This is a genomic window from Streptomyces viridiviolaceus, from assembly GCF_014650995.1.
In the GTDB taxonomy this organism is placed as follows: Bacteria; Actinomycetota; Actinomycetes; order Streptomycetales; family Streptomycetaceae; genus Streptomyces; species Streptomyces viridiviolaceus.
On sequence record NZ_BMWA01000025.1, the window covers coordinates 1 to 56,168 of the forward strand.

At 72.5% G+C, this 56,168-nt stretch carries 52 protein-coding genes (1 of these 52 running past the window's edge); 37 read left to right on the top strand and 15 right to left on the bottom strand.

The features are described 5' to 3' along the window. The first annotated feature begins 171 nt into the window (after positions 1-171). The 9 genes from IE260_RS30495 (at position 172) to IE260_RS30535 (ending at position 9,804) form a co-directional block, all read left to right on the top strand. Positions 172-366: a hypothetical protein gene (locus IE260_RS30495; RefSeq protein ID WP_189877709.1), complete on the top strand. Its 195-nt coding sequence runs from the start codon at positions 172-174 to the stop codon at positions 364-366. Between the two features lie 283 nt (positions 367-649). Further along, the gene (gene tatA / locus IE260_RS30500) at positions 650-934 is read left to right on the top strand and encodes a Sec-independent protein translocase subunit TatA (RefSeq protein ID WP_189877711.1); all 285 of its coding nucleotides are present in this window, start codon (positions 650-652) and stop codon (positions 932-934) included. Between the two features lie 47 nt (positions 935-981). Further along, positions 982-1,929, top strand: a complete 948-nt coding sequence (gene tatC / locus IE260_RS30505) for a twin-arginine translocase subunit TatC (RefSeq protein ID WP_189877713.1) — start codon at positions 982-984, stop codon at positions 1,927-1,929. A 105-nt stretch (positions 1,930-2,034) separates the two neighbouring features. Next, positions 2,035-4,887: a DEAD/DEAH box helicase gene (locus IE260_RS30510; protein WP_189877715.1), complete on the top strand. Its 2,853-nt coding sequence runs from the start codon at positions 2,035-2,037 to the stop codon at positions 4,885-4,887. 326 nt (positions 4,888-5,213) lie between these two features. Beyond that, positions 5,214-6,833, top strand: coding sequence for a sensor histidine kinase (locus IE260_RS30515; RefSeq protein WP_189877717.1), 1,620 nt, complete (start codon positions 5,214-5,216; stop codon positions 6,831-6,833). Between the two features lie 26 nt (positions 6,834-6,859). Beyond that, positions 6,860-7,237 carry a roadblock/LC7 domain-containing protein gene (locus tag IE260_RS30520; protein ID WP_373303430.1) on the top strand — a complete coding sequence of 126 codons (378 nt, stop codon included), beginning with the start codon at positions 6,860-6,862 and terminating at the stop codon, positions 7,235-7,237. After that, on the top strand, positions 7,234-7,650 hold the full coding sequence (locus IE260_RS30525) for a DUF742 domain-containing protein (RefSeq protein ID WP_189877721.1): 417 nt from the start codon (positions 7,234-7,236) through the stop codon (positions 7,648-7,650). The genes IE260_RS30520 and IE260_RS30525 overlap by 4 nt, the downstream gene beginning before the upstream one ends. Beyond that, entirely contained in the window at positions 7,631-8,251 is a 621-nt protein-coding gene (locus tag IE260_RS30530) for a GTP-binding protein (protein WP_189877723.1), read from the top strand. Before IE260_RS30525 ends, IE260_RS30530 begins: the two co-directional genes overlap by 20 nt. A 53-nt stretch (positions 8,252-8,304) precedes the next feature. After that, entirely contained in the window at positions 8,305-9,804 is a 1,500-nt protein-coding gene (locus IE260_RS30535) for a cytochrome P450 (protein ID WP_189877726.1), read from the top strand. On the opposite strand, the gene IE260_RS30540 is transcribed toward IE260_RS30535, so the two are convergent. Further along, on the bottom strand, positions 9,798-10,769 hold the full coding sequence (locus tag IE260_RS30540) for an RluA family pseudouridine synthase (RefSeq protein WP_189877728.1): 972 nt from the start codon (positions 10,767-10,769) through the stop codon (positions 9,798-9,800). The two genes, IE260_RS30535 and IE260_RS30540, sit on opposite strands and share 7 nt — an antisense overlap. Positions 10,770-10,849: 80 nt before the next feature. Here IE260_RS30540 and IE260_RS30545 point away from each other — a divergent pair, with 80 nt between their 5' ends. Then, positions 10,850-11,431 carry a GNAT family N-acetyltransferase gene (locus IE260_RS30545; RefSeq protein WP_189877730.1) on the top strand — a complete coding sequence of 194 codons (582 nt, stop codon included), beginning with the start codon at positions 10,850-10,852 and terminating at the stop codon, positions 11,429-11,431. 18 nt (positions 11,432-11,449) lie between these two features. On the opposite strand, the gene IE260_RS30550 is transcribed toward IE260_RS30545, so the two are convergent. Both IE260_RS30550 and IE260_RS30555 read right to left on the bottom strand, forming a co-directional pair. Further along, a complete protein-coding gene (locus tag IE260_RS30550) occupies positions 11,450-12,292 on the bottom strand; it encodes a siderophore-interacting protein (protein ID WP_189877732.1) in 843 nt (280 codons plus the stop codon). A gap of 162 nt (positions 12,293-12,454) precedes the next feature. Continuing rightward, positions 12,455-13,384, bottom strand: coding sequence for a 5'-3' exonuclease (locus tag IE260_RS30555; RefSeq protein ID WP_373303431.1), 930 nt, complete (start codon positions 13,382-13,384; stop codon positions 12,455-12,457). A gap of 222 nt (positions 13,385-13,606) precedes the next feature. On the opposite strand from IE260_RS30555, the gene IE260_RS30560 reads away from it, so the two are divergent. The 4 genes from IE260_RS30560 to IE260_RS30575 all read left to right on the top strand — a co-directional run bounded on the left by IE260_RS30560 (position 13,607) and on the right by IE260_RS30575 (position 19,005). Beyond that, complete coding sequence (locus IE260_RS30560) at positions 13,607-14,695, top strand: quaternary amine ABC transporter ATP-binding protein (protein ID WP_189877736.1); 1,089 nt, start codon at positions 13,607-13,609, stop codon at positions 14,693-14,695. Beyond that, complete coding sequence (locus IE260_RS30565) at positions 14,688-17,306, top strand: ABC transporter permease/substrate binding protein (RefSeq protein WP_189877737.1); 2,619 nt, start codon at positions 14,688-14,690, stop codon at positions 17,304-17,306. Before IE260_RS30560 ends, IE260_RS30565 begins: the two co-directional genes overlap by 8 nt. A gap of 413 nt (positions 17,307-17,719) precedes the next feature. Continuing rightward, positions 17,720-18,289, top strand: a complete 570-nt coding sequence (locus IE260_RS30570; RefSeq protein WP_189877739.1) for a helix-turn-helix domain-containing protein — start codon at positions 17,720-17,722, stop codon at positions 18,287-18,289. Then, the gene (locus IE260_RS30575; protein ID WP_189877741.1) at positions 18,286-19,005 is read left to right on the top strand and encodes a helical backbone metal receptor; all 720 of its coding nucleotides are present in this window, start codon (positions 18,286-18,288) and stop codon (positions 19,003-19,005) included. Before IE260_RS30570 ends, IE260_RS30575 begins: the two co-directional genes overlap by 4 nt. Here the strand turns inward: IE260_RS30575 and IE260_RS30580 are convergent. Next, complete coding sequence (locus IE260_RS30580; RefSeq protein ID WP_189877743.1) at positions 18,932-20,089, bottom strand: TDT family transporter; 1,158 nt, start codon at positions 20,087-20,089, stop codon at positions 18,932-18,934. The genes IE260_RS30575 and IE260_RS30580 overlap by 74 nt on opposite strands. A 70-nt stretch (positions 20,090-20,159) precedes the next feature. Between IE260_RS30580 and IE260_RS30585 the strand changes: the two genes are divergently transcribed. After that, the gene (locus IE260_RS30585; protein WP_189877745.1) at positions 20,160-21,107 is read left to right on the top strand and encodes a LysR family transcriptional regulator; all 948 of its coding nucleotides are present in this window, start codon (positions 20,160-20,162) and stop codon (positions 21,105-21,107) included. A gap of 410 nt (positions 21,108-21,517) precedes the next feature. On the opposite strand, the gene IE260_RS30590 is transcribed toward IE260_RS30585, so the two are convergent. Both IE260_RS30590 and IE260_RS30595 read right to left on the bottom strand, forming a co-directional pair. Then, positions 21,518-22,267, bottom strand: coding sequence for a gamma-glutamyl-gamma-aminobutyrate hydrolase family protein (locus IE260_RS30590; RefSeq protein ID WP_189877747.1), 750 nt, complete (start codon positions 22,265-22,267; stop codon positions 21,518-21,520). 71 nt (positions 22,268-22,338) lie between these two features. Continuing rightward, on the bottom strand, positions 22,339-23,094 hold the full coding sequence (locus tag IE260_RS30595) for a FadR/GntR family transcriptional regulator (protein WP_189877749.1): 756 nt from the start codon (positions 23,092-23,094) through the stop codon (positions 22,339-22,341). Positions 23,095-23,192: 98 nt separating this feature from the next. Between IE260_RS30595 and IE260_RS30600 the strand changes: the two genes are divergently transcribed. From IE260_RS30600 to IE260_RS30615, 4 genes are read left to right on the top strand one after another with little or no spacing between them, the layout of a single operon-like run. Next, on the top strand, positions 23,193-24,563 hold the full coding sequence (locus tag IE260_RS30600; protein ID WP_189877751.1) for a glutamine synthetase family protein: 1,371 nt from the start codon (positions 23,193-23,195) through the stop codon (positions 24,561-24,563). A gap of 8 nt (positions 24,564-24,571) precedes the next feature. Continuing rightward, a complete protein-coding gene (locus IE260_RS30605) occupies positions 24,572-25,954 on the top strand; it encodes an aldehyde dehydrogenase family protein (protein WP_189877753.1) in 1,383 nt (460 codons plus the stop codon). An 8-nt stretch (positions 25,955-25,962) separates the two neighbouring features. Further along, positions 25,963-26,733, top strand: coding sequence for a 3-oxoacyl-ACP reductase (locus tag IE260_RS30610; protein ID WP_373303432.1), 771 nt, complete (start codon positions 25,963-25,965; stop codon positions 26,731-26,733). A gap of 27 nt (positions 26,734-26,760) precedes the next feature. Continuing rightward, entirely contained in the window at positions 26,761-27,732 is a 972-nt protein-coding gene (locus IE260_RS30615) for a DUF2510 domain-containing protein (RefSeq protein ID WP_189877948.1), read from the top strand. 22 nt (positions 27,733-27,754) lie between these two features. Here the strand turns inward: IE260_RS30615 and IE260_RS30620 are convergent, their stop codons facing one another. Next, a complete protein-coding gene (locus IE260_RS30620) occupies positions 27,755-28,957 on the bottom strand; it encodes an amino acid deaminase/aldolase (protein ID WP_189877757.1) in 1,203 nt (400 codons plus the stop codon). Between the two features lie 1,271 nt (positions 28,958-30,228). On the opposite strand from IE260_RS30620, the gene IE260_RS30625 reads away from it, so the two are divergent. After that, positions 30,229-31,380, top strand: a complete 1,152-nt coding sequence (locus tag IE260_RS30625; RefSeq protein ID WP_373303427.1) for a hypothetical protein — start codon at positions 30,229-30,231, stop codon at positions 31,378-31,380. Then, a complete protein-coding gene (gene mycP, locus IE260_RS30630) occupies positions 31,377-32,552 on the top strand; it encodes a type VII secretion-associated serine protease mycosin (RefSeq protein ID WP_189877759.1) in 1,176 nt (391 codons plus the stop codon). The genes IE260_RS30625 and mycP overlap by 4 nt, the downstream gene beginning before the upstream one ends. Here mycP and IE260_RS30635 read toward each other — a convergent pair. Continuing rightward, a complete protein-coding gene (locus tag IE260_RS30635; RefSeq protein ID WP_189877761.1) occupies positions 32,537-33,499 on the bottom strand; it encodes a serine hydrolase in 963 nt (320 codons plus the stop codon). The two genes, mycP and IE260_RS30635, sit on opposite strands and share 16 nt — an antisense overlap. Before the next feature lie 116 nt (positions 33,500-33,615). Between IE260_RS30635 and IE260_RS30640 the strand changes: the two genes are divergently transcribed. After that, positions 33,616-34,347, top strand: coding sequence for an SseB family protein (locus IE260_RS30640; RefSeq protein ID WP_189877762.1), 732 nt, complete (start codon positions 33,616-33,618; stop codon positions 34,345-34,347). Between the two features lie 4 nt (positions 34,348-34,351). Here the strand turns inward: IE260_RS30640 and IE260_RS30645 are convergent, their stop codons facing one another. After that, on the bottom strand, positions 34,352-34,708 hold the full coding sequence (locus IE260_RS30645; protein WP_189877764.1) for a DUF1844 domain-containing protein: 357 nt from the start codon (positions 34,706-34,708) through the stop codon (positions 34,352-34,354). 386 nt (positions 34,709-35,094) lie between these two features. Between IE260_RS30645 and infC the strand changes: the two genes are divergently transcribed. From infC to IE260_RS30695, 10 genes are all read left to right on the top strand, one after another. After that, positions 35,095-35,736: a translation initiation factor IF-3 gene (gene infC, locus IE260_RS30650; RefSeq protein ID WP_189877952.1), complete on the top strand. Its 642-nt coding sequence runs from the start codon at positions 35,095-35,097 to the stop codon at positions 35,734-35,736. 110 nt (positions 35,737-35,846) lie between these two features. Beyond that, a complete protein-coding gene (rpmI, locus tag IE260_RS30655; protein WP_004933563.1) occupies positions 35,847-36,041 on the top strand; it encodes a 50S ribosomal protein L35 in 195 nt (64 codons plus the stop codon). A gap of 100 nt (positions 36,042-36,141) precedes the next feature. Continuing rightward, a complete protein-coding gene (gene rplT / locus IE260_RS30660; protein ID WP_055492778.1) occupies positions 36,142-36,525 on the top strand; it encodes a 50S ribosomal protein L20 in 384 nt (127 codons plus the stop codon). Positions 36,526-36,687: 162 nt separating this feature from the next. Next, on the top strand, positions 36,688-37,545 hold the full coding sequence (locus IE260_RS30665; RefSeq protein WP_189877767.1) for a TrmH family RNA methyltransferase: 858 nt from the start codon (positions 36,688-36,690) through the stop codon (positions 37,543-37,545). Positions 37,546-37,598: 53 nt separating this feature from the next. Continuing rightward, positions 37,599-38,729: a sensor histidine kinase gene (locus IE260_RS30670; protein WP_189877768.1), complete on the top strand. Its 1,131-nt coding sequence runs from the start codon at positions 37,599-37,601 to the stop codon at positions 38,727-38,729. A gap of 158 nt (positions 38,730-38,887) precedes the next feature. Then, positions 38,888-40,009: a phenylalanine--tRNA ligase subunit alpha gene (pheS, locus tag IE260_RS30675; protein WP_189877770.1), complete on the top strand. Its 1,122-nt coding sequence runs from the start codon at positions 38,888-38,890 to the stop codon at positions 40,007-40,009. Beyond that, the gene (gene pheT / locus IE260_RS30680; protein WP_189877772.1) at positions 40,009-42,522 is read left to right on the top strand and encodes a phenylalanine--tRNA ligase subunit beta; all 2,514 of its coding nucleotides are present in this window, start codon (positions 40,009-40,011) and stop codon (positions 42,520-42,522) included. Before pheS ends, pheT begins: the two co-directional genes overlap by 1 nt. A 155-nt stretch (positions 42,523-42,677) precedes the next feature. Beyond that, on the top strand, positions 42,678-43,790 hold the full coding sequence (locus IE260_RS30685) for a PP2C family protein-serine/threonine phosphatase (RefSeq protein ID WP_189877774.1): 1,113 nt from the start codon (positions 42,678-42,680) through the stop codon (positions 43,788-43,790). A 272-nt stretch (positions 43,791-44,062) separates the two neighbouring features. Next, positions 44,063-45,403, top strand: coding sequence for an NsdA family TPR-like regulatory protein (locus IE260_RS30690; RefSeq protein WP_189877776.1), 1,341 nt, complete (start codon positions 44,063-44,065; stop codon positions 45,401-45,403). Between the two features lie 123 nt (positions 45,404-45,526). Continuing rightward, on the top strand, positions 45,527-46,072 hold the full coding sequence (locus IE260_RS30695; RefSeq protein ID WP_189877779.1) for an NUDIX hydrolase: 546 nt from the start codon (positions 45,527-45,529) through the stop codon (positions 46,070-46,072). Between the two features lie 40 nt (positions 46,073-46,112). On the opposite strand, the gene IE260_RS30700 is transcribed toward IE260_RS30695, so the two are convergent. Beyond that, positions 46,113-46,370, bottom strand: coding sequence for a hypothetical protein (locus IE260_RS30700; protein ID WP_189877781.1), 258 nt, complete (start codon positions 46,368-46,370; stop codon positions 46,113-46,115). 195 nt (positions 46,371-46,565) lie between these two features. Next, positions 46,566-47,438 (bottom strand): 3-hydroxybutyryl-CoA dehydrogenase, encoded by an 873-nt coding sequence (locus IE260_RS30705; RefSeq protein WP_308434709.1) that lies wholly within the window; start codon positions 47,436-47,438, stop codon positions 46,566-46,568. Between the two features lie 174 nt (positions 47,439-47,612). On the opposite strand from IE260_RS30705, the gene IE260_RS30710 reads away from it, so the two are divergent. Continuing rightward, positions 47,613-48,851, top strand: coding sequence for a glycoside hydrolase family 10-like protein (locus IE260_RS30710; RefSeq protein WP_189877783.1), 1,239 nt, complete (start codon positions 47,613-47,615; stop codon positions 48,849-48,851). A 1-nt stretch (position 48,852) separates the two neighbouring features. On the opposite strand, the gene IE260_RS30715 is transcribed toward IE260_RS30710, so the two are convergent. Continuing rightward, positions 48,853-49,047, bottom strand: a complete 195-nt coding sequence (locus tag IE260_RS30715; RefSeq protein ID WP_189877785.1) for a DUF1918 domain-containing protein — start codon at positions 49,045-49,047, stop codon at positions 48,853-48,855. Between the two features lie 28 nt (positions 49,048-49,075). Further along, positions 49,076-50,008, bottom strand: coding sequence for a DMT family transporter (locus IE260_RS30720; protein ID WP_189877787.1), 933 nt, complete (start codon positions 50,006-50,008; stop codon positions 49,076-49,078). On the opposite strand from IE260_RS30720, the gene IE260_RS30725 reads away from it, so the two are divergent. The 3 genes from IE260_RS30725 (at position 50,007) to IE260_RS30735 (ending at position 52,615) form a co-directional block, all read left to right on the top strand. Then, a complete protein-coding gene (locus IE260_RS30725; RefSeq protein WP_189877789.1) occupies positions 50,007-51,443 on the top strand; it encodes an aminotransferase-like domain-containing protein in 1,437 nt (478 codons plus the stop codon). The genes IE260_RS30720 and IE260_RS30725 overlap by 2 nt on opposite strands. A 79-nt stretch (positions 51,444-51,522) precedes the next feature. Then, positions 51,523-51,963: a GNAT family N-acetyltransferase gene (locus IE260_RS30730; protein ID WP_189877791.1), complete on the top strand. Its 441-nt coding sequence runs from the start codon at positions 51,523-51,525 to the stop codon at positions 51,961-51,963. 73 nt (positions 51,964-52,036) lie between these two features. After that, the gene (locus tag IE260_RS30735) at positions 52,037-52,615 is read left to right on the top strand and encodes a histidine phosphatase family protein (protein WP_189877794.1); all 579 of its coding nucleotides are present in this window, start codon (positions 52,037-52,039) and stop codon (positions 52,613-52,615) included. Here the strand turns inward: IE260_RS30735 and IE260_RS30740 are convergent. After that, positions 52,563-53,081, bottom strand: a complete 519-nt coding sequence (locus tag IE260_RS30740; protein ID WP_189877796.1) for a DUF6314 family protein — start codon at positions 53,079-53,081, stop codon at positions 52,563-52,565. The two genes, IE260_RS30735 and IE260_RS30740, sit on opposite strands and share 53 nt — an antisense overlap. Positions 53,082-53,244: 163 nt before the next feature. Here IE260_RS30740 and IE260_RS30745 point away from each other — a divergent pair, with 163 nt between their 5' ends. Beyond that, complete coding sequence (locus IE260_RS30745; protein ID WP_189877797.1) at positions 53,245-55,722, top strand: alpha-L-arabinofuranosidase family protein; 2,478 nt, start codon at positions 53,245-53,247, stop codon at positions 55,720-55,722. Positions 55,723-55,743: 21 nt separating this feature from the next. Here the strand turns inward: IE260_RS30745 and IE260_RS30750 are convergent, their stop codons facing one another. Then, positions 55,744-56,168 carry the 3' portion of a hypothetical protein gene (locus IE260_RS30750; protein WP_189877799.1) on the bottom strand. The gene runs 187 nt beyond the window's last position, so the window shows 425 of its 612 coding nt (coding positions 188-612); its start codon lies off the right edge, out of view; its stop codon occupies positions 55,744-55,746.

Here is a 56,168-nt window from a genome sequence, read left to right on the forward strand (position 1 = left end):
AGGCCGGAGTCCACCTCGCCGCACTCATCCTCTGGCTCCGCGAACCCAACCAAGATCCTTTGTCAGACAGGACCTAGGGCTCCACGGTTCAAGGCGCCACGGTCTTGGGCTCCACGGTTCAAGGGCTCCACGGTTTAGGGCGGTGCCGCCCGACGGTCTAGGCTCGGCGTCATGTTCTGGCCGATGTTCGCGGTTGCCGTGGGTTTCGTGGGTCTTGCCGTTCTCGCGGTGTTCGCCGTGCGGGTGTTCGTGGAGGCCCGGCGTCTGGGCAGTCAGGTGACGGAATCGGCGCGCCGGATCAACCGGGCCGCGGAGGACCTGGAGCGGGCGGCGGCGAGCGCGGCCCGCGCCGTGGACACCCTGTGAAGGTCCGGATGCCGATACGCGCCGGACGTCCGTGAGTGACGCAGCGGACGTCCGTGAGTTGCGTTTTGGGCCACTTCGCCCTGTCACCCCACAGGTCCCGGCAGGTACGCTGCTGGTCGCGGACCGGAGAACGAGGCCCGGACGCGGACGGGAGTACGCACAGGGATTGCCTCACGTTCACCCCTGAGCGTTACGATCGCTGCACAACACGATCGATCGGACGCATGTCCGACCGGTCGGACAGCACCCCCACCCAGTCGCCTCGGTGAGAAGGTAAAGACTTATGTTCGGAAGGCTCGGCGCCCCCGAGATCATTCTCATCCTCGTCGTCATCATCCTGCTGTTCGGCGCGAAGAAGCTTCCGGACATGGCGCGGTCGCTCGGCAAGTCCGCGCGCATCCTCAAGAGCGAGGCCAAGGCGATGAAGGAGGACAACAAGTCCTCCGCTCCCGCCGACCCGCCGAACACCGGCGAGCAGCCCCCGGCGCAGCGCACCATCCAGGCCGCCCCCGGCGATGTGACCAGCTCCCGCCCGGTCACCGAGCCGACGGACACGACCAAGCGCTGACGCAGGGCCGGTGACCTCCGGCCCGCCGCACGAGATGGGAACGTGGGTTGCTGAAGCCTGCCCGCAAGAAGGAGAAGGATCCCGAGGGGCGGATGCCCCTTGCGGAGCACCTCCGTGAGCTCCGCAACCGGCTCGCGAAGGCGCTGCTGGCCATCGTCGTCGTCACCGTCGTCGCCGCCTTCTTCTACAACGACATCATCAACTTCTTCACCAAGCCGGTCCTCGATTCGGTCGGCTGCTCGAAGTCCTTCGAGGAGCTGGCGAAGACGGCGGACGAGAACCGGTGTGCGCAGATCACGATCAACGGTCTGCTCACGCCCTTCACCCTGGCGCTGAAGGTCTCCCTGATGGCGGGTGTCGTGCTCGCCTCCCCGATCTGGCTCTACCAGTTGTGGGCGTTCGTCGCCCCGGGGCTGCACCGGCACGAGAAGAAGTACGCCTACGCCTTCGTCGCCACGGGCGTCCCGCTCTTCCTCGGTGGTGCCTTCTTCGCCTACAAGGTGCTGCCCACCACGGCGAAGGTCCTGATCGAGTTCACGCCCTTCGGCGTCGACAACCTGCTGCCGCTGGACGACCTGCTCGACCTCGTCACGCGCATGGTGATCGTCTTCGGTCTCTCCTTCGAGCTGCCGCTGCTGCTGATCATGCTCAACTTCACCGGGGTGCTGACCGGCAAGCGGATGCTCGGCTGGTGGCGTGCGATGATCATGGGCATCACGCTGTTCGCCGCCATCGCCACGCCCAGCACGGACCCGCTGACCATGATGGCGCTGGCCGGACCGATCTGGGTGCTGTACTTCGGCGCCGTGGCCATCGCCCTGCTCAACGACCGCCGCAGGCGCCGCCAGGAGGCCCTGGGTCCCGCCGACGACGAGGCCTCCGAGCTGGACCTCACCCCGGAGGACGTCGGCGAGGTCGAGCCCGTGACGGCCAGCCGCGCCCTGCCCGAGCAGGCGAAGACGGAGCGGGTCAACGGCTACGACGACGTGACGTGACGCCACGTGACACACCGTGACGTGACGTGATGTGACGCCACGCCCGGGCCGTGCGTCCCCGCGACGCGGCCCGGGCCCCGCCGGGGCCGGACCCTGATCCGGATAATGATCGTCCTGTTGTCAGTGTGGCCCGGTACGCTCGAAAGCACGATGACAGAGGACCTCTCACCGGCCGAGCGGTACGCGGCAGCCCGTAAGCGCGCTGCCGAGCAGGCCACCGCGCTCGCCTCCTTCCGCGAGATGTACGACTTCGGCCTCGACCCCTTCCAGATCGAGGCCTGTCAGGCCCTCGAAGCGGGCAAGGGCGTGCTGGTGGCCGCACCCACCGGCTCCGGCAAGACGATCGTCGGCGAGTTCGCCGTCCACCTCGCCCTCCAGCAGGGCAAGAAGTGCTTCTACACGACGCCCATCAAGGCGCTGTCCAACCAGAAGTACGCCGACCTGTGCCGCCGCTACGGCACCGGGAAGGTGGGCCTGCTCACCGGCGACAACAGCGTGAACTCCGAGGCCCCGGTGGTCGTGATGACCACCGAGGTGCTGCGCAACATGCTGTACGCCGGCTCCCAGACCCTCCTCGGCCTCGGCTACGTGGTCATGGACGAGGTGCACTACCTCTCCGACCGCTTCCGCGGCGCCGTCTGGGAGGAAGTGATCATCCACCTCCCCGAGTCGGTGACCCTGGTGTCACTGTCGGCCACCGTGTCGAACGCGGAGGAGTTCGGCGACTGGCTCGACACCGTGCGCGGCGACACCCAGGTGATCGTCGCCGAGCACCGGCCCGTGCCGCTGTTCCAGCACGTGCTGGCCGGGCGCCGGATGTACGACCTGTTCGAGGAGGGCGAGGGTCACAAGAAGGCCGTCAACCCCGACCTCACGCGCATGGCACGCATGGAGGCGAGCCGCCCGTCGTACCAGGACCGCAGGCGTGGCCGGGCCATGAAGGAGGCCGACCGCGAGCGGGAGCGCAGGCAGCGCTCCCGCATCTGGACGCCGAGCCGGCCGGAGGTCATCGAGCGGCTCGACTCCGAGGGGCTGCTGCCGGCGATCACCTTCATCTTCAGCCGCGCCGCCTGCGAGGCCGCCGTCCAGCAGTGCCTGTACGCGGGGCTCAGGCTCAACGACGAGGAGGCGCGGGAACAGGTGCGCGCCCTCGTCGAGGAGCGCACGGCCTCCATCCCCCCGGAGGACCTGCACGTCCTGGGCTACTACGAGTGGCTGGAGGGCCTGGAGCGGGGCATCGCCGCCCACCACGCGGGCATGCTGCCGACCTTCAAGGAGGTCGTGGAGGAGCTGTTCGTACGCGGCCTGGTCAAGGCGGTCTTCGCGACCGAGACCCTCGCCCTCGGTATCAACATGCCCGCCCGTTCCGTGGTGCTGGAGAAGCTCGTCAAGTGGAACGGCGAGCAGCACGCCGACATCACCCCCGGCGAGTACACCCAGCTCACCGGCCGGGCCGGCCGGCGCGGCATCGACGTCGAGGGCCACGCGGTCGTGCTGTGGCAGCGCGGGATGAACCCCGAGCACCTCGCCGGACTGGCCGGCACGCGCACGTACCCGCTGCGGTCCAGCTTCAAGCCGTCGTACAACATGGCGGTCAACCTGGTCGAGCAGTTCGGCCGGCACCGCTCGCGGGAGCTGCTGGAGACCTCCTTCGCGCAGTTCCAGGCGGACAAGTCGGTCGTCGGGATCTCCCGGCAGGTGCAGCGCAACGAGGAGGGCCTGGAGGGCTACAAGGCCTCCATGACCTGCCACCTCGGCGACTTCGAGGAGTACGCGCGGCTGCGCCGCGAGCTGAAGGACCGCGAGACGGAGCTGGCCCGGCAGGGCGCCGCCCAGCGGCGTGCCGAGGCGGCCGTGGCGCTGGAGAAGCTCAAGCCGGGCGACGTCATCCACGTGCCCACGGGCAAGTACGCGGGCCTCGCCCTGGTGCTGGACCCCGGCCTGCCCGCCGGGCGGTCCAACGGCCACCGCGGCTTCGAGTACCACGACGGGCCGCGCCCCCTGGTGCTGACCGCCGAGCGGCAGGTCAAGCGGCTGGCGTCGATCGACTTCCCGGTGCCGGTCGAGGCGCTGGAGCGGATGCGGATCCCGAAGTCCTTCAACCCGCGCTCGCCGCAGTCCCGCCGGGACCTCGCCTCCGCACTGCGCACCAAGGCGGGGCACATCCCGCCCGAGCGGGCCCGCAAGAAGCGGTCCCAGGCCGCCGACGACCGGGAGATCGCCCGCCTGCGCAAGGCGATTCGCGCCCATCCCTGCCACGGCTGCGACGACCGCGAGGACCACGCGCGCTGGGCCGAGCGCTACCACCGGCTGCTGCGCGACACCTCGCAGCTGGAGCGCCGGATCGAGGGCCGGACGAACACCATCGCCCGTACCTTCGACCGGATCGTCGCGCTGCTGACGGAGATGGACTACCTGCGCGGCGACGAGGTCACGGAGCACGGCAAGCGGCTCGCCCGGCTCTACGGCGAGCTCGACCTGCTCGCCAGCGAGTGCCTGCGCGAGGGGGTCTGGGAGGGACTCTCCCCGGCCGAACTCGCCGCCTGCGTCTCGGCGCTGGTGTACGAGTCCCGGGTCGCCGACGACGCCATGGCGCCGAAGCTGCCCTCGGGCAAGGCCAAGGCCGCGCTCGGCGAGACGGTCCGTATCTGGGGCCGGCTCGACGCGCTGGAGGAGGAGTTCCGGATCAGCCAGACCGAGGGCGTCGGCCAGCGCGAACCCGACCTCGGCTTCGCCTGGGCCGCGTACATGTGGGCCTCCGGCAAGGGCCTCGACGAGGTGCTGCGGGAGGCGGAGATGCCGGCCGGTGACTTCGTGCGCTGGTGCAAGCAGGTCATCGACGTCCTCGGTCAGATCGCGGCCGCCGCGCCCGTCGATGGCTCGACCGTCCCGAAGAACGCGCGCAAGGCGGTCGACGGACTGCTGCGCGGGGTGGTCGCCTACTCGTCGGTGGGCTGACCGCCGCGGCGGACGGTCCGTCGGAACGGAAACCACTCACCCCTTGCGGTGAGTGGTTTTCGTATGTCCGTACGTCGTTACGACGGGTGTTCGAGTAACTCCGCTGCGTGCAAATGGGTCCGAGGCTACTACCGCCCCGGTGCCCGTTTCAGGCGCTTGCTGAATATGACACGGCGATGATCCGCTCGGACTAAGCTCGCCCGCAGCGCACCGAGTTGAGGCGAATTCGTGCGCTTGTTCCCTATGTGCAGAAGATGCGCACAACTCCCTGACATACCCCCCTGCAAGCTCCCCCATCCCTGCCGATTCGTTTTCAGAGGGCCTACATGGTGAGTGTTGATTCCCCTCCCGGCCGACGCGAACTCCCCTACACGCGGGTGCTGTTGCTGCCGGCCATACTGATGGCCGCGGCGACGGGGGCCGCCGTCGCCCTGGTGACGGAGCCGGCCCGTCCGGCCGTCGTCTGGTGCGGGGCCGTCGCCACGCTCCTGGTGATCGTCGCGGCGGGCGAAGCGGTCCGCCGCGGCCGCACCCTGAGGGCCCTGCGCGCCGAACACACCCGTCACACCTCGTCCCTGGAACGCCGGATCGCCGGCCACCAGGAGGAGATGGCCCGTATCGGCGGCGAGATCCTGCCCGCGGCGATCCGCTACATGCGCAAGGGGAACACCCCCGACGAGGTCATGCGGCACCTGGGCGATCTCGACCCCTCCTACGTCGACCTCGGCGAGCCCCAGCGCAAGCTGATCCGCATGGTGTGCGGCATCGTCGACCACGAGATCGCGATGCGCGAGTCCGGCGAGCGTTCCTTCGTCGACATCGCCCGCCGCGTCCAGGCGATCGTCCACCAGCAGAACAAGGAACTCCGCGAGATGGAGGAGGACCACGGCCGCAACCCCGAGGTCTTCGACGACCTGCTGCGCATCGACCACGGCACCGCGCTGATCGGCCGACTCGCCGACTCCATCTCCGTCATCGGCGGCGGCCGGCCCGGACGCCAGTGGCCCGAGCCGGTCGCGCTGTACAGCGTGCTGCGCGGCGCCATGTCCCGGATCCTCGAGTACCGCCGGATCAACCTGGCCTCCATCGCCAAGGTCAACATCAAGGGAACCGCGGTCGAGCCGGTCATCCACGCCGCGGCGGAACTCCTGGACAACGCCACCCGCTACTCGCCGCCGCACGCCAAGGTGCACGTCACCGCGACCGAGGTGCAGAGCGGCGTCTGCATCGAGATCGAGGACGCCGGCGTCAGCCTCAGCGAGGAGTCCCGCGCCCGCATCGAGGGCCTGCTGGAAGAGGCCAAGCGCGGCACCGACGTGCAGGACCTCGGCGCCCACCCGCGCCTCGGCCTGTCCGTCGTCGGCCGGCTGTGCACGCAGTACGGGATGGACGTCTCGCTGCGGGCCTCCGCGTACGGCGGGGTCCGGGCCATCCTCATCGTGCCGAGCAAGATGATGACCGACGAGCCCGGTGTCGGACTCGCCCACGGCATCGGCGCGACCTCTATTCCGCGCCCGGGCCCGGACGCGCTGCCCGGACCCAACCGCCCGCCCAAGAAGCGCCGTCCCACCAGTCCGCGCATTCCGGCCACGGTCTCCCTTGAGGACGACGTGCCCGTGGTCACCGAGTGGACGGCGGGCGGCCTCCCGCAGCGCCGCCGCCGGGTCAAGATGCCGCTCAGCCAGCGGCTCGCCGAGCAGGCGGCCTGGGAACGGGAGGAGGCCGAGCGCGAGGCCCGCGAGGCCGCCGAACGGGCCCGGAACGGCTTGTCGGTGACCGAGGAGCCCGAGCCCGAGAAGGAGAAGACCGAGGAACTCCCGCCGGGGCACTGGATCGGGGCCTTCTGGGAGGGCCTCAAGGGGCATCCGGGCATCACCCAGGCCCACCAGCAGTCCAGCAACGAGCCGGCCCACGCCCCGGCCGACGACGAGGGGAATCTCAAGTGATCGAGCAGCAAGGCAAGTTCGACTGGATGCTCAGGGACCTCTACGACGGCGTCCCGGGCATCGAGATGATCGTGGTGCTCTCCGCCGACGGGCTGCGCATCGCCCGCTACTCCGGCGACCCGGACGCCGCCGACCGCGTCGCCGCCGCCTGCGCGGGACTGCAGAGCCTGGCGGGTGCCGTCGCCCAGGAGATCCCCACCAGCGACGGCGAGATGAAGATGGTCCTCATCGAGATGAACGGCGGCTACTTCTATCTGATGGCCGCCGGCCCCAACGCCTACCTCGCGGTGCTCTCCGACGTCCGTTGCGAGCCCGGCCGGATGGGCCTCAGCATGGCTGACCTGGTCGCCCGGATCGGCCCCCATCTGACCAGTCCCGCCCGGCGCAACGGGCAGACCGTATGACTCCTCCCCAGCGCCAGAGGCGATCTCCGGGGCAGCCGCCCGCCGTGCCTCCCCCGGCGGACACGCCCCCCAAGGAGGGGGAGCTCCGCAATCCCGAGCGGCTGTTCGTCATCGGCGGCGAAGCGGGCGGGGAGCGCGCCGCCGACCTCGACCTGGTCACGCTGATCGTGGCGCGCGCCGACCCGCCGGTGTCCGCCACTCCGGAGCAGGCGGCCGTGCTGCGGCTGTGCGCCGCGCCTCTGTCCGTCGCCGAGCTGTCGGCCTACCTGAGCCTGCCGTACAGCGTGGTGGCCGTGTTGCTCACCGACCTGCTGGCGGCGGAACTGGTGCAGGCCCGCGCTCCGATCGTCCGCCAGAAGGTCGCCGACCGATCCCTTCTCGAAGCGGTGATGCATGGACTTCAAAAGCTCTGACACGATTCCGGGCCCACGGACGGAGGACCGGCTGCCGCACACGGCCGAGGCCGCCGTGAAGATCGTCATCGTCGGCGGCTTCGGCGTCGGCAAGACCACCATGGTCGGCTCGGTCAGCGAGATCAGACCGCTGACCACCGAGGAGACGATGACCCAGGCCGGCATCGGCATCGACGACAACTTCGGCTCCGCCTCCAAGACCGCCACCACGGTGGCCATGGACTTCGGCCGCATCAGCATCACCGACCAGCTGGTGCTGTACCTCTTCGGCACGCCCGGCCAGGAGCGTTTCTGGTTCCTGTGGAACGGCCTCTTCGAGGGTGCGCTCGGTGCGGTGGTGCTGGTCGACACCCGCCGTCTGGAGGTCAGCTTCGACGTCATGGGACGGCTGGAGGAGCGCGGCGTGCCGTTCGTGGTCGCCGTCAACTCCTTCCCTGACGCGCCCCGTTACCCGGTCGCGGAGCTGCGGACGGCGCTCGACCTGCCCGAGGAGATCCCCATCCTCGACTGTGACGTGCGGCGCCGGGCCTCCAGCCGGGACGTCCTGATGACCCTGATGCGCTTCCTGCACTCCCTCGCCATGAAGGGCGCGCTCACCTGACCCGCGCGGCCGACCAACCCCCTCGACCCACACCTCTGTTGCGGAGCGACACTGTGACGCCTGAACGCCACGCCCCGACCGGAACGGGCGACCCCCTGCTCGAGCCACCGCCCGGCTGCCCCGCGCACGGCCTCGGACCGGGTGGACTGCACCGGCTGTACGAGGCGGACGACCTGGACGAGCTGTACGAGCAGCTGCGGGAGCGGCACGGGCCCGTGGCGCCCGCCCTCCTCCACGACGACGTACCGATCTGGGTGGTCCTCGGGCACGCCGAGAACCTGCACCTGGTGAGCACCCCCGCCCAGTTCTGCCGCGACAGCCGTATCTGGACCCCGCTCAACGAGGGCATGGTCAAGCCCGACCATCCGCTCATGCCGCACATCGCCTGGCAGCCCATCTGCTCCCACGCCGAGGGCGACGAGCACAAGCGGCTGCGCGGCGCGGTCACCGGCGCCATGTCCACCATCAACTTCCGGGAGCTGCGCCGCCACATCAAGCGGTACACCCAGCGTCTGGTCAACCGGTTCTGCGAGGAGGGCCGCGCCGACCTCGTCGGCCAGTTCGCCGAGCACCTGCCGATGGGCGTGATGTGCCATCTCCTCGGCATGCCGGAGGAGTTCAACGACCGGATGGTGGAGGCCGCCCGCGACACGCTCAAGGGAACCGAGACGGCCATCGCCAGCCACGCCTACGTGATGGACGCGCTGGCACGGCTCACCGCCCGACGGCGTGCCCAGCCCCAGGACGACATCGCCGGCCACCTCGTCAACCACCCGGCCGGACTCACCGACGACGAGGTCAGGGAGCACCTGCGCGTGGTCCTCCTGGCCGGCTACGAGGCGACCGTCAACCTCATCAGCAACGTGCTGCGCGTGGTGCTCACCGACCCGGGATTCCGCGCCCAGCTCAGCGGCGGCCAGATGACCGTGCCCGAGGCGGTCGAGCAGTCCCTGTGGGACGAGCCGCCGTTCAGCACGGTCTTCGCCTACTTCGCCAAGCAGGAGACGGAGCTGGGCGGCCAGCGCATCCGCAAGGGCGACGGGCTGCTGTTCGGCATCGCGCCGGGCAACGTCGACCCGCGCATCCGGCCCGACCTCGCCGCCGGCATGCAGGGCAACCGCTCCCACCTCGCCTTCGGCGGCGGACCGCACGAGTGCCCCGGTCAGGACATCGGGCGTGCCATCGCCGACGCCGGCATCGACGCGCTGCTGATGCGGCTGCCGGACGTACAGCTCGCCTGCGCGGAGGACGAGCTGAGCTGGCGGTCGTCGATCGCCTCGCGGCACCTGGTGGAGCTGCCGGTACGGTTCGAACCCAAGCCGCAGCAGGAGGTGACGCAGGAGCCGAGCCACGCCCCGGCCCCGCCGCAGCCCGCGGCCGCCTGGCACGTCGGCACCCGGGAACAGCCGCAGCCGCAGTCACCGCCGGCCCAGAGCCGGCCGCAGCCCGTGCCGCCCGTGGCGGCGGCCGCGACGCAGCCCCAGCCGGTGCCGGAACCACCCCGACCGCTGGGTGCCTGGCAGCGCTTCCTGCGCTGGTGGCGCGGTTACTGACGGCCGGCCGGGGCGGCGGCGCCGGCCCAGTCGTCGTACGACGTCCAGGCCCGCAGGGTACGCCCGCTGCGGAAGCGGTGCTCCCGCCCCGTGACCGGATCGGTGAACTCCAGTCCCCGCGCCAGCAGTTGCAGCGGGCGCCGGAAGTCACCGGCCGGCACGGGTGCGGTCACCACCGGGTAGAGCGGGTCGCCGAGGATCGGCACGCCGAGGGCGTTCATGTGCACGCGCAGCTGGTGGGTCTGGCCCGTGCGGGGCACCAGCCGGTACCGGGCCGGCCCGTCGCCGCGGTGGGCGATCAGCTCGATGTCACTGACCGCATTCGGCTCGCCCTCGACCTCGCGGGCGGTCAGCACCCCGCGTTCCTTCACGATCCGGCTGCGCACCGTGCGCGGCAGGCCGAGCGCGGGTGCGTAGGGGGCGACGGCCTCGTACTCCTTGCGCACCCGCCGGTCGCGGAACAGCGTCTGGTAGGCGCCGCGCTCCTGCGGGCGGACCGTGAACAGCACCAGCCCGGCGGTGAGCCGGTCGAGGCGGTGCGCGGCGGTGAGCGTCGGCAGGTCCAGCTCGCGGCGCAGTCGTGCGAGCGCGGTCTCGGCGACGTGGCCGCCGCGCGGGGTGGTGGCCAGGAAGTGCGGCTTGTCGGCGACGACGATGTGCTCGTCGCGGTGCACGACCTCCAGCGTGAAGGGCACCGGCACCTCGGCGGGCAGCTGCCGGTGGAACCACACGTACATCCCGGGCACGTACGGGGCGTCCGCGGCGACCGCCCGGCCGTCCGCCCCGACGATCAGTCCGGTGTCGAACATGCCGTCGATCACCCCGGGCCCCGCACCGGACAGCCGCTCCACCAGGTGTTCGCGCACGGTCGGCCAGGCCCCGGCGGCGGGCAGCCGCACGCGCACCGGATCCACTCCGTGGCGCTGCCGGAGGGGCGAGGGCGGGGGAGGGGTACGGCGTCTCATCGTGTGCCAGCGTACGAGGCGGAAGCGCGGCACCGGAAAACCGCTGGGCTCGTCACCGGCCTGTTGGCAGGATGCGGATCATGCCCTATCTCACCAGCGCGGTTCTTCCCGCGGGAGCCCTCTCCGGGTCCCGGCAGCCCACCCTTCCCACCGGTGACGGCCTGGTCCTGCGCCCGTGGCGGGCCGAGGACGCGCCTGCCGTCCACGCGGCCTTCCAGGACCCGTTGATGCACCGGTGGCACATCCGCGCCGCCGAATCCGTCGACGAGGTCCGCGGCTGGATCGCGGCATGGCAGCGGGCCTGGGCCGAGGAGAAGGACGTCCAGTGGGCGGTGGCCGACGCGGCCGACGACCGGTTGCTCGGCCGGGTCGCCCTGCGCAACGTCCTGCTCGGCGACGGCGTGGCCGAGGTCGCGTACTGGACCGTGGCGGCGGCCCGTGGGCAGGGCGTCGCAGCACGTGCCACGGCTGCGCTGGCCCGCTGGGCCCTCGACGAGACCGGCTTCCACCGTCTGGAACTCAGCCACTCGGTGGCCAACGAGGCGTCGTGCCGGGTCGCGGAGAAGACCGGCTTCGCCCTGGAGGGCACCAAGCGCAGTGCCCTGTTGCACTCCGACGGCTGGCACGACATGCACCTGCACGCGCGCGTGCGCGGCGACTGAGGTGAGGCGTCCGTCGTCCTACGCGGCGGACGCGCCCTCCTGCTCCGCCTCGATGCGCGCGTTCCACTCCCGCTTCGACGCCTGCCAGCCGTCCTCGTTGTGGCCGAGCCGCCAGTAACCGGAGATGGACAGGTCCTCGCGGGGGATCTGGCGCTCCACTCGCAGCAGCTTGCGCAGCTCCTTGACGCAGCCCGCCTCGCCGTGGACGAACGCGTGCACCCGTCCCTCGGGGAAGTCCAGGGCGCGCACGGCCTCGACCAGGGCCTGACCGGTGGGCCGGCCGGCCCGGTGCAGCCAGACGACCTCCACGTCGGAGTCGATCTTCTGCTCCTCCTGGGGCCCGTCGATCTCCACGAAGGCGAAGGCGCGGGCGCCGTCGGGCAGCGCCTCCAGGGAACGGGCGATCGCGGGCAGGGCGCTCTCGTCACCGGCGAGCAGGTGCCAGTCGGCGGCGGGATCGGGGGCGTAGGCGCCGCCGGGGCCCATGAACCGCACCGTCTCGCCCGGCCGCACGCGCTTCGCCCAGGGCCCGGCGAGTCCCTCGTCCCCGTGGATCACGAAGTCCAGGGTCAGCTCCAGGTGTTCGGCGTCCCACTGGCGCACGGTGTACGTCCGGGTCACCGGCCACTGCTCGCGCGGGAACTCCTCGCGGATGCGCTCCATGTCGAAGGGCTCCGGGTAGGTCACGCCCGCGGCCGGGAACAGCAGCTTCACATAGTGGTCGGTGCAGGTGTCCGCCGGGAATCCGGCGAGCTCCTCGCCGCCGAGCACCACGCGCTGCATGTGGGGGGTCAGCCGCTCGGTGCGGACGACCCGTGCGGTGTGGGGCTTGCGCGGCCTGCGGCCCGGACGGTCTGCCATGACGGCCTCCCTGTTCCCTGAGTTAGGTTTACCTAAGTTAGCACCTTCCCCCCACCTGACACCTCATGGACGAGAGCTGGTGAACGCCCCGCGCAGAGTACGGCTTCCCCTCGGCGGGGTGGTGATTCACCGCGCAAGCATTGCTTGCCCGGGCCGCACCGCTCAGGAGGTGAGTGTCGTCAGCAGCCGTTCCAGGGAACCGCCGAGGCCCCAGCGGGCCGTCAGCTCCGCCAGCGCCGCGGGATCGCGCGGCGTGCGCGGCAGCGCGGTGCCGACCTCGGGCAGCGGTACGTCGTCGGCGACCCGGACGACCTTCGGTGCGACCGCGAGGTACGGCCGCGCCTCGGTCAGCCGCTTGCGCTGCGAGGGCGTCAGCTTCGCCCCGGGGTCGTCCACCGCGGCCATGATCCCGGCCAGGTCACCGAACTCCGCGAGCAGCTTGGCGGCCGTCTTCTCGCCGATGCCGGCCACGCCCGGCAGGCCGTCGCTCGGATCGCCGCGCAGGACTGCCAGGTCGGCGTATCCGCGGCCGTCGACGCCGTACTTCTCGCGCAGTACGGCCTCGTCGGTGAGCTGGAGGCTGCCGACACCCTTGATCGGGTAGAGCACGCGTACGCCGCGGGCGTCGTCGACGAGCTGGTACAGGTCCCGGTCGCCGGTGACGATGTCGACCGGGCCGGCGGCCCGCGCGGTGTAGGTGCCGATGACGTCGTCCGCCTCGTACGCCGCCACGCCCACGCGGGCGATGCCGAGCGCGTCGAGGACGGCCTCGATGACGGGCACCTGCGGCGAGAGCGTGTCGGGCACCTCCTCCACGTCCGGCGCCGTCTTCTGTTCCTCGGCGACGCGGTGCGCCTTGTACGAGGGGATCAGCTCCACCCGCCAGTGCGGCCGCCAGTCGGCGTCCATGCAGGCCACCAGGTGGTCGGGCCGGTGGTCCTTCACCAGGCGGTCGATGAAGTCGAGGAGTCCGCGCACGGCGTTCACCGGCGTGCCGTCGGGTGCCTTCACGGAGTCCGGGACGCCGAAGTAGGCGCGGAAGTAGAGGGAGGCGGTGTCGAGAAGCATCAGTCGTCCGGTCACGCCACGCATCATGCCGCAGCAACGGCGGGGCCTCGGTGCGGCACGGGGTGCGGGCGACGACCCGTGCGGAGGACACGTGTACGGGGCGTGAAGGAGATGTGAACCGGGTCACTCGTACGTTTGACCTCGAGGCAAGGGGGCAGGCGCGCACCCGGGTCGAAGCTGGTTGATGCATTCAACTGTTAGCGAGGCTTCGCATCCCGGCCCCTGTCCCCGACGCAAGAGGTAAGCGTGTCAGCAAGGCTTGAAGCCGAGCACCTGTACAAGGTGTTCGGCAGACGACCCGACCAGGCAGTCGAACGACTGCGCCAGGGCGCCGACCGGGAGGAACTGCGTGCCGACGGCACCACGGCCGCCGTCATCGACGCCTCCTTCACCGTGGAGCCCGGCGAGATCTTCGTGGTCATGGGCCTGTCCGGGTCCGGCAAGTCCACGCTGCTGCGCATGCTCAACGGCCTGCTGGAGCCGACCGCCGGGCACGTCCGGTTCGGTGGCCAGGACCTGACCGAACTCAGCGACCGCGGGCTGCGCGAGGTCCGCTCCAAGAAGATCAGCATGGTCTTCCAGCACTTCGCGCTCTTCCCGCACCGCAGTGTCCGCGACAACGCCGCCTACGGCCTGGAAGTGCAGGGCGTGCCCCGCGCCGAGCGCGAACGCCGCGCCGACGAGGCGCTCGCCCTGTGCGGCCTGGCCGGCTGGGAGAAGTCGTGGCCGGACGAGCTGTCCGGCGGCATGCAGCAGCGCGTCGGCCTGGCCCGCGCGCTCGCCACCGACGCCGACCTGCTGCTGATGGACGAGTCCTTCAGCGCGCTCGACCCGCTGATCCGCCGCGACATGCAGGACCAGCTGCTCGAACTGCAGAAGACCCTGAAGAAGACGATCGTCTTCATCACCCACGACCTCAACGAGGCCATGCGACTGGGCGACCGCATCGCCGTCATGCGCGACGGCCGGATCGTGCAGATCGGCACGGCGCAGGACATCCTCATCCGCCCCGCCAACGAGTACGTCGCCTCCTTCACCCAGGACGTCGACCGATCCCGCGTGCTCACCGCCGGCGCCGTCATGGACACGGAGCTGCGCGGCGACGAGGCCGACTGTGCCTGCGAGACCGCCACGCCCGACACGCCCTTCAGCGAGCTGTGCGCGATCAGCGCGCGCGTATCCCACCCCGTGGCGGTGCTCGACGCCGAGCGCGCCCTCGTCGGAGTCGTCCCCAGGCAGCGCCTCGTCGGCTTCCTGGGCGACGAGCAGGGCGAAGCCGGCTCCTGCGACAGCCCGCGGGGCAAGGGCGGCGAGAAGGTGATGGCCCGTGCCTAGGATTCCGCTCGGCGACTGGGTCAACGACGGGGTCGACTGGCTGCTCGACCACGTGGCGTGGCTCTTCGACTTCTTCAAGGCCGTCTTCACCGGCACCTACGACGGCATCAACGCCGTCCTCCAGGCCCCCGAGCCGCTGCTGCTCGTCGGCATCTTCGCGGTGATCGCCTTCTGGCTGCGCGGCACGCTCGCGGGTGTCCTCACCTTCGTGGGATTCGCCTTCATCGACTCCCTCGAACTGTGGGAGAACGCGATGATCACGCTCTCCCTCGTGCTCGTCGCCACGATCATCGCGCTGGTCGTCTCGGTGCCGGTCGGCATCTGGGCGGCCCGCTCCGACCGGGTCAGCGGCATCGTCCGGCCGGTGCTGGACTTCATGCAGACGCTGCCCGCGATGATCTACCTCATCCCGGCGATCCTCTTCTTCGGCACCGGCGCCTCCGCGGGCATCGTCGCCACCCTGATCTTCGCGCTCGCCCCGGGCGTGCGCATGACCGAGCTGGGCATCCGGCAGGTCGACAAGGAGCTGGTCGAGGCTGCCGAGGCGTTCGGCACCACGCCCCGCAACACCCTGCTGCGCGTCCAGCTCCCGCTGGCGCTGCCCACGGTGATGGCCGGCGTCAACCAGGTCATCATGCTCGGCCTGTCCATGGCCGCGATCGCCGGCATGGTCGGCACCGGCGGCCTCGGCGGCGACGTCAACGAGGCCATCGGCCAGCTCAACGTGGGCCTGGGCTCCGAGGCCGGCGTGGCCATCGTGATCCTGGCGATCTACCTGGACCGGATGACCAGCGCGCTCGGCACCCAGGTCTCCCCGCTCGGCCGCCGTGCCGCCGCCAAGGCGCGCGCCGCCGCCGGGGGCCTGAAGATCTGGTCCTACCGGCCGCGTCCGCAGGTCGCCGTGGTCGGCGTGGTGATCCTCGCCCTCGTGGCCGGCGGCATGGGCATGTTCGGCGGCTCCGGCGACTCCGAGGCCGTCGCCGACGGCAAGAACGTCGGCCAGGGCAAGAAGGTCACCCTCGGCTACGTCCCCTGGGACGAGGGCGTCGCCTCCACCTTCCTGTGGAAGGAGATCCTCGAGCAGCGCGGCTACGAGGTCGAGGCCAAGCAGTTCGACGCGGGGCCGCTCTACACCTCGCTCGCGCAGGGCGACATCGACATCGTCACCAACTCCTGGCTGCCGACCACCCACGAGCAGTACTGGAAGAAGTACGGCAACCGGCTCGACGACCTCGGCTCCTGGTACGACAAGACCTCCCTGGAGCTGACCGTCCCCGCGTACATGAAGGACGTCAACTCCCTGGAGGACCTCAAGGGCAAGGCCGCGGCCTTCGGCGGGAAGATCACCGGCATCGAGTCCAGCGCCGGCGAGATGGCCCTGCTGAAGAGCAAGGTCCTCAAGGAGTACGGCCTCGACAAGGAGTACAAGGTCGTCGACAGCTCCACGCCGGCGATGCTGGCCGAGCTCAAGCGGGCCTACAGCAAGCAGGAGCCGATCGTCGTCACGCTCTGGTCCCCGCACTGGGCGTACAACGACTACGACCTGAAGAAGCTGAAGGACCCCAAGGGTGCCTGGGGCGAGGGCGACGGCGTGCACACGCTGTCCCGCAAGGGCTTCGCCGGCGACGACCCCACGGTCGCCCGGTGGCTGAAGGACTTCGAGCTGGACGAGAAGCAGCTCACCAGCCTGGAGGCCGAGATCAACAAGGCCGGCAAGGGCAAGCAGCAGGACGCCGTCCGTGCCTGGCTGGGGGACAACCCCGGCATCGTCGACAAGTTCGCCCCGGTCGAGGACGGCTCCGGCTCCGCCCCGGCCGAGGCGAAGCGCCCCCTGGACGTGGCCTGGTTCCCCTGGGACGAGGACGTGGCCGTCACGTACCTGTGGAAGAACGTCCTGGAGCGCCGCGGCTACAAGCTGAACCTCAAGCAGATGGACGTCGGCCCCGTCTACACCGGCCTGGCCTCCGGCGATCTCGACCTCAACTTCGACGCCTGGCTGCCCCACGCCCAGAAGAACTACTGGGAGAAGAGCAAGGACGACCTCGTCGACCTGGGCACCTGGTACCAGCCGACCTCGCTGGAGATCGCCGTGCCCAGTTACGTCAAGCACGTCAAGTCCATGGAGGACCTCAAGGGCAAGGCCGACCTCTTCGACGGCAAGATCATCGGCATCGAGCCGGGCACCGGCCAGATGAACCTGCTCAAGACGAAGGTCCTGCCGGGCTACGGCCTGGACAAGGAGTACGAGGTCGTCGACGGCTCCACGCCGGCGATGCTGGCCGAGCTCAAGCGCTCCCTCGCCAAGAAGGAGCCCGTCGCGGTCACCCTGTGGTCACCGCACTGGGCGTACAGCGAGTACGAGCTGACCAAGCTGAAGGACGGCAAGAAGCTCTGGGGCGAGAACAACACCATCCACACCATCGCCCACAAGAAGTTCCCCGAGCAGTACCCGCAGCTCACTGAGTGGATCAAGAACTTCCGCATGAGCGAGGACGAGCTCGGCACCCTGGAGAGCGAGATCAAGGACCGCGGCCAGGGCCACGAGGAGGAAGCGGTGGCCGCCTGGCTGAAGGAGCACCCGGACATGGTCGAGCGGATGACACCGAGGTAATCCGCCACCGTCGTACGGACCGTCCCCGAGGGGCGGGCCCGGCCGCGCCACCTGACGGCGCGCGGCCGGGCCCGCCCCTCGGGCCGTCTCCGGAGGGAGCACGGTAAGGATCCGGACAACCACGGAGCGCCATGCCGCGGCCCGAGCAGCGCCCGGACCGGCGCCCGGGGGCGGGCGGGAACACGCGGAGCCGCCCGTGCCTTGAAAAGAAGGAGGGCCCGGCACGGTGGACAGGCAGACGATCTCGTGGCGTGAACTGTGAGGTCGTGTCCACCGCAGCGTGACGTCGATGTGACGGGCGCATGAAACGGTTTGCCGAACATGCGTAGGGTGCAGAGAACTCATCAAGAGGACGGCGCCCGGGTAAGGGCACAGGGGCGGCACGGCGACGGGCGAAGGAGGGAGCCGGAGCGATGGGCGACCACAAAGACCAGTCCCTTCGGGTGGGCGCGGCCGTACGGCGGCGGCGCCGCGCGCTCGAGCTCACCCTTGCCGTCGTGTCCGCTCGCAGCGGCCTGTCCGTTCCCTTCCTGAGCCAGATCGAGAACGACCGGGCCCGGCCGAGCCAGAGCTCCCTGGAGAAGGTGGCCGACGCCCTGCGCACCACCGCGGTGGAACTGCTCGCCGCCGCCGACCCCGCGTGCAGCGTGGACGTGGTCCGTGCCGAGGAACCCGACCCGGAGCTGGCACCCCGGGTGCGCTCCCTGGTGCGCGGTCACCACCAGATGCACGCCTCGGAGTTCACCGGCGACCATGACGCCGGGCGTGAACTGCAGTACCGCAACGACCAGTTGATGTTCGTCGCCGAGGGTGCGGTGGAGATCGAGGCCGAGGGCCGCGCCTACCGGCTGGGGCGCGGCGACACCCTGTACCTCACCGGCGGGGTGCGGCACCGCTGGCGGGCGACGGTGCCCGACACCCGGCTGATCGTCGTGGCGGTCGCCGAGCACATCGAGGCGGTCCGGGACCGGTCGCGCCGGTGAGAGTCGTCTCCCTGGTGCCCTCGCTGACGGAGTCCGTGGCCCGCACGGTGCCCGGCGCCCTGGCCGGCGCCACCGACTGGTGCACCCACCCGGCCGGACTGGACGTCGTACGCGTCGGCGGCACCAAGAACCCGAAGATCGAGCGGATCCTCTCCCTCGCCCCCGACCTCGTGATCGCCAACGAGGAGGAGAACCGCGCCCCCGACATCGAGGCCCTGCGCTCGGCAGGCGTCGACGTCCTCGTGACGGAGGTGCGGACGGTACCGCAGGCCTTCGGCGAGCTGGCCCGAGTGCTGGCGGCCTGCGGCGCGGGCGCCCGGCCCCGGTGGCTGGATAAGGCGGAACAGGCGTGGTCGGCCCTGCCGCTGCCGGAGCGCCGTACGAGGGCCGTCGTGCCGATCTGGCGCCGGCCGTGGATGGTGCTGGGCCGGGACACCTTCGCGGGCGACGTACTGGCGCGCCTCGGCGTCGACAACCTCTACGCGGGCCACCACGACCGCTATCCGAAGGTGCCCGTCGAGGAACTGCGGGCCGCCGGGCCGGACGTCGTGGTGCTGCCGGACGAGCCGTACCGCTTCACCGCCGACGATGGCCCGGAGGCCTTCCCCGGGCTGCCCCGCGCCCTCGTCGACGGCCGGCACCTCACCTGGTACGGGCCGTCCCTGGCCGAGGCGCCCCGGTCGCTGGGCGAGGCCCTGCGAGCAGCGCGCCGCTGACCAGCCCGCGCGCGGTGTGCACGGCGGCCGTGGCCCAGGCCGCGACCAGGACGACGTACAGCACGACGGTGAGACCGTCGTACACGGCGAGCCCGGTGTGCCGGGCCAGCGCCTCGGCGCCGGTGACGCAGGTGCCCACCGGGAACGTGAACGACCACCACGTCATCGAGAAGCCCATGCCCTGCCGCCGGGCCCGGACGACGTGCGCGGTGGCGAGGCACAGCCACAGCAGCGCGAAGCCCATCACGGGCACGCCGTAGAGCACGGCCAGCACGCCGAAGCCCTCGCCGTAGGAGGCCGGCACGGCCCCGGGCGCCACGTCCGCGAACTTGCCCACGGCGGTCGTGGACTGTCCGAGCGGGCCGAGCACCAGGAACAGCGTCGGGGTGAGGGCGAGCGGCAGCGGACCGCCGGTGATCAGCCGGGCGAAGACGACCGGCAGCGTCACCAGGGTGGCGAGCAGGCTCAGCCCGAACAAGGCGACACACGCGAACAGCAGTGTCTGGCGGGGCTGCCCCGGCGGCAGGTGCGGGACCAGCAGCGGCCCGACGGCCGCGGACACCATCGGGGCGACGAGCGGCAGCAGCCACACCGGGGAGGCCTGCCCCGGCTCGATGCGGTGGCGTACGGCCATCAGGTACGGGACGGCGACCGCCGCCGTGAGTCCGATGACCGTCCCGGCGGTGAACAGCACCGTGGCGAGGGCGACCGCGGCCGGTGTGCCGATCCAGTCCCGGCCGACGGTCACGGCCCCGCCGCCGACGGCCAGCAGGGCCATCGCGAGGCAGCCGTAGAACGGGGCCGCCGCAGGGTCGAGCAGATGGGCCCGGGCCTGGTCGCGGTGGTGCCGCCAGTGCAGGGACCGGGCCACGAGCAGCACCGCCAGCAGCACCAGGGACAGCACCCATACCGCGACGCAGGCGGCGCGCAGACCGGGCACGTGCCCGGGGAGCGCCGACCCGGCGGTGCCGACGATCGCGGTGCCCATGACGCAGGCGTACCAGTTGGGCCCGAGGTGACGGACGGCCGGCGCGCGGCGGGGACGGGTGGCTGCGGGGGAGAGGGGCTGGGCTGCGGTGACCATGCTTCCACGGTTCCGGTGGCCGGGGGCGCCGACCAGGGAGCATGCCTCTATGAGGACATAAGCTGGGGTTATGAGCAGGGTGGGCGGTACCGAGTACGGACAGGACGGAACGGGGCGGCAGGCGGCGGGCTCGCTGGCGCACCGGGTGCCGGATCTCGGGGCACTCGAGCTGCTGCTCGCGGTGGCGCGGCTCGGGAGTCTCGGCGGGGCGGCGCGCGAGCTGGGGATCACACAGCCGGCCGCCAGCAGCCGGATCCGTTCCATGGAACGGCAGCTGGGGGTCGCCCTGGTGGACCGGTCGCCGCGCGGTTCCCGGCTCACCGACGCGGGCGCGCTGGTCACGGACTGGGCGCGCAGGATCGTGGAGGCGGCCGAGGCGTTCGACGCGGGCGCACAGGCGCTGCGGGACCGGCGCGACTCGCGGCTGCGGGTGGCGGCGAGCATGACGATCGCCGAGTACCTGCTGCCGGGCTGGCTGCTCGCGCTGCGTGCCCAACTGCCGGACACCGCGGTGTCGCTGCTCGCCGGGAACTCGGCGGCGGTGGCGGAGCGGCTGCTGTCGGACGAGGCCGACCTGGGGTTCGTCGAGGGCGTCAGCGTCCCGCCCGGCCTGGACTCCGCGGTCATCGCGCACGACCGCCTGATCGTCGTGACGGCACCCGGCCATCCGTGGACCCGCCGCCGACGTCCCTTGGCGGCCCAGGAACTGGCGTCGACGCCGCTGATCCTGCGGGAGAAGGGCTCGGGGACCCGTCAGGTCCTCGACGCGGCCCTGGGCGGCCTGGCCCGCCCCCTGATCGAGCTGTCGTCGACCACGGCCGTGAAGGCGGCCGCCGTGAGCGGCGCGGGCCCGGCGGTCCTCAGCGAACTCGCCGTCGGCGAGGAACTGGCGATGCGACGCCTGGTCAGCGTGCCCGTGGCGGACGTCGCCCTGGCCCGCGACCTGCGTGCCGTCTGGCCGACGGGCCACCGCCCGACGGGCCCGGCGCGACAGCTGTTGTCGCTGACCCGGGGCTGAGGTCCGCGGGCGGGTCTCGCGGTTGCGCGGAGCGGCGGGTGCGGGGCTGTCCGGGGCCCGTCGTGGTCGGCGGGGTCGCATGCGCTCGCACGTGGGCTGAGGTTGCTGGGCGGGTTCGTTCGGGGGCCGTCGTGGTGGGTGCGGGCCGTGTTCGCTCGCATACGGCTCGGTGTGCGATGGCCAGGTCGGTGGGCGGCTGCTGGGGGCGCTGGACGGCGGTGGTGGGGTTCGTCCGGAGGGCGTCGTTGGCGGTGTGGGCCGTGTTCGTTCGCATGCGGCCTGTGCGCGATGGTCAGGTCGTGCCGGGGGCGTGGGCGGAAGTTCGTCCGGGGGCCGTCGTTGGCGGTGTGGGCCGCGTTCCGCTCGCGCGGCCTGCGTGCGGGCCGGGTGACGTCCCGCGTGGGGCCTGCCTACCCGGGATGTGCGTCGCCGTCCCCTGGGGGCGGTCCCGGGCGACGTACGCGCTCAGCGGCAGCCCCGGCCGCATCCACCAGTGCCCGCATCACCCTCACGTCCTCGCCCATCTCCGGATGCCACTGGACACCGAGCACCCATGCGCCGGCGGACGGCAGTTCCACCGCCTCCACGGTTCCGTCCGCCGCGTGCGCCGAGGCGACCAGGCCCGTGCCGAGCCGGTCCACGGCCTGGTGGTGGTACGTCGGCACGAACGTCTCCTCCGCGACGACACCGGCGTACAGCGTCCCCGGCACCGGCGTGACCGGGTGGCCGCCGAACACGCCCACCACCTCGGCGTGACCGTCGATGTGCTGGACGAGCGTTCCCCCCAGGGCGACGTTCAGCAACTGCATGCCCCGGCAGATGCCCAGCAGCGGGACGCGTGCCGCCAGCGCGGCCTCGATCAGCGCCAGCTCCCAGGCGTCCCGGGCCCGGGCGGGCGGGCCGGTGCGCGGGTGGGGCGCCGCGCCGTAGCGGACCGGCTCCACGTCCGGGCCGCCCGCGATGACCAGGCCGTCGAGGCGGGCCACGGTCGCGGCGGCGTGCTCCGGCACGTCCGGCGGCAGCATCGCGGCCAGCCCGCCGGCCCGCTGCACCAGCCGCGGGTACCCGGCCGGCAGCAGCGCCGCCTCCAGCTCCCACACCCCCCAGCGCGCCCCCGGCTCCAGATACGTACTCACGCCGATCAGCGGCCTGCCCGCCATCCGACCTCCCGCAATGGACTCGCCCCACACCTTTGCCGAGAGTGCCGCGGTACGGCAAGACCGGCGGCCGCTCAGGTCAGGAAGCCGCGCAGCAGCGCCGCCGTCCCCGCGCAGTGCTCCCGCATGATCTCCCGCGCCCCGTCCGCGTCCCCGTCGAGCACCGCCTCGACCAGCGCGGTGTGCTGGCGCTGCGAGTGCTCCAGGTTGCGCACCAGCAGCGGGATGCAGTCCAGGAGGTCGTTCACCGTCGCCCGGACCGCCGCGTACTGCGCGGTCAGCGTCGGGGAGCCGCACAGCTCCGCGAGCGTGAGGTGCAGCAGGGTGTCCCGGCGGCGGTAGTCGGCCAGGGGCGCGTCATGGGTGCGGGCCAGCGCCCGGCGCAGCCGCCGCGCCCGCTCGTCCGGCAGCCCGTGCGCGGCGCACAGACCGGCCGCGCCCACCTCCAGCACCTCCCGGAAGCGCAGCACGTCCTCGACGTCGATCCCGGAGACCCGGCGCCGCAGCTCGTCCTCGCCGCCCGCGCCGGCCCGCGGCAGCACGAACGTTCCGCCGTACCGCCCGCGCCGCGCCCGGACCAGGCCCTGGTCCTGGAGCACCTTCAGGACCTCCCGCAGCGTCACCCGGCTGATCCCCAGCCGCTCCGCCAGTTCCCGCTCGGCCGGCAGCCGCTCGCCCTCCGGTACCAGGCCCAGCCGCAGGACCTGCAGGATCTGCTCCAGCGCCTCCTCGAAGCCGTTGCCGGCCCGCACCGGCCGCAGCACCGTCGCGAGCCGGTCCGACACCGGGCCGCCGGGATCCTGCCGAATGCCGCCGGCTTCCTCCGTCATGTGGTCGCGCCCCCTTTCCAAGCAATGGTCTCCAGCAATACCTTATGACCGCCGGGGCCGGTCGTCGAAGCCCGCAGCAGCACTGAGGAGGCTCTCCCGTGGCAGACCGCACACCCCCGCTAGGCGTCGAGGAGCTGCACGCCCTCGTCGCCGGCGGTGACATCGACACCGTCGTCCTGGCCTTCCCCGACATGCAGGGGCGCCTCCAGGGCAAGCGGTTCGCCGCGCGCTTCTTCCTCGACGAGGTGCTCCAGCACGGCACCGAGGGCTGCAACTACCTCCTCGCGGTCGACGCCGACATGAACACCGTCGACGGGTACGCCATGTCGTCCTGGGACCGCGGCTACGGCGACTTCGCCATGCACCCCGACCCCGCCACCCTGCGCCGTGTCCCCTGGAACGAGGGCACGGCGATGGTCGTCGCCGACCTCGCCTGGAACGACGGCACCCCGGTGGTCGCCGCACCCCGCCAGATACTGCGCCGCCAGCTGGAGCGCCTCGCCGACCACGGCTGCACCGCGCAGGTCGGCACCGAGCTGGAGTTCATCGTCTTCCGGGACACCTACGAACGGGCCTGGGACGCGAACTACCGCGGGCTGACGCCGGCCAACCAGTACAACATCGACTACTCGGTGCTCGGCACGGGCCGCATCGAGCCCCTGCTGCGCCGCATCCGCAACGAGATGGCGGGCGCCGGCCTCACCGTCGAGTCCGCGAAGGGCGAGTGCAACCCCGGCCAGCACGAGATCGCCTTCCGCTACGACGAGGCCCTCGTCACCTGCGACCAGCACGCGATCTACAAGACCGGCGCCAAGGAGATCGCCGCCCAGGAGGGCATGTCGCTCACCTTCATGGCCAAGTACAACGAGCGCGAGGGCAACTCCTGCCACATCCACCTCTCGCTCGCCGACGAGAGCGGCACCAACGCCATGGCGGGCGGCCCGGACGACCCGGACGGGATGTCACCGCTCATGCGGCACTTCCTCGCCGGGCAGCTGGCCGCACTGCGGGACTTCTCCCTCCTCTACGCCCCCCACATCAACTCCTACAAACGGTTCCAGCCCGGCTCCTTCGCCCCGACCGCCGTCGCCTGGGGCCACGACAACCGCACCTGCGCCCTGCGCGTGGTCGGCCACGGCCGCTCCCTGCGCTTCGAGAACCGGCTGCCCGGCGGCGACGTCAACCCCTACCTCGCCGTGGCGGGCATGGTGGCGGCCGGCCTGCACGGCGTCGAACAGCGGCTGGAGCTGCCCGAGCCCTGCCCGGGCAACGCCTACACCGCCGGCTTCGAGCACGTACCGACCACCCTGCGCGAGGCCGCCGAGCTCTGGGAGAACAGCACGATCGCCAAGGCCGCCTTCGGCGACGAGGTCGTCGCCCACTACCGCAACATGGCCCGCGTCGAACTGGACGCCTTCGACGCCGCGGTCACCGACTGGGAGCTGCGCCGCTCCTTCGAACGCATGTGAGGCCACTTTTGTCCCACGAGTCATCCGAGCTGCGTGTACTGAACCCGGCCACCGAAGAGGTCGTCGCCACCGTCCCCGCGGCGTCCGCCGCCGACGTCGACGCCGCCGTCGCCCGGGCCGCGCGGGCGCAGACGACATGGGCCGCCCTCCCGCCCGGTGACCGCGCCCGGCACCTGCGCCGCTTCGCCGCCGTCGTCGACGGGCACGTGGAGGAACTGGCCCGGCTGGAGGTCCGCGAGGCCGGGCACACCATCGGCAACGCCCGCTGGGAGGCGGGCAACGTCCGCGACCTGCTCGACTACGCGGCCGGGGGAGTGGAGCGGCTCACCGGACGGCAGATCCCGGTCGCCGGCGGCCTCGACGTCACGATGCTCGAACCGCTCGGCGTCGTCGGCGTCATCGCGCCCTGGAACTTCCCCATGCCGATCGCGGCCTGGGGCACGGCCCCCGCACTCGCGGCCGGCAACGCGGTGCTCCTCAAGCCCGCCGAGACGACCCCGCTGACCGCCCTCCGCCTGGCCGAACTCGCCCTGGAGGCCGGGCTGCCGGAGGGCCTGTTCCAGGTGCTTCCCGGCCACGGCACCATCACCGGCGACGCACTCGTGGAACACCCCGGCGTGGCCAAGATCGTCTTCACCGGGTCGACGAGCGTGGGCAGACAGGTGCTGGCGAAGGGCTCGGCGCTGCTCAAGCGCGTCACCCTGGAACTCGGCGGCAAGAGCCCCAACATCGTCTTCGCCGACGCCGACGTGGAGGCCGCGGCGGCCGCCACCCCCATGTCCTTCCTCGACAACTCCGGCCAGGACTGCTGCGCCCGCACCCGCATCCTCGTCGAGCGCACCGCCTACGACCGCTTCCTCGGCCTCCTCGCCCCCGCGATCGAGTCCGTGCTCGTCGGTGACCCGGCCGACGAACGCACCGAGATGGGCCCGCTGATCTCCCGTACCCAGCTGGAGCGCGTCCGCTCGTACGTCCCCGCCGACGCGGACGCCGTCCGCGGCAAGGCCCCCGAGGGCCCCGGCTTCTGGTACCCGCCCACCGTCCTCACCGGCGTCGATCCGCACGCGCGCGTGGCCGTCGAGGAGGTCTTCGGGCCCGTCGCCGTCGTCCTGCCCTTCGAGGACGAGGCCGACGCCGTCCGCCTCGCCAACGCCACCGACTACGGGCTGTCCGGCTCCATCTGGACCCGGGACGTGGGCCGCGCCCTGCGCGTGTCGAGCGCCGTCCGCGCCGGGAACCTGTCCGTCAACTCCCATTCCAGCGTCCGCTACTGGACCCCGTTCGGCGGGTTCAAGCAGTCCGGCATCGGCCGTGAACTCGGCCCGGACGCGCTGACCGCCTTCACCGAGACCAAGAACGTCTTCATCAGCACGGAGGGCCCCGCACAGTGAGCGAAGACATGGTTTGCCGCAGGCTCGTCGGCCGTACCGCCGTCGTCACCGGGGCCGGCAGTGGCATCGGCCTCGCCGCCGCCCGCCGGCTCGCCTCCGAGGGCGCGCGCGTCGTCTGCGGCGACGTCGACGAGACGCGCGGCAAGGCCGCGGCCGAGGAGGTCGGCGGCACCTTCGTGAAGGCCGACGTCACCGACCCCGAGCAGGTGGAGGCGCTGTTCAGGACGGCGTACGACACCTACGGCAGCGTCGACGTCGCCTTCAACAACGCCGGCATCTCCCCGCCCGACGACGACTCCATCCTGGAGACAGGTCTGGAGGCGTGGAAGCGCGTCCAGGAGGTCAACCTCACGTCCGTGTACCTGTGCTGCAAGGCGGCCATCCCCTACATGCGGCGCCAGGGCAGGGGCTCGATCATCAACACGGCGTCGTTCGTGGCGAGGATGGGCGCCGCCACGAGCCAGATCTCGTACACGGCCTCCAAGGGCGGCGTCCTCGCGATGTCCCGTGAACTGGGCGTGCAGTTCGCCCGGGAGGGCATCCGGGTCAACGCCCTGTGCCCCGGCCCGGTCAACACCCCGCTCCTGCAGGAGCTGTTCGCCAAGGACCCCGAGCGTGCTGCGCGCCGCCTGGTGCACATTCCGGTCGGCCGCTTCGCCGAGGCCGAGGAGATCGCCGCCGCCGTCGCCTTCCTGGCCAGCGACGACTCCTCGTTCGTCAACGCGACCGACTTCCTGGTGGACGGCGGGATTTCGGGGGCGTACGTCACACCCCTGTAGGCGGCGTCCTACAGTGCCCGCATGAGCATGACGCCACCGCCCGGCTGGTACCGCGACCCGTCGGCCCCGCACCAGGAACGCTGGTGGGACGGCACGGCCTGGACCGAGCACCGGCGCCTGCCCGAGGCCCCGGTGCCGCCCGTGCCGCAGCCCGCGCAGCTCTCGCGGCCGACCGTGCCGCTGTTCACGGACGGCGGCCCGGGGCAGCGCCGGCCGGCCGGCGGCACCGGTCGGGGCAAGGCCGTCGCCCTCACCACCGCCGCGGCCGTCCTGGTCGCGGCGATCGTCACCGGCGTCCTCGTCCTCGGCGACGAGAGCGGCGGTCCGGAGGCACAGACCCCGCCCGCCCCGACGACCTCCGCCGCCCCGGCACCGACGAGCGAGGAGCCCACCCCCTCGCCGACCGCTTCCCAGCCCTCCGCCGACGACCCGGCCGTCGTCGAGGACCAGCTCAACGGCATCACCTTCCCGCTGCCGGACGGCTGGGTCAGGCCGCAGTACGTCACCGAGGACGACGTCATGATGACCACGGACGGGACCTACGACTGCCCCGGCGACGGCGGAGTCTGCCGGCACGGCCTCGTCATCTCCCGCACGGTCACGGCCAACGACGAGACCTCCCCGGAGGCGCTCGCCAAGGAGGACATCCAGGACGCGGCCGACGACGCCTACGACCGCGACCTGGTCGGCCGGAAACCGTTCGGCGGCATCGAGTCCCACGCACTCGTCAAGTCCGGGCCGGTCGGGGTCGCCGGACGCGCCGGGTACTTCGTGCGCTGGCGCGTGCGGACGGCCGAGGGCCCGGGCGGGTACGTGCAGTCGATGGTGTTCCCGTCCACCGTCGGCACCGAGTCCCCGATCCTCGTCCGCTACGTCTTCGACGCCGGCGAGGACGGACCGCCGCTCGCCGACATGGACACCATCACCAAGGGCATCCGGCCGGCCGGCGACGCGGGCACGGGCGGCGGCGTGGGCAGCAGCATCGGCCCGACGCGGTGAGCGGCCGGCGGCCGGCGGGCGGCTAGAGGAAGGTGCGGCCCTCACCGCGGTACGTCGGCACCGTCGCCGTCACCGCGTCCCCCTCCACCAGGTGCAGCGCGTCGAACCGCTCGCACACCTCGCCGGCCTTGGCGTGCCGGAACCACACCTTGTCGCCGATCAGCAGGTCGTCGGCGGGTGAGCCGAGCAGCGGCGTCTGCACCTCACCGGCGCCCTCCTGCGGGTCGTAGCGCAGCCCCTCGGGCAGATACGGCACCGGCAGCCGGTCGGCCCCGGCCGCACCCGAGGCGGGGTAGCCCCCGCCGAGGACCGTCACGGCCCCCACCCCGGGGCGCCGCACGACGGGCTGGGCGAACAGCGCCGCCGGACGGCCGCGGAACGACGTGTAGTTGTCGAACAGCCGCGGCAGGTACAGCCCGGACCCGGCGGCGATCTCCGTGACCGCGTCCTCCGCGGCGGTGTGCTGCACACTGCCCGTGCCGCCGCCGTTGACGAACTCCAGGTCCGGCACCACGGCCCGGACCGCCCGCACCACCGCCGCGCGCCGCTCGGCCAGTTCACGGCGGGCGGCGGCCTGCATCAGCCGGATCGCCCGCGACCGCACCGGCCGTCCCGCCACCGCGTCCCCGACCCCGGCGACATGCCCCTCGTACGCCATCAGACCCACGACCTCGAACCCCGGCCGCCGGGCCACCGCGCGGGCCAGATCGGCGACCTCGGCGGGGGAGTGAAGCGGCGAGCGGCGGGCCCCGACGCGCACCCGGCCGCCGAGCAGCCTGAGGGACGTGTCCAACTCCAGGCAGACCCTGACCACTTCACGACCGCCGTCCCGTGCCTCGTCGATGAGCCGGAGCTGCGCCGGGTCGTCGACCATCACGGTCACGGCGGTGGCGAGCTTCGGGTCGGCGGTCAGCTCCGCGTACCCGGCGCGGTCCGCCGACGGATAGGCGAGCAGCACGTCATCGAAACCGGAGCGCGCCAGCCACAGGGACTCGGCCAGGGTGAACGACATGACACCCGCGAAACCGTCCCGGGCGAGGGCCCGTTCCAGCAGGGCGCGGCAGCGCACGGACTTGCTGGCGACCCGGACCGGCTTCCCGCCGGCCCGGCGGACCAGGTCGTCCGCGTTGGCGTCGAATGCCTCGAGGTCCACGATCGCGACGGGGGCGTCCAGATGGGCGGTGGCCCGGTCGTAACGGGCCCGGTCGGCGGCGCGCGCAGTCATGAACGAAGCCTGCCAGACAGGATTACCGCAGGGTAGGGGGACGTTCCGGGCCAATGCCCCGGGCACGTGGACTGGTTCCCCTCCGGGCGGGGGCACGCCGTAGAGTGACGCGCACGCACGGCGGAACGGCTCGGCGTCAGGGCCCGAGGTCCGCGCTGGGATGGCGGTCCGTCCGTGCGGGTATGCGTGCCCGGGACGGCCAGTCCGCACCGGGCCCGGGCAGGAGAACACCGGCCCGCGTCCAAGGAACGGCCCGGGCACGAGGAAACGGGGGGTGCATGAGCACGGAAGCGCGCCGCACCTCCTTCCCACCGCGCCCGGAGACGCCACCCCACACCGACGTACCCCCGCAGCCCGCCACGTCGCCGACTACGGCTACCCCGCCCCACCCCGCCCCCTCGCCGGGCCCGGCCGCGCCACCGCGCCCCGCTGCGTCCCCCCGGGCGGACCTGCCGTCCCGCACCGACCCCTCGCCGGGCCCGGCCGCGCCACCGCACGCCGATTCGCCGTCGTATCCGGAGACCCCGCCGCGCCCTGTCACGTCGCCCAGGGTGGATCTTCCGTCCCGCTCCGATGTCTCATCGGGTGCGGCTGCGTCGCCGCGTGGCGGTGCGGCGTCGGGTCCGGAGTCCCTGCGGGGGATGGTCACGTCGCCCGGGGTGGATCTTCCGTCCTGCTCCGATGTCTCATCGGGTGCGGCTGCGTCGCCGCGTGGCGGTGCGGCGGCGGGTCCGGAGTCCCTGCGGCGGCCGGTCACGTCCCCCGGGGCGGATCTTCCGTCCCGCCCCGACACCTCGCCGCGCGCGGATGCGCCGATGGTGCCCGACGCCCTGCGGCGTCCCGGCACGCCTGCCCACCCCGGCGTTCCGCCGCGTCCCGCCGGGAGCCCGCGGTCGGTCGAGTCGGCGGCGGGCACCGGTGAGCCGGGCCCGCGAGGGGAGTCCGCGCCAAATTCCTCTGAGCGGTGGGGCGCCGAATCCCACGACGGCGGTGCGGGGCGGCCGAGCGGCCCGTGCCGGGACGCCTCCGGCGGACCTGCCGACCGCGAGGGGGATGCGCCCTCGGACAACGGCCACGGCCCTTCGGCTCCGGACGACGGCCCCGGCACCGGCGCGTCCGGCCCCCCGTCCGCTTCCCGGGCCGCCCGGGGCCCCTACCCGACCCTCAGGCCCGTCGCCTCCACGCCCCCGCCGCCGCGCGCCTCGGCCCGTTTCCCGGACGCGCCGCCGGCCCTCGGTGCCGAGGAACGGCGTGACGGTGGTGCGGCGTCCGTGCGGGGAGGTCGTGGCGCCGGTGCCGAGAGCCCGCCGCGCGCCTCGGCCCGTTTCCCGGACGCGCCGCCGGCCCTCGGTGCCGAGGGGCCGCGTGACAGCGGCGCCCGTTTCCCGGACGTGCCGCCGGCCCGCGGTGCCGAGGGGGCGCGCGACAGCGGTACGGCGGAGACCCCGTCGGAGACGACCACCCGCCTGCGCCCGATCCCCGCGCAGCCGGCGCCCGAGCCGACGGGCACCCCGGCGCCCGTTCCCTCCGCGCCCGACCCCGCCCTGTCCTGGAACACCCCGGCGGCGTCCACCGGACGGCCCTTCGTGTCGCTCGGTGAGCCCGAGGGGTACGACGAGCACGCCCGCCCGCGCCCGCTGGGGGGCCGCCTGCGGCCCCAGGCCCTCGCCGCGGCCGTCTGCCTCGTGCTCGGACTCGGCCTCGTCACCGGCGCCGTCACGGGGAGCTGGCTCGCCGGCGACTCCGAGGACGGCGACGCGCGCGGCGTGTACACCGCGGCCGGGGACCTGTGGCACAGCATGCCGGTCGACCGGCTCTTCCCGCCCACCGTGCGGGGCCGGGGCGCCGGACCCGGCGGCGCCGACCGCACCTGGACCCGGATCGCCGTCGCCCCGGACAGCGGCTGCGAGGGCGCCTTCGACCCGCTGCTGCGCAAGGCGCTCGACCCGGTCGGCTGCCGGCGCCTGCTGCGCGCCACCTACACCGACGCCACCCAGAGCCACGTCACCACCGTCGGCCTGCTCTTCGTCAAGGCCGACGCCGCCGCCATGACCGCGCTGGCCGACCGGTTCGAGAAGGAGGGCCTGGCCCGCCGCACCGACCTCATGCCGCTGCCGTACGCCGCGCAGGACACCGCCGCCGCCGGCTTCGGCGCACGGCAGCGTGCCTCGTGGACGGTCTCGGTCCTCACCGACGCCCCCGTCGTCGTCTACGCCGTCTCCGGCTGGGCCGACGGCCGGACCGTCGACGAGCCCCAGTCCGCCGAGGAGGCCATGGAGCCGGACGCCACGACGGCCCCCGCCCAGGCCGGCCTCGGCCACGAGGCGCAGGGCCTCGCCGACCGCGTCGAACGCGCCCTGCGCAAGAACGTCGGCCCGGCCGAGGAACAGTCCGGGGAACAGTCCACGGAGCAGCCGTCATGAACGCCGTCCGCACCCGCCGCGCCGGAGCCCTGAGCCTCCTCGTCGCCGGCGCCCTCCTGGTCCCGCCGGCCACCGCGCACGCCGACGGCATACGCGCCAAGCAGTGGGCCCTCGACGCCATGCACACCCAGGAGGCCTGGCGCACCACCAAGGGCGCGGGCGTCACCGTCGCCGTCCTGGACACCGGCGTCGAGGCCGACCACCCCGACCTCACCGGCAACGTCCTCACGGGCAAGGACCTGGTCGGCTTCGGCGCGAGCGAGGGCGACCGCGCCTGGGCCCGGCACGGCACCGCCATGGCCGGCATCATCGCCGGCCACGGACACGGCCCGGGCGACGCCGACGGCGTCATGGGCATCGCCCCCGAGGCGAAGATCCTCCCCGTCCGGGTCATCCTGGAGGACGGCGACCCGTCCCGCGCCAAGGCCCGCAAGACCCGCGGCAACGCCCTGGCCGAGGGCATCCGCTGGGCCGCCGACCACGGCGCCGACGTCATCAACCTCTCCCTCGGCGACGACTCCGCCTCCGCCCACCCCGAACCCACCGAGGACGCGGCCATCCAGTACGCCCTGAAGAAGGGCGCGGTGGTCGTCGCCTCCGCGGGCAACGGCGGCGAGAAGGGCGACCACATCTCCTACCCGGCCGCCTACCCGGGCGTCGTCGCCGCGACCGCCGTCGACCGCTACGGCACCCGCGCCTCCTTCTCCACCCGCCGTTGGTACGCCACGGTCAGCGCCCCCGGCGTCGACGTGATCATCGCCGATCCCGACCACCGGTACTACGAGGGCTGGGGCACCAGCGCCGCCGCCGCCTTCGTCTCCGGCGCCGCCGCCCTCGTCAGGGCCGCCCACCCCGGCCTCACCCCGGCCCAGGTCAAGAGGCTCCTGGAGGACACCGCCCGCAACGCCCCCGACGGCGGACGCGACGACTCCCGCGGCTTCGGGTTCGTCGACCCCGCCGCCGCCATCGAGGCGGCCGGCCGGCTGAAGCCGGAGGGCCTGAAGTCCGCGGCGTACGGCGAGAAGTACTTCGGCTCCGGTCCCGACGCCGCAGCCCCGGGCGCCGACACCTCGGCCTGGGCGGCGCCCCTGGCGGGCAGCGCGGGCGGCGTCCTGATGGTCGCGGCCGTCGTCCTGTGGCGGGGCCGCCGCGAACGCTACGACGACTTCTGAGCCCCCACCGCGCCGACCGCCCCGTCCTCCCCGGCGAACACGGACACCGCCGCCCTCGCCGCGGCCTCGGCCAGCGAGATCCCCGCCGCCTGGGTGGCACTGCCCCGCGACAGCACCGCCACCAGGTACGCGTGACCGCCCGCCGGCACCCGCCCGATGCTGTTCACCACCCACAGCCCGGTGGTGCTGCGCCGCAGCCAGCCGTTCTTCAGCGCCCAGCCCGCACCGTCGGCCGCCGCCGACACGCCCCACCGCTGACCCTCGGCGATCCGCCCCATGAGCCCCCGCAGATACGCCCGCGAGGACTCGCTCAGCTCCGATCCGTCCGCCCCGAAGACCTGCCGCAGGAGCGTCAGCTGGTCGGCGGCCGTGGTCTGCGTCAGCCCCCACAGGGCACCGTCGCCGCCCTCGGTCCGCGTGAGCCCGAAGCGCTCGTTGGCGGCATCCAGCCCGTCCGCCGTCCCGATCGTCCGCCACAGCGCCGACGCGGAGTCGTTGTCACTTTCCTCGATCATGGCGACGGCGTACGACTTCTCCACGGCGGTCAGCGTCCGCCCCGCGTCCTGCGCCTGGAGCAGCAGTGCCGCCAGGATGTCGACCTTGACGATGCTCGCCGTGTCGAAGACGCCTTCGCCGTACGAGGCGCTGTCGCCGGACACCGGGTCCAGCACCGCCACCGACACCTCGGCGCCCGCCGCCACGGTCACCGACGCCATGGCGTCGGACAGCAGCGCGTCGCGGTCCACCACCGACTCCACCGATGCCTCCCCGCCCACGGGTGCCGAGGCCGACGACGATACCGACACCGGGTCCGGACCCGGGTGCGCGTGCCCGCGTACGTACACGGCCCCGACGACCAGGGCGCCCACGACGGCGAACACGATCAGGGCGGCCCGCACCGGCGCGCGCCGCCTCCGGGACCCGGGCCGGGCTCTGGGGGACTCCATGCCCGCGATGCTTCTGGAGGTGGCTGTGCGGTCCGTGGGGCCAGGGTCAAACGCCGGTCAGAGAACCCTGAGAGGCCGGTGAGGACCGTCGCCCGCCCCCCGATAGGGTCGAGTCCGTGGCGAACAAGAACATTCCCGACTCCGGTTTCTCCGACGACGACGGCTCCGCCGACCCCCGGCTGAGCGCGGCGCTCGCGGCCTGGGCCGAGGACCGCACCGCCATCGCGCCGGTCCTGCGGGCGCTGAAGGGCGCCCGGCTGCTCGTGCCCGTCGTGGCCGTGCTCGGCGAGGTCGAGGAGGACGAGAACGGACTGCGCCGCGAGAAGACCAGCGACATGGCCGTACCCACGCTCAAGGCCGGCGAGCGCACCGCGCTGCCCGCCTTCACGTCCACCGACTCGCTCGCCCGCTGGGACCCCCGGGCCCGCCCCGTGGCCGTGCCCCTGCACCAGGCGCTGCAGGCGGCCGCGCACGAGAAGGCGGACACGGTCGTGCTGGACATGGCCGGACCGGTGCCGTTCGAACTGACCGGAGCGGCGCTGCTGGCGCTGGCCGAGGGCCGTACGACGACCGATCCGCTCGCCGACCCGGCCGTCGTCGAGGCCGTGCGCGCTGCCGTGGCCGCCGAGCCCGCCGTGCTCCGCGCCCACCTCGGGCCCGGACAGGCCGACGGCACGCTGGCCCTCGTCCTCGACCCCGCCGCGGCTCCGGCCGAGGCCGCCCGCGCCGTCGCCGGACGGCTGGCCGCCGACGAGACGCTGAGGGCCCGCCTGGTGCGCGGCCTCGACCTGGCACTGCTGCCGGCCGGGACGACGCCTCCCGGCGAGCCCTTGTACGTGAAGGAGTAGCGGTCTAGCCGTAGACGGGGCCGGTGTACTTCTCGCCCGGCCCCTGCCCCGGCTCGTCCGGGACGAGCGACGCCTCGCGGAAGGCCAGCTGGAGCGACTTCAGGCCGTCGCGCAGCGGCGCGGCGTGGAAGGAGCTGATCTCGGTCGTGCTCGCGTCCAGCAGACCGGCCAGGGCGTGCACCAGCTTGCGGGCCTCGTCGAGGTCCTTGTGCGCCTCCCCCTCCTCGGTCAGTCCGAGCTTCACGGCGGCGGCGCTCATCAGGTTGACGGCGACCGTCACGATCACCTCGACCGCCGGGACCTCGGCGATGTCGCGGGTCATGGCGTCGAAGTCGGGCGTCTCAGGAGGGGTGTCACTCATGCCGCACACGATAGGCGCAGGGCGGCCGCCGGCCGTACTCAGTCTCGGTTAGCCGTTCCCCGGCCGAGCTGCTAACCTTGTGTAACGACCGGTCGGACACGTATGCCCCACGGCATCGGGCCCGACCCACAAGTGGAGGCTTCGAACTCCCACCTGGCCGTCCTCCGGGACGGCGGGTCACCGGTCAGGCGGTCCCGCCCCAGCGGCGGCGACCGGCCCGAAAGCGCGCCCCGCGGTCATCGCGGCGGTGCTCCGGTAGTAGTTCGAGGAGCCCCGCCTGTGATCGTCCGGGGCATTTTTTCTGTCTCGGCGCGGTTAGGTCTAACGAACACAGACGTTACGCGGCTGTCCGCCAGACCGTCGCGTGGTGCTACCGAGGAGGATCCATCAGCGCCGAGCCCCGCATCAACGACCGGATTCGCGTTCCCGAGGTGCGACTTGTCGGTCCCAGCGGCGAGCAGGTCGGGATTGTCCCGCTTGCCAAGGCCCTGGAGCTTGCGCAGGAGTACGACCTCGACCTCGTCGAGGTCGCGGCGAACGCCCGTCCGCCCGTGTGCAAGCTCATGGACTACGGGAAGTTCAAGTACGAGTCGGCCATGAAGGCCCGTGAGGCGCGCAAGAACCAGGCGCACACGGTCATCAAGGAGATGAAGCTCCGGCCGAAGATCGACCCGCACGACTATGACACCAAGAAGGGTCACGTCGTCCGGTTCCTCAAGCAGGGCGACAAGGTCAAGATCACGATCATGTTCCGTGGTCGCGAGCAGTCCCGGCCCGAACTGGGCTACCGACTGCTGCAGCGTCTCGCGGAGGACGTCCAGGACCTCGGTTTCGTCGAGTCGAACCCGAAGCAGGACGGCCGCAACATGATCATGGTCCTCGGTCCGCACAAGAAGAAGACCGAGGCGATGGCCGAGGCTCGCCAGGCGCAGGAGGCCCGCAAGGCGGAGGCGAAGGCCAACCCCGGCCGCTCGCAGAACGCCGCGGACGCCGACGCCGTCAACGCGGAGGCCCCCGCGGAGGCGTGACCCCCGGGACGCCAGTCCCAGGATGTAACCGATACAAGAGCGACGCTCCACCGTGCCCGGTTTTTCGCGACCGGGCACCGGAGCGCCACCGACGAGGAGAGAACGGCGCTATGCCGAAGAACAAGTCGCACAGCGGTGCCAGCAAGCGCTTCAAGGTCACCGGCTCCGGCAAGGTGCTCCGTGAGCGCGCCGGCAAGCGCCACCTGCTCGAGCACAAGTCGTCCCGCGTGACGCGTCGCCTCACCGGCAACGCAGAGATGGCCCCGGGCGACGCCGCGAAGATCAAGAAGCTTCTCGGCAAGTGACGCCACGGCGCCACCACTGAGCGCCGTACGTCAGGACCGGGACCCAATCGTTTCCGGGCCGCGTGAGGACCACCGCGGCCCCGCTACAAGGAGTTAACAAGTGGCACGCGTCAAGCGGGCAGTCAACGCCCACAAGAAGCGCCGGGCGATCCTCGAGCAGGCCTCCGGCTACCGCGGTCAGCGTTCGCGTCTGTACCGCAAGGCCAAGGAGCAGGTCACCCACTCGCTGGTCTACAACTACAACGACCGCAAGAAGCGCAAGGGTGACTTCCGCCAGCTGTGGATCCAGCGCATCAACGCCGCTGCCCGCGCCAACGGCATCACGTACAACCGCTTCATCCAGGGTCTGAAGGCCGCCAACGTCGAGGTGGACCGCAAGATCCTGGCCGAGCTGGCCGTCAACGACGCCGGTGCGTTCGCCGCGCTCGTCGAGGTCGCCCAGAAGGCGCTGCCGGCGGACGTGAACGCGCCCAAGGCTGCGTGACGCTGCGCTCGCTCTGAGCGGACGTGACTGTGCGGACCCGCGGGGTGACCTGCGGGTCCGCTTGCGTCTGCCCTCTTCCGTCGAATCGCGTGTGCGGGCCGGCTGTGGCCGGTCGCGCAGTTCCCCGCGCCCCTGGGGCGCTTCCCCCGAAGGTACGTCGCCATGGTTGCTGCTCCTGAGCTGATCTCCCCCCGCTCGTCGCGCGTGGTCGCCGCGCGACGTCTGGCCAAGCGGAACTTCCGGAGCAAGGAGCGGCTCTTCCTGGCCGAGGGGCCGCAGGCCGTGCGGGAGGCGGCGACACACCGCACGGGTGGCGCGTCCGCGCTCACCGAGCTGTTCGCCACCGTCGAGGCCGCCGAGCGCTACGCCGACATCATCGGCGAGGCCCGTACGGCCGGGGCCCGCGTCCACCTCGCCGCCGACCAGGTCATCGAGGACATCTCCACCACCGTCACCCCCCAGGGGCTGGTCGGGATCTGCCGGTTCCTCGACACCCCCTTCGACGAGATCCTCGCCGCCCGCCCCCGGCTCGTCGCCGTCCTCGCCCACGTCCGCGACCCGGGCAACGCCGGCACCGTGCTGCGGTGCGCCGACGCCGCCGGCGCCGAGGCCGTCGTCCTCACCGACGCCTCCGTCGACCTGTACAACCCCAAGGCCGTGCGCGCCTCCGTCGGCTCCCTGTTCCACCTGCCCGTCGCCGTCGGCGTCCCCGTGGAGCGGGCCGTGGCGGGACTCAGGGACGCCGGCGTCAGGGTCCTGGCCGCCGACGGAGCGGGCGAGGACGACCTCGACGCCGAGCTGGACCAGGGCACCATGGGCGGGCCGACCGCCTGGGTGTTCGGCAACGAGGCGTGGGGACTGCCCGAGGAGACCCGCGCCCTCGCCGACGCCGTCGTCCGCGTCCCCATCCACGGCAAGGCCGAGAGCCTGAACCTCGCCACCGCCGCCGCCGTATGTCTCTACGCGTCGGCACGTGCACAGCGCGCCGCCGGAGGGTGCCGCTCCGTCACCGAGAGCTAGTAGGGTGACCAGCTCGGGGACCCACTCGGTCAGCTGAGAGGTGGGGTACGGGGATGAGCGTCGGCACGAGCAGCGCACCGGCAGCACGGGAGGCGCCGCGCCCAACCGCGCCCCGTGATCCCACCGGCCTCGGCATCGACCCCGACGACCTGCCCGACGGCCTCGTCGTCGCCGACGAGCACGGGCACGTCGTCTGCTTCAACGCCGCCGCCGAACGCATCACCGCCGTCCCCGCGGCCGACGCCCTCGGGCAGCGACTGGAGAAGGTCCTCCCCTTAGAAGACCTCGAAGGCCGCCGCTGGTGGCAGCTGACCGACCCCTACGGCGGCCTCGCCATCCGGGTGCGTCAACCCGAGCGGAACCTGCTCCTGCCCGGCGGGCGGGAAGTCCTCGTGGCCGCCCGCTACGTCCGCGACGAACCGACCGGCCCCGTCCGGCGCGTCGTCGTCACCCTGCGCGACACCGAGGCCCGCCGCCGCACCGAGCGCAGCCACGCCGAGCTGATCGCCACCGTCGCCCACGAGCTGCGCTCGCCGCTGACCTCCGTGAAGGGCTTCACGGCCACCCTGCTGGCCAAGTGGGAGCGGTTCACCGACGACCAGAAACGGCTGATGCTGGAGACCGTCGACGCGGACGCCGACCGGGTCACCCGGCTCATCGCCGAGCTGCTCGACATCTCCCGCATCGACTCCGGGCGGCTGGAGGTCCGCCGCCAGCCCGTCGACATCGGCGCCGCCGTCGGCCGCCACATCCAGGCCTACGTCGCCGCCGGCCAGCGGGCCGACCGGTTCCTGCTCCGCCTCCAGCAGCCGCTGCCCGACCTGTGGGCCGACCCCGACAAGGTCGACCAGGTGCTCAGCAACCTCATCGAAAATGCCGTGCGGCACGGCGAGGGAACCGTCACCATCGACATCACGGCCGCGGCGTCCCCGCGCGAAGGGGAGGACGCCGGCACGTCGGTCACGGTGAGCGACGAAGGCCCCGGCATCCCGGAGGAGTCCATGAACCGCGTCTTCACCCGCTTCTGGCGGGGCAGCAAGCGCGGCGGCACGGGCCTCGGGCTGTACATCGTCAAGGGCATCGTCGAGGCCCACGGCGGCACCATCACCGTCGGCCGCGCCCCCGGCGGCGGCGCCGAGTTCCGATTTACGCTGCCCGTGGCGGCACCGGCGTATCTCGTCTGAGACGGCCGCGGACCCCACGGGCGCATTCGCATTCCTTCACCCCGTTAGACTCGGCCTTTGGCACCTTTGTGTCCCGAAGACGAAAGACGAGCCGGAGACGATCATCCACGAGTCGGTCACGGGGACCATCAGCCAGCCAATCGGAAGCACGGGAAGAGATGTCGGCACCCAATAAGTCGTACGACCCAGTCGAGGTCGAGGCGTTGAAACCGGAAGAGATCGAGCGCATGCGGGACGAGGCGCTCGCCGCCTTCGCCGCCGCGGACTCCCTCGACGCGCTCCAGGAGGCCAAGGTCGCCCACACCGGCGGCACCTCCCCGCTGGCGCTGGCCAACCGCGAGATCGGCGCCCTGCCCCCGCACGCCAAGGCCGAGGCCGGCAAGCGCGTCGGCCAGGCCCGCGGCGCCGTGAACAAGGGCCTCGCGGCCCGACAGGCCGAGCTGGAGGCCGAGCGCGACGCCCGCGTGCTGGTCGAGGAGGCCGTGGACGTCACGTTGCCCTACGACCGGGTACCGGCCGGCGCCCGCCACCCGCTGACCACCCTGTCGGAGCGCATCGAGGACATCTTCGTGGCCATGGGCTACGAGGTCGCCGAGGGCCCGCAGGTCGAGGCCGAGTGGTTCAACTTCGACGCACTGAACATCGGCCCGGACCACCCGGCCCGCGGCGAGGCCGACACGTTCTTCGTGCAGGGCCCGCAGGGCGGCTCGGAGTCCGGCGTCGTGCTGCGCACCCACACCTCGCCCGTGCAGATCCGCTCCCTGCTCGACCGCGAGCTGCCGGTCTACGTGATCTGCCCCGGCCGTGTGTACCGCACCGACGAGCTGGACGCCACGCACACCCCCGTCTTCCACCAGGTCGAGCTGCTCGCGGTGGACGAGGGCCTGACCATGGCGGACCTCAAGGGCACCCTGGACCACATGGTCCAGTCGCTGTTCGGCGAGGGCATGAAGACCCGGCTGCGGCCGAACTTCTTCCCCTTCACCGAACCGAGCGCCGAGATGGACATGCTCTGCTACGTGTGCAAGGGCGCGTCCGTCGGCAACCCCGACCGGCCCTGCCGCACCTGCTCCAGCGAGGGCTGGATCGAGCTCGGCGGCTGCGGCATGGTCAACCCGCGGGTGCTCACCGCCTGCGGCGTCGACCCGGAGAAGTACAGCGGCTTCGCCTTCGGGTTCGGCATCGAGCGGATGCTGATGTTCCGCCACAACGTCGAGGACATGCGAGACATGGTCGAGGGTGACGTCCGGTTCACCCGGCCGTTCGGGATGGAGATCTGATGCGGGTCCCGCTTTCTTGGCTGCGGGAGTACGTCGACCTGCCGGCGACCGAGACCGGCCGTGACGTCCAGGCCAAGCTCATTTCGGCCGGTCTGGAGGTCGAGACGGTCGAGCACCTCGGCGCCGACCTCAAGGGCCCCCTGGTCGTCGGCCAGGTGCTGACCATCGAGGAGCTGGAGGGCTTCAAGAAGCCGATCCGCTTCTGCACGGTCGACGTCGGCCGGGCCAACGGCACCGGCGAGCCCCAGGAGATCGTCTGCGGCGCCCGCAACTTCGCGGTCGGCGACAAGGTCGTCGTGGTCCTCCCCGGCGCCACCCTGCCGGGCGGCTTCTCGATCAGCGCCCGCAAGACCTACGGCAAGACCTCCCACGGCATGATCTGCTCCAGCGACGAGCTGGGCATGGGCGACGACGGCACCCACGGCATCATCGTGCTGCCGCCGGAGACCGAGGTCGGCAGGGACGCCATCGAGCTGCTGGAGCTGGTCGACGAGGTCCTGGACATCGCCGTCACCGCCAACCGCGGCGACTGCCTGTCCATCCGCGGCGTCGCCCGCGAGACCGCCATCGCCTACGGCCTGCCGCTGCGCGACCCGGCGCTGCTCGACGTGCCGGGCCCGAACGCCTTCGGCTACCCGGTCAAGATCGCCGACCCCACCGGCTGCGACCGCTTCACCGCCCGCACGGTGACCGGCCTCAGCCCCGAGGCGCGCTCCCCGATCTGGCTCCAGCGGCGCCTGCAGAAGGTCGGCATGCGCCCGATCTCGCTGGCCGTCGACGTCACCAACTACGTGATGATGGAGCTCGGCCAGCCGCTGCACGCCTACGACCGCGGTCTCGTCCAGGGCACCATCGGCGTGCGCCGGGCCGAGGAGGGCGAGAAGATCGTCACCCTCGACGGCGTCACGCGCACCCTGCACGCCGAGGACCTGGTCATCACCGACGACCGCGGCCCGATCGGCCTCGCCGGTGTCATGGGCGGCGCCAACACCGAGATCGCCGACCACGACGACCTCCAGAACGCCACGTCCGACGTGGTTATCGAGGCCGCCCACTTCGACCAGGTGTCCATCGCGCGCACGGCCCGCCGCCACAAGCTGTCCTCCGAGGCGTCCCGGCGCTTCGAGCGCGGCGTCGACCCGCAGGCCGCCGCAGCCGCCGCCCAGCGCACCGTGGACCTGCTGGTGCTGCTCGCGGGCGGCACCGCCGAGGTCGGCGTCACCGAGATCAGCGCCCCGTCCGCGCCGCGCACCATCAGCGTCCCGGCCGACCACCCGGACAAGGTCGCGGGCGTGACGTACGGCCGCGAGACCGTCGTGCGCCGCCTCCAGGAGGTCGGCTGCGACGTGTACGGGCAGGACGAGCTGATCGTCACCGTGCCGTCCTGGCGGCCCGACCTCACCGACCCGAACGACCTGGCCGAAGAGGTCATCCGCCTGGAGGGCTACGAGAACCTGCCCTCCACGCTGCCGAAGCCGCCGGCGGGCCGCGGCCTGACCTCCCGGCAGCGGCTGCACCGCCGTATCGGCCGGGCGCTGGCCGGTGCCGGTTACGTCGAGGCGCTGAACTACCCGTTCGTCGGCGAGCAGGTCTTCGACCAGCTCGGCCTGGACGCCGACGACCCGGCCCGCCGCGTCGTCAGGCTGGTCAACCCGCTCAGCGACGAGGAGCCGGTGCTGCGCACCTCGCTGCTGCCGGGGCTGCTCGGCGCGCTGCGCCGCAACGACGGCCGAGGCAGCCACGACCTGGCGCTGTTCGAGACCGGCCTGGTCTTCCACCCCCGCGAGGAGCAGCGGGTCGCCGCCAACCTGCCCGTCGACCGGCGCCCCAGCGAGGAGGACCTGGCCGCGCTGAACGCGGCGCTGCCCGACCAGCCGCGCCACGTCGCCGTCGTCCTCGCCGGCGCCCGCGAGCAGGCCGGCTGGTGGGGCAAGGGCCGCCCGGCCGACTGGGCCGACGCGGTCGAGGCCGCCCGGGCCGTCGCCCGCGAGGCCGGTGCCGAACTGATCGTCCGCAAGGGCCAGTACGGGCCGTGGCACCCCGGCCGCTGCGCCGAGCTGGCCGTCACCGTCGACGGCGAGGACCGGATCGTCGGCCACGCCGGCGAGCTGCACCCGCGGGTCCTGAAGGCCCTGGGGCTGCCCGCGCGCACCTGCGCGATGGAGCTGGACCTGGACGCCGTGGAGCGGGTCGGCCACGACACCCCGCAGGCGCCGAGCATCTCCACGTTCCCGGTCGCCACGCAGGACGTCGCCCTGGTCGTCGACGCCTTCGTCCCGGCGGCGGACGTCGAGGCCGCGCTGCGCGAGGGCGCCGGTGAACTGCTGGAGTCGATCCGGCTGTTCGACGTCTACGACAACGCCGAGCAACTCGGTGAGGGCCGCAAGTCCCTGGCGTACGCGCTGCGCTTCCGCGCCGCCGACCGGACGCTGACCGTCGACGAGGCGTCGGCGGCCCGGGACGCCGCGGTCGCACTCGCCGGTGAGCGCACGGGGGCGGTCCTGCGGAGCTAGGCGCCCCACGCGGACCTGGGACGTCGCCGTCATTTCACTCATTCGGGTGACAATCCCGGGCGATCTGGCCCTTCCGGGTCATGCCGTCGACAGAATCGGACCGGCCTTTCGGGGCCGGTCCGATTCTGTCAGGGCCTGACTGGGGGGCCATGGGCATGATCCGCATCAAGGCTGGGGTCCCCCGCAGGACGCGGCCCCGGACGTACTCCCGCCCACCCGCCCACCCGTGTCGGCGTCCGCTGCGCCGGGTGCTCGCGCTGGGACTGCCCACGGCCTGGGGCGCCACCGCGATCACCTACAAGCTGGCCTGTCCGCTCGCCCAGCAGGACGGGCTCGGGGCCCGCATCGTCACCGGTGCCGTCTTCTTCGCCGTCGGCACCGGACTGGTGCTCCACGTCCGGCGGTCGCTGCTGCGCGAACTGCGCCAGGCCCGCCGGGTCGCGGGCGCGGCACAGAGCGCTCTGCTGCGACCGCTGCCCGCGCGCATCGACGGCCTGGACGTGGCCGCCGCGCAACTCTCGGCCGACCGCGGCGCCGCGATCGGCGGCGACCTGTATGAGGCGGTCGGCACCGAGTACGGCGTGCGGGTGGTGATGGGCGACGCGCGGGGTCACGGGCTCGCGGCCATGGGCACGGCCGCCGCCGTCCTCGGCAGCTTCCGTGAGGCGGTGTATGACGAACCCGACCTCGGCGACGTGCTGCGCCGCCTGGACCGCGCCCTCGCCCGGCACCTGCGCGAGCGGCCCCCCGACGGCGCGGCGGCCGAGGAGTTCGTCACCGTCCTGCTGCTGGAGATCCGCCCCGACGGCGAGGTGCGCGCGCTGAACTGCGGCCATCCATGGCCGTACGTACTGCGGGACAAGGACATCGAACCGCTGGCCCGCGCCGACCCCCTCCCGCCCCTCGGCCTGTTCCCGCTGCCGCCCCAACTGCCCGCCGTGCACTGCCGGCACCTGCTCCAGGGCGAGGCGCTCTTCCTCCACACGGACGGCGCGGAGGACGCCCGGGATGCCCGGGGCCGGTTCTTCCCGCTGCCGGAGGTGCTGGCCGACGCCATACGCGAGCAACCGCTGTCACCCGAGGCCGTGCTCCGCAGAATCATCACCGAACTCCTGCGTCACACGGACGGCGTCCCCTCCGACGACGTCGCCCTGTTGATGCTGCACAACGGCAGCTCCCCTCCAGGACCACGGGACGCCGACATCAGCGGCTCCGCCGCGAGGGCGCGACAAGCCACGACGGCGCCGCAGCCGACCACGTACCCGTGACCCCACGGCGCGTAGTCACCCGCGTCGCCGGCGGAGCCGTCCGCCCCGCCACGGAGTGTCGGGCAGGCAGCTGGGCGGACGGCGCAACAACGGGCCACCGCACTGTACGAGGGGGAGCCGGCGGCCCGGCCGGCCTCTTTCGAGGCAGTTCAGTCAACCGGTCCGGGACTCTCCGCAACAGCGCGCGTACAGCGCGGATTCGCGTACTCGGTTCACACCCCGTGTGAAGACCGACCCACTACTCTGACGGCACCAGCCACCCGGGGGGCACCATGCAGCCCAACACTCTGCTCGACGCGATCCTGGACGAGGCCGGGATCTCGCACGCGGGACTGGCCGCGCACGTCAACCAGGCGGGACGGGCGCGCGGACTCTCCCTCAGATACGAACACACCGCCGTCGCCCGGTGGCTGAAGGGCCAGCGCCCCCGTGGCCAGGTGCCCGACCTGATCTGCGAGGTGCTCGCGTCCCGGCTGCACCGGCCGGTCACGCTCGACGACATCGGCCTCGGCGTGCCCGGCGAGCCGGCCGCCGCGCACGTCGGCTCGCTGTCCGGCTTCGTCGAGCGGGCCACCGCACTGTGGCGGTCCGACCAGCAGCAGCGTCCGCACATCCTGGGCGCGCCCGCGCTCACCGGCACCCCCGCCGTGATGCCGGTGTGGGAGTGGGAGAACCCGCCCGAGGACGTGGACGTCTCCCGCGGCGGCCGGCACCGGGTCACCCCGGCCGACCTGGACATGCTGCGCTGCGCCCGCACCCACTACGAGCAGATGTACCGCAAGGCCGGCGGCATAGCGACCCGCGCCCGGATCGTCGGCTTCCTCAACGCCGAGGCCGCTCCGCTGCTGCGCGGCAGCTACACCGACGCCACCGGCCGCCAACTCCACCGTGCCACCGGGGGGTTGGTGGCGGTGGCCGGCATCTGTGCGTACGACTCCGACGCGCACGGACTGGCGCAGCGCTACTTCCACCAGGCACTGAGGCTCGCGAAGGCCAGCGGGGACCGGGGACTCGGGGCCTACGTCATCGCGCTGCTGGTCAACCAGGCGCTGTTCATGCGGGAGTACCGGCAGGCCGTCGCCTTCGCCGAGGCCGCGCTGCGGGCCGCCGGCCGGCACATCACCCCGGCGCTCGCCTCCGACCTGTACGCGATGCAGGCGAAGGCCTACGCCCATCTCGGCGACGGCACGAGCGCCCTGTCCTGCATCCGCCGGGCCGAGCAGGCCGCGGAACGCATCCGGCGCGGATACGAACCCGACGAGACCGGCTACGTCCAGCCCGGACTGGTCAACGTCCAGGTGGCCGAGGCGCTGCTCAGTCTCGGCGAGGTGGCGGCGGCGGCCGAGCACGCCGCGGCGGCCGTCGACAACCCGGCGCACGACCGGGGCCGGGTGCACCGGCTGGCCATGCTCAGCACGATCGAACTGCGCCAGGGCAACGCCGACAAGGCGGTGGCCACCGCCGTGCAGATGGCCGAGCAGGCCCGCGGGATGGAGTCCCAGCGTCTGCGCGACAGACTCCGCGCGGTACGCGAGCACCTGGTGCGCAGCGGCTGTGCGGGGACGGCCGAGGCGGCTGAACTCATCGACGGGGCACTGCGCGTACCGCTGTAACCCCGTGCGCCCATGAACCGGGTCACTGCGCCCACCGCTGCGCCGTGAGCGGCTGCCGTGCGCCTGCTGTCAGACCGTTCCGGCTGCGATATTGCCATCTATTCAGCGGAAGGTGGCAGACCCGTGCAATGGACGAAACAGAACGAGCAAACCGTGTACTCAAACCGCTGGTTCAGCGTCAATCTCGCCGATGTCGCGCTGCCGGACGGCCGGCATCTCGACCACTTCCTCATACGGATGCGGCCGGTCGCCGTGGCGACGGTGGTGAACGAGGCCAACGAGGTCCTCCTGCTGTGGCGGCACCGCTTCATCACCGACAGCTGGGGGTGGGAGCTCGCCGCTGGCGTCGTCGAGGACGGCGAGGACGTCGCCCGTGCCGCGGCCCGGGAGCTGGAGGAGGAGACCGGCTGGCGGCCGGGACCGCTGCACCACCTCATGAGTGTGGAGCCGTCCAACGGGCTCACCGACGCCCGGCACCACATCTACTGGGCCGACGAGGGCGAGTACGTCGGGCATCCCGTGGACGACTTCGAGTCGGACCGCCGGGAATGGGTCCCCCTCAAGCTCGTTCCCGACATGGTCGCCCGCGGGGAGGTCCCGGCCGCCAACATGGCGGCCGCGTTACTCCTGCTGCACCACCTCCGGCTCGGCCAGGACACCGGGCCCTGACCCCCGCTCCAGGGGCGGGTGCCCCAGGCCGCGTCCGCACCTAGCGGCCGAGCGCCTGCCAGACGGCCACGACGAGGGCGCCGACCGCCGTGACGGCCGTGATGGCGGGCAGTGGCCAGCGGGCGTGCTCCAGGGTGACGAGCCGCGTGCTCAGCTCGTCCAGTTCCTTGGCGGTCTCCTCGGTGCGATGGCTGAGCAGGGCCAGCCCGCCTTCGACGCGGGCGTAGGCGACGTCGAGGCGGCGCCGTAACTCTGCGAGTTCTCCAGGGACGGCGGGATGCTCGGGCTCGGCGGTCACGAATCCGCTCCTCTCGTGGTCGAACGGGTGTCGAATCACATCCCTTGCATGTGCATCGTGAGTCAACCCCCCTGGTGGGCGCATGGGGAGAGTGTGCGCGAGGCATATGCGAGCCCGGTGCGCACACGGTGTGTGAATGCCGCGGGCCCGGCACCTGGTCAGGTGCCGGGCCCGGGGAGCGGTCGCTCCTCGTAGTCAGCCGTAGGTGTAGAAGCCGGAGCCGGTCTTCCGGCCCAGCCGGCCGGCGTCGACCATGCGCTGGAGCAGCGGGGGAGCGGCGTACAGCGGCTCCTTGTACTCCTCGTACATCGAGTGCGCGACCGAGGCCACCGTGTCCAGGCCGATCAGGTCGGACAGCTTCAGCGGGCCCATCGGGTGGGCGCAGCCCAGCTCCATGCCGTTGTCGATGTCCTCGCGGCTGGCGATGCCCGACTCGAACATCCGGATCGCGGAGAGCAGGTAGGGGATCAGCAGCGCGTTGACCACGAACCCGGAGCGGTCCTGGGCGCGGATGGCGTGCTTGCCGAGGACCTTCTCCGTGAAGATCTGCGCCCGGCTGAGCGTGCCCTCGGAGGTGGTGAGCGCCGGAATCAGCTCGACGAGCTGCTGCACCGGGGCCGGGTTGAAGAAGTGGATGCCGATGACGTGGTCCGGCCGCGAGGTGGCGACCGCCAGCTTCACCAGCGGGATCGAGGAGGTGTTGGAGGCCAGGATCGCGTCCGGACGCGTCACGACCTGGTCGAGCACCTGGAAGATCTCGGTCTTGACCTGCTCGTTCTCCACCACGGCCTCGATCACCAGGTCGCGGTCGGCGAACTCGCCCAGGTCGGTGGTGAAGCTGAGGCGCGCCTGCGTCGCGTCCCGCTCCTCCTCGGTGATCTTGCCGCGCTCGGCGGCCTTGGCGAGGGAGTTGAACAGCCGGGTCCGGCCGATCTCCAGGGCCTCGCCGGTGGTCTCGGCGACCATGACCTCCAGGCCGGAGCGGGCGCACACCTCGGCGATGCCCGCCCCCATCTGACCGCAGCCGACCACGCCGACGCGTGCGATATCTCCCGAGATGCCGGTCACATCGTCCCTTTCGCTGATCTACGGCTGAGGCAGGTCCGCCGGGGTCCCCGACGCCTGCTCCGATCGTGCACGTTACCTCCGAAGTGCCGCCGATCCCTCTTCCGGGTCGGGCATGCTGAGGTTCCGTACACGGTCCGTGACGGTGCGGATCCGCAGTGTTCTGGAGGTCTCCCCATGGGTCGTGTCTCGCGTCGAGCCTTCGCGGTGGCGGCGTTGTCGGCACTCACGGCGGCGCCGCGGGCGTCGGCGGCACCGGCCCCCGCGGCACGGCCCCCGCGCCGCGCCCTCACCGAGATGCGGGGCATGTGGCTGGCGACGGTGGTCAATCGCGACTGGCCCACCCGGCAGGGGCTGAGCGCGTCGGAGCAGCGCGCCGAGCTGATCCGCCACCTCGACACGGCGGTCCGGTACCGCCTCAACACGGTGATCCTCCAGGTCCGGCCCGCGGCCGACGCGCTGTGGCCGTCGGCCCACGAACCGTGGTCGCAGTACCTCTCCGGCAGCCAGGGCCGGGCCCCGGGCTGGGACCCGCTGGGCACGGCCGTGCGGCAGGCCCACGCCCGGGGTCTTGAGCTGCACGCCTGGTTCAACCCCTACCGCGTCGCCGTGCACGACGACCCGGCCCGGCTGCTGCCCTCCCACCCCGCCCGCAGGCACCCCGAGTGGGTGGTGCGGTACGGCGGGAAGCTCTACTACAACCCGGGGCTGCCCGAGGTCCGGGCCTTCGTGCAGGACGCGATGATGGACGCGGTGGCGAAGTACCCGGTGGACGGAGTCCACTTCGACGACTACTTCTACCCGTACCCGGTGGCGGGGCAGACCTTCGACGACGACGCGGCCTACCGCGCCCACGGCGGCGGCTTCTCCACCAGGGCCGCGTGGCGGCGGGACAACATCGACCGGCTGGTGCGCGAGACGGCTTCCCGCGTGAAGAAGATCCGGCCCACGGCCCGGTTCGGCATCAGCCCCTTCGGGGTGTGGCGCAACGCGGCCACCGACGTACGGGGCTCGGACACGCGGGCGGGTGTGCAGACGTACGACGACCTGTACGCGGACACCCGGAAATGGGTGCGCGAGGGCTGGATCGACTACATCGTCCCGCAGCTGTACTGGAACATCGGTCTGGCCGCCGCCGACTACGCCAAGCTGCTGCCGTGGTGGGCGGAGGTGGCCAAGGGCAGCCGTACGAAGCTGTACGTGGGCGAGGCGCTCTACAAGGCCGGCGACCCGGCGCAGCCCGCCGCCTGGCAGGACGCGGCCGAGCTGTCCCGCCACCTGGCGCTGGCCGAGGGCCATCCGCAGGTGCGCGGGCACGTCTTCTTCGCCGCGAAGGACCTGGCGGAGGACCGGATCGGGGCGATGGCACGGGTGGCGGCCGACCATTACGGGCGGCCGGCCGGCCCCCCGCGCTGAACTACCTCTGCATGTCCTTGTGCCGGATCTCGGAGTCGGGGCCGGGTGAGCACACCGCCTCGTGCCCGTCCTCGAAGCGGACGCGGTACGGGGGATTGCCTTCCTGGCCCATCACTTCGACGATCTCGGCGACCTTGTCGTGTTGGCCGACCACCCGTCCGTGCTGGACGAGCTGGTCGCCCTTGGTTGCGTGCATCTGCGAGGCCTCCTCACCTGTGCGCCGCTCAGCCTCGGGCCCGCTGGGTGACCGCGATGCACACCAGCACCGCGGCCGCGGTCAGCGGGGCAGCCACCGTCAGGTGCTCGCCCAGGAGCAGCACCGACCACACCAGTGTGAGCAGCGGTTGGGCCAGCTGCAACTGGCTGGCCTTCGGGATGCCGATGGCCGCCATGCCCCGGTACCAGACGACCAGGCCGAGGAACTGGGAGCCCGCCGCGACCCACAGCAGTCCCGTCACGCTGTGCGCCGTCAGCTGCACGGGCTCGTGCGCCAGCGCGAGGGCGGCGGCGGGCACGGCGAGCGGCACGCACAGCACCAGCGCCCAGCCGATGACCTGCCAGCCCGGCATCACCCGGGCCAGCCGGCCGCCCTCGGTGTAGCCGGCCGCGCACACCAGCAGCGCCCCGAAGAGGTAGGCGTCGGCCGAGGTGAGGGCGCCGCCGCTCTGCTGCACCGTGAAGGCGACCACGGCTGCCGCGCCCGCCAGGGCGGCCACCCAGAAGGTGCGCGAGGGGCGGGTGCCGATGCGCAGGGCGGACAGCAGCGCGGTCGTCAGCGGCAGCAGGCCGACCACGACGGCGGCGTGCGCGGTGGTCGAGGTCTGCAGGGCGAGCGTCGTGAGCAGCGGGAAGCCGACGACCACTCCGCCGGCCACCACCGCCAGCCCCGACCAGTGCCGCCGGTCGGGCAGCGGCACCCGCAGCGCCAGCAGGCAGCCGCCGGCGATCAGCGCGGCGAGGAGGCTGCGCACGGCGACCAGGGACCAGGGACCGAAGCCCTCAAGGCCCCAGGCGGTGGCGGGGAAGGTGAGCGAGAAGGCGGTGACGCCGAGTGCCGCCTGCAGGGTGCCGACGGGTGCTCCCGTCCGGGCGGACACGCCGCTCGGTTCGCTGACCGCTATCGCCGTCGGGGTGGTAGCGCTACTCTGTGCTCTCATGCAAGAGCGTAGCAGTGTCGGTGAACTGGCGAATCAGCTGCGGCGGGAACTCAACCGCTACTCGCCCGGCGGAAAGCTCCCGTCCAGCCGGGCCCTCGTCGAGCGGTTCCGGGTGAGCCCGGTGACCGTCTCGCGGGCCCTGGCGCAGCTGGCCGCCGAGGGTCTTGTGGTCACCCGGCCGGGCGCCGGGGCCTTCCGTGCCCGGCCGCGCCCTGCCGCCGGGCCCGCCGGGGACACCTCCTGGCAGGAGGTCGCGCTCAGCGCCGACGGCGCCGCCGATCTCGTACCCCGCTCGGTGGACGCCTCCGGTGTGCTGGTCTCGCTGGCCGCTCCGCCGCCCGGTGTCGTCGAGTTCAACGGCGGCTATCTGCATCCGTCGCTGCAGCCGGAGCGGGCGATGGCGGCGGCGCTGTCCCGGGCGGGGCGGCGCCCCGGGGCGTGGGGCAGGCCACCGATGGAGGGGCTGCCGGAGCTGCGGGAGTGGTTCGCGCGCAGCATCGGCGGGGCCGTCACGGCCGCCGAGGTACTGGTCACCTCGGGCGGCCAGTCCGCGCTGACCACGGCCCTGCGCGCCCTGGCGCCGCCCGGCGCGCCCGTCCTCGTCGAGTCGCCCACCTACCCCGGCATGCTGGCCATCGCCCGTGCGGCCGGCCTGCGCCCGGTGCCCGTCCCCGTGGACGCGGACGGTGTGCGGCCGGCCCTGCTCGCCGACGCCTTCCGGGCCACCGGCGCCCGCGTCTTCGTCTGCCAGCCGCTGTTCCAGAACCCGACCGGCGGCGTCCTCGCCCCCGAGCGGCGCGGCGAGGTGCTGCGCATCGCGCGCGAGGCCGGCGCCTTCGTCGTCGAGGACGACTTCGTACGACGCCTCGTGCACGAGGACTCGGGGCCGCTGCCGCGTCCGCTGGCCGCCGACGACCCGGACGGCGTCGTCGTCCACGTCTGCTCGCTGACCAAGGCGACCTCACCGAGCTTCCGGGTGAGCGCTCTGGCGGCGCGTGGTCCCGTGCTGGAGCGGCTGCGGGCCATCCAGGTCGTCGACACCTTCTTCGTGCCCCGGCCCCTGCAGGAGGCGGCGCTCGAACTCGTCGGCTCGCCCGCCTGGCCCCGCCATCTGCGCGCCGTCTCGGCGGAGTTGAAGGCACGCCGGGACACCATGACGTCCGCGCTGCGGATGCACCTGCCCGACTTCGCCCTGCCCCACATCCCGTCCGGCGGCTACCACCTGTGGCTGCGCCTGCCCGACGGCACCGCCGAGTCCGCGCTGACGGCGGCGGCGCTGCGGGCGGGCGTCGCGATCACGCCGGGGCGCCCGTACTTCAGCGCCGAACCCCCGGCCGCGCACGTCCGGCTGAGCTTCGCGGCGGTCGCGGGCGGCGAGGAGATCGCCGAGGGTGTGCGACGCCTGCGCAGGGCCTGTGCGGAGGTCCGGCCATGACGACGGGAGGCGCGGGCACGGACGTGCGGCCGCCCGTTGAACGCTCGACTCCGACCCTCCGGCCTGCGAGCATCCCGGCATGACCGACACGCCGAGCCTGCCCGAGGGCTACGAGATCTCCACCGACCCCGACCGGATCGACGCCGGCCGCGTGCACCACTGGCTGTCCACCGACGCGTACTGGGCGATCGGCCGGCCGCGCGAGAAGCAGAGCCGGGCGATCGAGGGCTCGCTCAACTTCGGCGTGTACGAGGCGCTGACGGGCGAGCAGGTGGCGTACGCCCGCGTCGTCACCGACCGGGCGACCTTCGCCTGGCTGTGCGACGTGTACGTCGACCCCTCGGTGCGGGGCAAGGGCCTCGGCACGGCGCTGGTCGCGGCCGTACGCGAGCATCTGCGGCCGTACGGCCTGCGGCGCATCCTGCTCGCCACGCACGACGCGCACGGCGTCTACGAGAAGCTCGGCTTCGCGGCGCTGGAGCGGCCGGACCAGTGGATGGCGCTCGCCTTCGGTCAGTGAACCGCGGCGCACCCTGGGTGACTCACAGGTAACAGCTCTTGACCAGCGTAGTTTTGCGGCCCACCATCGCCGCATGGCGCTTCGGGTCACGTTCGTCGCCGCCGCACGCAGTTCGCCCCTGCTCGCGGAGCGCTTCGAGGACGACCGGCCGCTGGACCGGGCCGGCTGGGACGAGGTGATGCGCGCCGCCGGTGACCTGCTGCCGCTCGCGGCGGCCGAACTGCGCTACTGCTCGCCGACGCCCCGCAGCCGCGCCACCGGTGACGCCCTCGGCTACGCCCCGCTGGTGCAACTCGCCCTGCGCGAGTGCGACATGGGACGCTGGCGCGGGCTGACGCTCGGCGAGGCGATGGCCCGCGAGCCGGAGGCGGTGGACGCCTGGCTCGCCGACCCGCGCTCCGCCCCGCACGGCGGTGAGTCGCTGCTGGGCCTCATCACCCGCGTCGGCGGCTGGCTCGACACCCGCCCCGTCGAGGCCGACGGCCGCATCGTCGCCGTCGCCGAGCCCTCGGTGATCCGGGCCGCGCTGGTCTACGCCCTGAAGGCGCCGCCCGCGACCTACTGGAACCTCGACGTCCGCCCCTTGTCGACGACCATCGTCACCGGCCGCGCGGGCCGCTGGAACCTGCGCTTCGACCAGGCTGCGGTCTAGCCGGCCCGCCGTCCGGCGCTCCCGGGCGCTCGCGGGCGTAGTCGGTGGTGAGGAGGAGGTCCTTGGCCGGGCCGCGCACGCGCCACACGGTCCGCCAGTGGTCCCGGTCCCGGACGGTGAACTCGCCGCGGTAGAGGTCCGCCGCGCAGGGATGGTCGGCCACATGGTGGCCCGAGGACAGGTCCAGGCCGTGGAACGGGCGGCCGTCCGCGAAGCGCACGTCGGCCGTGCCCGGCGCGGATCCCGGCTCGAAGCGCAGGGTGCGCTCGGCGGGGCGGGTCACGCCCCGCCAGGTGAAGGCGCCGGACTCCCGGCTCAGCAGCCCGCCGCCCGTCACCGCGTCGAACACGGTGGTGCCGTCGAACCGGCCTTCGTCACCGCTCGCCAGATCCCGCACCGACCGCTCGGTGCGCCACCGCCCCGAGAGAAAGGCCAGCACATCGGGCACCGGCCACAACTCGCCCATCTCCGCCCGCCCTTCGCACCGGGTGCCGTCGCCTGACGCACCATTGCCGGCCATTGCTGCGCGACCCATTGACGCGCTTCCACCCCCTCCCTATCTTGCCGTTCGAAGTGCTGACCAACGTCCGATATCTCGAACAATTTCCAGTGAGAGCCGCGGAGTATCCATGTCACGCACCCGCTTCAGACTCGGCCTCGGCGCCACCGCCCTTCTGGCGGCCTCGGCCCTGCTGCCGGCCCCCGCACACGCGGCGGAGGCCGTCACCGACTACGCGATCACCGTCGACCCGGGCGCACGGGGCGCCGCGATCGACGACACGATGTACGGCGTCTTCTTCGAGGACATCAACCGGGCCGCCGACGGCGGCCTGTACGCCGAGCTGGTGCAGAACCGGTCCTTCGAGTACTCCACCGCCGACAACTCCTCGTACACGCCGCTCACCGCCTGGACGCCCGACGGCACGGCCGAGGTCGTCGACGACGACGGCCGGCTCAACGACCGGAACCGCAACTACCTCTCCCTGGGCGCGGGTTCGTCCGTCACGAACAGCGGCTACAACACCGGCATCCGGGTGGAGAAGGGCAAGAGGTACGACTTCTCGGTGTGGGCGCGCGCCGAGAGCGGCACCACCCTCACGGTCACCCTGAAGGACACCGCGGGCACCCTGGCGAACGCCCGCCAGGTCGCCGCGAAGGGCGGCTGGCGCAAGTACACCGCCACCTTCACCGCCACGCGGACCAGCAACCGCGGCCGCCTCGCCGTCGCCACCACCGCGCCGGCGGCGCTCGACATGGTGTCGCTGTTCCCGCGCGAGACCTACAAGAGCCAGCCGAACGGCCTGCGCAAGGACCTCGCCGAGAAGATCGAGGCGCTCAACCCCGGCTTCCTGCGCTTCCCCGGCGGCTGCCTGGTCAACACCGGCTCCATGGAGGACTACAGCGAGGCATCCGGCTGGCAGCGCAAGCGGGCCTACCAGTGGAAGGGCACCATCGGCCCCGTCGAGGAGCGCGCCACCAACGCCAACTTCTGGGGCTACAACCAGAGCTACGGCCTCGGCTACTACGAGTACTTCCGCTTCGCCGAGGACATCGGGGCCATGCCGCTGCCGGTCGTCCCCGCCCTGGTGACCGGCTGCGGCCAGAACAAGGCCGTCGACGACGAGGCGCTGCTGAAGCGGCACATCCAGGACACCCTGGACCTCATCGAGTTCGCCAACGGCCCGGCCACCTCGAAGTGGGGCAGGGTCCGCGCCGAGATGGGCCACAGCAAGCCCTTCGGCCTCACCCACATCGGGGTCGGCAACGAGGAGAACCTCCCGAGGGAGTTCTTCGCCCGATTCCAGCAGTTCCGCGCCGCCATCGAGGCGAAGTACCCGGACATCACCGTCATCTCCAACTCCGGCCCGGACGACTCCGGCACGACCTTCGACACCGCCTGGCAGCTCAACCGCGAGGGTGGCGTCGACATGGTCGACGAGCACTACTACAACAGCCCGCAGTGGTTCCTGCAGAACAACGACCGCTACGACTCCTACGACCGCACGGGCCCCAAGGTCTTCCTCGGCGAGTACGCCTCCCAGGGCAACGCCTGGAAGAACGCCCTGTCCGAGGCCGCGTACATGACCGGCCTGGAGCGCAACGCGGACGTCGTCAAGCTCGCCTCCTACGCCCCGCTGCTCGCCAACGAGGACTATGTGCAGTGGCGGCCGGACCTGATCTGGTTCAACAACCGCGCCTCCTGGAACTCGGCGAACTACGAGGTCCAGAAGCTGTTCATGAACAACACCGGCGACCGCGTCGTCCCGTCGAAGGCCACCGGCACCCCGGAGGTCAGCGGCCCCATCACCGGCGCCGTCGGCCTGTCGACGTGGGCGACCAGCGCGGCGTACGACGACGTGAAGGTCACCTCGGCGGACGGGACGGCGCTCCTGGCCGACGACTTCTCCGGTGACGCCTCGAAGTGGACGCACACCGGCGCGGGCGCCTGGACCGTCCAGGACGGCCGGTACGTGCAGACCGACGCCGCCGCCGAGAACACCATGGTCACGGCCGGCGACCCGGCCTGGAAGGACTACGACCTGCAGGTGAAGGCCACCAAGAAGTCCGGCAAGGAGGGCTTCCTGATCGCCTTCGGCGTGAAGGACACCGGCAGCTACTACTGGTGGAACCTGGGCGGCTGGAACAACACCCAGTCCGCCGTCGAGCAGGCCGTCGACGGCGGCAAGTCGACGATGCTCACCAAGGCCGGCTCGATCGAGACGGGCCGCGCCTACGACATCGACATCAAGGTCCGGGGCCGCCAGGTCACCCTCTACCTCGACGGCCAGGAGTGGGGCAGCTTCACCGACGACAAGCCGGCCGAGCCCTTCCGCCAGATCGTCACCGAGGACGCGCGCACCGGCGAGCTGACCGTCAAGGTCGTCAACGCCCAGGACCGGGCGGCGCGCACGGCCGTCGACCTCGGTGGCGCCGACGTCGCCCCCAGGGCGCGGGTCACCACGCTGGCCGCCGACCAGGACGCGGTCAACACCGAGACGGACACCCCGGTCACCCCGGTGAGCTCGACCTTCTCGGGGGTGGCGAGCGAGTTCACGTACACCTTCCCGGCGAACTCGGTGACGTTCCTGCGGATCAGACAGCGGTAGCCCGCGACGCGGGCCGTGCGGTCACCGCCGAGGCGGTGCCGCCGGCCCGCCGAACGGCGCCAGGACCTTGAACCGCTCGTCGAGCGTGACGGTGGGCGTGATCCGGTGCAGCGCGGCGCGGACCAGGGTGAGCGGGTGGTCGGGGAAGTGCGCGTCCCACTGCTCGTCGTCGGCCACGTGGTACGGCAGCCCACCGGTCAGGCCGGGCGCGTAGGGGTGCGGCCGGAAGTAGTCGGCCGGGCCCACCCACGACATCACCGTCGCCTCGCGCACGCCGGTCGTCGCGCCCTCGGCGGCCTGCACCTTCACCACCGTGCTGCACCCGGCCCTCGGCACGGTCCACGACCCGAGGAAGACCTGGCCGTGCCCGTTCGGCCGGGGCACCTTGATCAGCTGGCGGACACCCGGCACGCCGTCCACCCCACCGGTCACCGCCTCGATCAGCG

Excerpts from the sequence above, each read along its gene's own strand:
- IE260_RS30495 (WP_189877709.1), top strand. The coding sequence starts at position 172 with ATGTTCTGGCCGATGTTCGCGGTTGCCGTGGGTTTCGTGGGTCTTGCC.
- tatA (WP_189877711.1), top strand. The coding sequence starts at position 650 with ATGTTCGGAAGGCTCGGCGCCCCCGAGATCATTCTCATCCTCGTCGTC.
- IE260_RS30510 (WP_189877715.1), top strand. The coding sequence starts at position 2,035 with ATGATCGTCCTGTTGTCAGTGTGGCCCGGTACGCTCGAAAGCACGATG.
- IE260_RS30515 (WP_189877717.1), top strand. The coding sequence starts at position 5,214 with ATGGTGAGTGTTGATTCCCCTCCCGGCCGACGCGAACTCCCCTACACG.
- IE260_RS30520 (WP_373303430.1), top strand. The coding sequence starts at position 6,860 with ATGCTCAGGGACCTCTACGACGGCGTCCCGGGCATCGAGATGATCGTG.
- IE260_RS30525 (WP_189877721.1), top strand. The coding sequence starts at position 7,234 with ATGACTCCTCCCCAGCGCCAGAGGCGATCTCCGGGGCAGCCGCCCGCC.
- IE260_RS30530 (WP_189877723.1), top strand. The coding sequence starts at position 7,631 with ATGGACTTCAAAAGCTCTGACACGATTCCGGGCCCACGGACGGAGGAC.
- IE260_RS30540 (WP_189877728.1), bottom strand. The coding sequence starts at position 10,769 with ATGAGACGCCGTACCCCTCCCCCGCCCTCGCCCCTCCGGCAGCGCCAC.
- IE260_RS30545 (WP_189877730.1), top strand. The coding sequence starts at position 10,850 with ATGCCCTATCTCACCAGCGCGGTTCTTCCCGCGGGAGCCCTCTCCGGG.
- IE260_RS30550 (WP_189877732.1), bottom strand. The coding sequence starts at position 12,292 with ATGGCAGACCGTCCGGGCCGCAGGCCGCGCAAGCCCCACACCGCACGG.
- IE260_RS30555 (WP_373303431.1), bottom strand. The coding sequence starts at position 13,384 with ATGCGTGGCGTGACCGGACGACTGATGCTTCTCGACACCGCCTCCCTC.
- IE260_RS30570 (WP_189877739.1), top strand. The coding sequence starts at position 17,720 with ATGGGCGACCACAAAGACCAGTCCCTTCGGGTGGGCGCGGCCGTACGG.
- IE260_RS30580 (WP_189877743.1), bottom strand. The coding sequence starts at position 20,089 with ATGGTCACCGCAGCCCAGCCCCTCTCCCCCGCAGCCACCCGTCCCCGC.
- IE260_RS30585 (WP_189877745.1), top strand. The coding sequence starts at position 20,160 with ATGAGCAGGGTGGGCGGTACCGAGTACGGACAGGACGGAACGGGGCGG.
- IE260_RS30590 (WP_189877747.1), bottom strand. The coding sequence starts at position 22,267 with ATGGCGGGCAGGCCGCTGATCGGCGTGAGTACGTATCTGGAGCCGGGG.
- IE260_RS30595 (WP_189877749.1), bottom strand. The coding sequence starts at position 23,094 with ATGACGGAGGAAGCCGGCGGCATTCGGCAGGATCCCGGCGGCCCGGTG.
- IE260_RS30610 (WP_373303432.1), top strand. The coding sequence starts at position 25,963 with ATGGTTTGCCGCAGGCTCGTCGGCCGTACCGCCGTCGTCACCGGGGCC.
- IE260_RS30615 (WP_189877948.1), top strand. The coding sequence starts at position 26,761 with ATGACGCCACCGCCCGGCTGGTACCGCGACCCGTCGGCCCCGCACCAG.
- IE260_RS30620 (WP_189877757.1), bottom strand. The coding sequence starts at position 28,957 with ATGACTGCGCGCGCCGCCGACCGGGCCCGTTACGACCGGGCCACCGCC.
- mycP (WP_189877759.1), top strand. The coding sequence starts at position 31,377 with ATGAACGCCGTCCGCACCCGCCGCGCCGGAGCCCTGAGCCTCCTCGTC.
- IE260_RS30635 (WP_189877761.1), bottom strand. The coding sequence starts at position 33,499 with ATGGAGTCCCCCAGAGCCCGGCCCGGGTCCCGGAGGCGGCGCGCGCCG.
- IE260_RS30645 (WP_189877764.1), bottom strand. The coding sequence starts at position 34,708 with ATGAGTGACACCCCTCCTGAGACGCCCGACTTCGACGCCATGACCCGC.
- rpmI (WP_004933563.1), top strand. The coding sequence starts at position 35,847 with ATGCCGAAGAACAAGTCGCACAGCGGTGCCAGCAAGCGCTTCAAGGTC.
- IE260_RS30665 (WP_189877767.1), top strand. The coding sequence starts at position 36,688 with ATGGTTGCTGCTCCTGAGCTGATCTCCCCCCGCTCGTCGCGCGTGGTC.
- IE260_RS30670 (WP_189877768.1), top strand. The coding sequence starts at position 37,599 with ATGAGCGTCGGCACGAGCAGCGCACCGGCAGCACGGGAGGCGCCGCGC.
- pheS (WP_189877770.1), top strand. The coding sequence starts at position 38,888 with ATGTCGGCACCCAATAAGTCGTACGACCCAGTCGAGGTCGAGGCGTTG.
- pheT (WP_189877772.1), top strand. The coding sequence starts at position 40,009 with ATGCGGGTCCCGCTTTCTTGGCTGCGGGAGTACGTCGACCTGCCGGCG.
- IE260_RS30685 (WP_189877774.1), top strand. The coding sequence starts at position 42,678 with ATGATCCGCATCAAGGCTGGGGTCCCCCGCAGGACGCGGCCCCGGACG.
- IE260_RS30690 (WP_189877776.1), top strand. The coding sequence starts at position 44,063 with ATGCAGCCCAACACTCTGCTCGACGCGATCCTGGACGAGGCCGGGATC.
- IE260_RS30710 (WP_189877783.1), top strand. The coding sequence starts at position 47,613 with ATGGGTCGTGTCTCGCGTCGAGCCTTCGCGGTGGCGGCGTTGTCGGCA.
- IE260_RS30715 (WP_189877785.1), bottom strand. The coding sequence starts at position 49,047 with ATGCACGCAACCAAGGGCGACCAGCTCGTCCAGCACGGACGGGTGGTC.
- IE260_RS30725 (WP_189877789.1), top strand. The coding sequence starts at position 50,007 with ATGCAAGAGCGTAGCAGTGTCGGTGAACTGGCGAATCAGCTGCGGCGG.
- IE260_RS30720 (WP_189877787.1), bottom strand. The coding sequence starts at position 50,008 with ATGAGAGCACAGAGTAGCGCTACCACCCCGACGGCGATAGCGGTCAGC.
- IE260_RS30730 (WP_189877791.1), top strand. The coding sequence starts at position 51,523 with ATGACCGACACGCCGAGCCTGCCCGAGGGCTACGAGATCTCCACCGAC.
- IE260_RS30735 (WP_189877794.1), top strand. The coding sequence starts at position 52,037 with ATGGCGCTTCGGGTCACGTTCGTCGCCGCCGCACGCAGTTCGCCCCTG.
- IE260_RS30740 (WP_189877796.1), bottom strand. The coding sequence starts at position 53,081 with ATGGGCGAGTTGTGGCCGGTGCCCGATGTGCTGGCCTTTCTCTCGGGG.
- IE260_RS30745 (WP_189877797.1), top strand. The coding sequence starts at position 53,245 with ATGTCACGCACCCGCTTCAGACTCGGCCTCGGCGCCACCGCCCTTCTG.